Origin of the sequence: Cupriavidus basilensis OR16 (assembly GCF_000243095.1) — a bacterium.
In the GTDB taxonomy this organism is placed as follows: domain Bacteria; phylum Pseudomonadota; class Gammaproteobacteria; order Burkholderiales; family Burkholderiaceae; genus Cupriavidus; species Cupriavidus basilensis_D.
The window spans coordinates 1-47,162 of the sequence record NZ_AHJE01000055.1; the positions used below are offsets into that span (position 1 = coordinate 1).

Annotated in this window: 37 protein-coding genes and 5 pseudogenes; 22 read left to right on the top strand and 20 right to left on the bottom strand. The window is 67.5% G+C overall.

Features of this window, described 5'->3' with window-relative positions; genetic code table 11:
* The 5 genes and pseudogenes from OR16_RS46115 to OR16_RS20805 all read right to left on the bottom strand — a co-directional run.
* Positions 1–229, bottom strand: a pseudogene (locus OR16_RS46115) (ABC transporter ATP-binding protein); the annotation flags it as partial.
* Entirely contained in the window at positions 226–555 is a 330-nt protein-coding gene (locus OR16_RS46120) for an ATP-binding cassette domain-containing protein (protein WP_237717147.1), read from the bottom strand. The pseudogene OR16_RS46115 and the gene OR16_RS46120, both read right to left, overlap by 4 nt.
* Positions 552–1,415: an ABC transporter permease gene (locus OR16_RS20795; protein WP_237717148.1), complete on the bottom strand. Its 864-nt coding sequence runs from the start codon at positions 1,413–1,415 to the stop codon at positions 552–554. The genes OR16_RS46120 and OR16_RS20795 overlap by 4 nt, the downstream gene beginning before the upstream one ends.
* Positions 1,408–2,325: an ABC transporter permease gene (locus tag OR16_RS20800; protein WP_006159929.1), complete on the bottom strand. Its 918-nt coding sequence runs from the start codon at positions 2,323–2,325 to the stop codon at positions 1,408–1,410. Before OR16_RS20800 ends, OR16_RS20795 begins: the two co-directional genes overlap by 8 nt.
* Before the next feature lie 77 nt (positions 2,326–2,402).
* Entirely contained in the window at positions 2,403–4,010 is a 1,608-nt protein-coding gene (locus OR16_RS20805; protein WP_006159930.1) for an ABC transporter substrate-binding protein, read from the bottom strand.
* A gap of 277 nt (positions 4,011–4,287) precedes the next feature.
* On the opposite strand from OR16_RS20805, the gene OR16_RS39915 reads away from it, so the two are divergent.
* A complete protein-coding gene (locus OR16_RS39915; protein WP_081488843.1) occupies positions 4,288–5,079 on the top strand; it encodes a GntR family transcriptional regulator in 792 nt (263 codons plus the stop codon).
* A 26-nt stretch (positions 5,080–5,105) separates the two neighbouring features.
* Here the strand turns inward: OR16_RS39915 and OR16_RS48320 are convergent, their stop codons facing one another.
* Positions 5,106–5,366: a helix-turn-helix transcriptional regulator gene (locus OR16_RS48320; RefSeq protein WP_423739671.1), complete on the bottom strand. Its 261-nt coding sequence runs from the start codon at positions 5,364–5,366 to the stop codon at positions 5,106–5,108.
* A 207-nt stretch (positions 5,367–5,573) separates the two neighbouring features.
* Positions 5,574–6,180, bottom strand: a pseudogene (locus OR16_RS48325) (AraC family transcriptional regulator ligand-binding domain-containing protein); the annotation flags it as partial.
* A 310-nt stretch (positions 6,181–6,490) separates the two neighbouring features.
* Between OR16_RS48325 and OR16_RS20820 the strand changes: the two are divergent.
* From OR16_RS20820 to OR16_RS20865, 10 genes are all read left to right on the top strand, one after another.
* On the top strand, positions 6,491–7,495 hold the full coding sequence (locus tag OR16_RS20820; RefSeq protein ID WP_006159934.1) for a tripartite tricarboxylate transporter substrate binding protein: 1,005 nt from the start codon (positions 6,491–6,493) through the stop codon (positions 7,493–7,495).
* A 56-nt stretch (positions 7,496–7,551) separates the two neighbouring features.
* The gene (locus OR16_RS20825; protein WP_006159935.1) at positions 7,552–8,544 is read left to right on the top strand and encodes a Bug family tripartite tricarboxylate transporter substrate binding protein; all 993 of its coding nucleotides are present in this window, start codon (positions 7,552–7,554) and stop codon (positions 8,542–8,544) included.
* Between the two features lie 60 nt (positions 8,545–8,604).
* A complete protein-coding gene (locus OR16_RS20830) occupies positions 8,605–10,347 on the top strand; it encodes a long-chain fatty acid--CoA ligase (RefSeq protein ID WP_043420490.1) in 1,743 nt (580 codons plus the stop codon).
* 39 nt (positions 10,348–10,386) lie between these two features.
* On the top strand, positions 10,387–11,373 hold the full coding sequence (locus OR16_RS20835) for a tripartite tricarboxylate transporter substrate binding protein (protein ID WP_043420492.1): 987 nt from the start codon (positions 10,387–10,389) through the stop codon (positions 11,371–11,373).
* A 60-nt stretch (positions 11,374–11,433) separates the two neighbouring features.
* A complete protein-coding gene (locus OR16_RS20840) occupies positions 11,434–12,213 on the top strand; it encodes an enoyl-CoA hydratase/isomerase family protein (protein ID WP_006159938.1) in 780 nt (259 codons plus the stop codon).
* A 102-nt stretch (positions 12,214–12,315) separates the two neighbouring features.
* Positions 12,316–13,503 (top strand): acyl-CoA dehydrogenase family protein, encoded by a 1,188-nt coding sequence (locus OR16_RS20845; RefSeq protein ID WP_043420494.1) that lies wholly within the window; start codon positions 12,316–12,318, stop codon positions 13,501–13,503.
* Between the two features lie 419 nt (positions 13,504–13,922).
* Positions 13,923–15,845, top strand: coding sequence for a PrkA family serine protein kinase (locus tag OR16_RS20850; protein ID WP_006159940.1), 1,923 nt, complete (start codon positions 13,923–13,925; stop codon positions 15,843–15,845).
* Between the two features lie 37 nt (positions 15,846–15,882).
* A complete protein-coding gene (locus tag OR16_RS20855) occupies positions 15,883–17,160 on the top strand; it encodes a YeaH/YhbH family protein (protein WP_006159941.1) in 1,278 nt (425 codons plus the stop codon).
* A 91-nt stretch (positions 17,161–17,251) separates the two neighbouring features.
* Positions 17,252–18,778, top strand: a complete 1,527-nt coding sequence (locus OR16_RS20860; RefSeq protein WP_006159942.1) for a SpoVR family protein — start codon at positions 17,252–17,254, stop codon at positions 18,776–18,778.
* Positions 18,779–19,105: 327 nt separating this feature from the next.
* Entirely contained in the window at positions 19,106–19,774 is a 669-nt protein-coding gene (locus OR16_RS20865) for a TetR/AcrR family transcriptional regulator (RefSeq protein ID WP_006159943.1), read from the top strand.
* A gap of 23 nt (positions 19,775–19,797) precedes the next feature.
* On the opposite strand, the gene OR16_RS48330 is transcribed toward OR16_RS20865, so the two are convergent.
* Positions 19,798–20,301 (bottom strand): acyl-CoA dehydrogenase family protein, encoded by a 504-nt coding sequence (locus tag OR16_RS48330; RefSeq protein WP_423739669.1) that lies wholly within the window; start codon positions 20,299–20,301, stop codon positions 19,798–19,800.
* Between OR16_RS48330 and OR16_RS48335 the strand changes: the two genes are divergently transcribed.
* A complete protein-coding gene (locus OR16_RS48335; RefSeq protein WP_423739670.1) occupies positions 20,294–20,689 on the top strand; it encodes a hypothetical protein in 396 nt (131 codons plus the stop codon). The genes OR16_RS48330 and OR16_RS48335 overlap by 8 nt on opposite strands.
* Before the next feature lie 121 nt (positions 20,690–20,810).
* Here OR16_RS48335 and OR16_RS20875 read toward each other — a convergent pair whose 3' ends face one another.
* The 3 genes from OR16_RS20875 to OR16_RS20885 form a co-directional block, all read right to left on the bottom strand.
* Positions 20,811–21,971: an acyl-CoA dehydrogenase family protein gene (locus tag OR16_RS20875; protein WP_006159944.1), complete on the bottom strand. Its 1,161-nt coding sequence runs from the start codon at positions 21,969–21,971 to the stop codon at positions 20,811–20,813.
* Positions 21,972–22,044: 73 nt separating this feature from the next.
* On the bottom strand, positions 22,045–22,506 hold the full coding sequence (locus OR16_RS20880) for a MaoC family dehydratase (protein ID WP_006159945.1): 462 nt from the start codon (positions 22,504–22,506) through the stop codon (positions 22,045–22,047).
* A gap of 69 nt (positions 22,507–22,575) precedes the next feature.
* Positions 22,576–23,784 carry a CaiB/BaiF CoA transferase family protein gene (locus tag OR16_RS20885; protein ID WP_006159946.1) on the bottom strand — a complete coding sequence of 403 codons (1,209 nt, stop codon included), beginning with the start codon at positions 23,782–23,784 and terminating at the stop codon, positions 22,576–22,578.
* Positions 23,785–23,939: 155 nt separating this feature from the next.
* On the opposite strand from OR16_RS20885, the pseudogene OR16_RS20890 reads away from it, so the two are divergent.
* Positions 23,940–24,829 (top strand): annotated as a pseudogene (locus OR16_RS20890) (LysR substrate-binding domain-containing protein).
* Between the two features lie 22 nt (positions 24,830–24,851).
* On the opposite strand, the gene OR16_RS20895 reads toward OR16_RS20890, so the two are convergent.
* The gene (locus OR16_RS20895) at positions 24,852–26,012 is read right to left on the bottom strand and encodes a helix-turn-helix transcriptional regulator (RefSeq protein WP_006159947.1); all 1,161 of its coding nucleotides are present in this window, start codon (positions 26,010–26,012) and stop codon (positions 24,852–24,854) included.
* Between OR16_RS20895 and OR16_RS44130 the strand changes: the two genes are divergently transcribed.
* Positions 25,977–26,234 carry a hypothetical protein gene (locus OR16_RS44130; protein ID WP_158001379.1) on the top strand — a complete coding sequence of 86 codons (258 nt, stop codon included), beginning with the start codon at positions 25,977–25,979 and terminating at the stop codon, positions 26,232–26,234. The two genes, OR16_RS20895 and OR16_RS44130, sit on opposite strands and share 36 nt — an antisense overlap.
* Before the next feature lie 101 nt (positions 26,235–26,335).
* Here the strand turns inward: OR16_RS44130 and OR16_RS20900 are convergent, their stop codons facing one another.
* Positions 26,336–28,612 carry a mechanosensitive ion channel family protein gene (locus OR16_RS20900; protein ID WP_050983049.1) on the bottom strand — a complete coding sequence of 759 codons (2,277 nt, stop codon included), beginning with the start codon at positions 28,610–28,612 and terminating at the stop codon, positions 26,336–26,338.
* Between the two features lie 397 nt (positions 28,613–29,009).
* Here OR16_RS20900 and OR16_RS20905 point away from each other — a divergent pair, with 397 nt between their 5' ends.
* The 6 genes and pseudogenes from OR16_RS20905 (at position 29,010) to OR16_RS39920 (ending at position 33,964) form a co-directional block, all read left to right on the top strand.
* Positions 29,010–29,417, top strand: a complete 408-nt coding sequence (locus tag OR16_RS20905; RefSeq protein ID WP_006159949.1) for a hypothetical protein — start codon at positions 29,010–29,012, stop codon at positions 29,415–29,417.
* A 31-nt stretch (positions 29,418–29,448) separates the two neighbouring features.
* Positions 29,449–29,694, top strand: a complete 246-nt coding sequence (locus OR16_RS20910; RefSeq protein WP_006159950.1) for a GlsB/YeaQ/YmgE family stress response membrane protein — start codon at positions 29,449–29,451, stop codon at positions 29,692–29,694.
* A gap of 288 nt (positions 29,695–29,982) precedes the next feature.
* Complete coding sequence (locus tag OR16_RS20915; protein WP_006159951.1) at positions 29,983–30,765, top strand: SDR family NAD(P)-dependent oxidoreductase; 783 nt, start codon at positions 29,983–29,985, stop codon at positions 30,763–30,765.
* Between the two features lie 63 nt (positions 30,766–30,828).
* Positions 30,829–32,360, top strand: a pseudogene (locus tag OR16_RS47765) (fatty acid--CoA ligase).
* A 464-nt stretch (positions 32,361–32,824) separates the two neighbouring features.
* Positions 32,825–33,538, top strand: coding sequence for a helix-turn-helix transcriptional regulator (locus OR16_RS20925; RefSeq protein ID WP_006159952.1), 714 nt, complete (start codon positions 32,825–32,827; stop codon positions 33,536–33,538).
* Positions 33,539–33,565: 27 nt separating this feature from the next.
* Positions 33,566–33,964 (top strand): DUF7696 family protein, encoded by a 399-nt coding sequence (locus OR16_RS39920; RefSeq protein WP_006159953.1) that lies wholly within the window; start codon positions 33,566–33,568, stop codon positions 33,962–33,964.
* 6 nt (positions 33,965–33,970) lie between these two features.
* Here the strand turns inward: OR16_RS39920 and OR16_RS20935 are convergent, their stop codons facing one another.
* Positions 33,971–35,206, bottom strand: coding sequence for an acyl-CoA dehydrogenase family protein (locus tag OR16_RS20935; RefSeq protein ID WP_006159954.1), 1,236 nt, complete (start codon positions 35,204–35,206; stop codon positions 33,971–33,973).
* A 28-nt stretch (positions 35,207–35,234) separates the two neighbouring features.
* Entirely contained in the window at positions 35,235–36,380 is a 1,146-nt protein-coding gene (locus OR16_RS20940) for an acyl-CoA dehydrogenase family protein (protein ID WP_006159955.1), read from the bottom strand.
* A gap of 295 nt (positions 36,381–36,675) precedes the next feature.
* Between OR16_RS20940 and OR16_RS20945 the strand changes: the two genes are divergently transcribed.
* Positions 36,676–38,220 (top strand): AMP-binding protein, encoded by a 1,545-nt coding sequence (locus OR16_RS20945; protein WP_006159956.1) that lies wholly within the window; start codon positions 36,676–36,678, stop codon positions 38,218–38,220.
* A gap of 172 nt (positions 38,221–38,392) precedes the next feature.
* Positions 38,393–41,155, top strand: a complete 2,763-nt coding sequence (locus tag OR16_RS20950; protein ID WP_006159957.1) for a LuxR C-terminal-related transcriptional regulator — start codon at positions 38,393–38,395, stop codon at positions 41,153–41,155.
* Positions 41,156–41,161: 6 nt separating this feature from the next.
* Here OR16_RS20950 and OR16_RS20955 read toward each other — a convergent pair whose 3' ends face one another.
* The 5 genes and pseudogenes from OR16_RS20955 to OR16_RS20975 all read right to left on the bottom strand — a co-directional run.
* A complete protein-coding gene (locus OR16_RS20955) occupies positions 41,162–42,232 on the bottom strand; it encodes an Ldh family oxidoreductase (RefSeq protein ID WP_006159958.1) in 1,071 nt (356 codons plus the stop codon).
* A 52-nt stretch (positions 42,233–42,284) separates the two neighbouring features.
* Positions 42,285–43,811 (bottom strand): annotated as a pseudogene (locus OR16_RS20960) (APC family permease).
* A 109-nt stretch (positions 43,812–43,920) separates the two neighbouring features.
* Positions 43,921–44,847, bottom strand: a complete 927-nt coding sequence (locus OR16_RS20965) for a dihydrodipicolinate synthase family protein (RefSeq protein ID WP_006159959.1) — start codon at positions 44,845–44,847, stop codon at positions 43,921–43,923.
* Positions 44,848–45,042: 195 nt separating this feature from the next.
* A complete protein-coding gene (locus tag OR16_RS20970; protein WP_006159960.1) occupies positions 45,043–45,915 on the bottom strand; it encodes an AraC family transcriptional regulator in 873 nt (290 codons plus the stop codon).
* A 169-nt stretch (positions 45,916–46,084) separates the two neighbouring features.
* The coding region (locus OR16_RS20975; RefSeq protein WP_006159962.1) for an NAD(P)/FAD-dependent oxidoreductase at positions 46,085–47,162 on the bottom strand (1,078 nt) is incomplete at its 5' end.

The window sequence follows — 47,162 nt, forward strand, 5'->3', positions numbered from 1 at the left end:
CGCCGCTGAACTGGTGCGGGTAGTCATCCAGGCGCGTCTCGGGCGAGGGAATGCGCACGCGCGCCAGGACTTCGGCGGCATTCCGGCGGCGCTCATCCCGCCCGTGCGTGACGCCGTGATAGCGTCCCGGCGCGCTGACCTGGTCGCCCACGGTGAAGACCGGGTTGAGCGAGGTCAGCGGGTCCTGCGAGATCATCGAGATCTTGCGCCCGCGATAGACCTCGCTCATGGTCTTCTCCGGTACCGTGAGCAGATCCACGCCATCGAGCAGCACCTTGCCGCCCAGGCGCACGGCAGGCGCACGGCATCCGGGCCGCCCTGGCGCGGCAGCAGCCGCATGATGGACAGGATGGTCATCGATTTTCCGGAGCCGGATTCGCCCACCACGCCCAGCGTCTCGCCTGCGTGCACGTGCAGGTCGACGCCATCGACCGCGCGCACCACGCCGCGGCGCAGCTTGAGGTGGGTGGTCAGGCCCTGCACCTGCAGCATCGGCGCGGCATCCGTTGCCGCTGCTGGCTGCGTGGTTCCCATGGTGTGCGGCATGCTGTTCATAGTTGCCTCCGGCGCGGGTCGAAGTGGTCGCGCAGCCAGTCGCCCAGCAGGTTGGACGCCAGGCAGGTGGCCATGATGGCCAGGCCCGGCATGGTGATGACCCACCAAGCATTGGTGATGTAGTTGCGCGCATCGGCCAGCATCAGCCCCCAGGACACGTCGGGCTGCTGGATACCGATGACCTGGCCCACCTGCAGCGTGGCCAGTACCAGCAGCGTGTTGAACAGGTTGGGCAGCAGGTGGCGGCGGAAGATCACCAGCGTGCCGCAACCTGCCACACGCGCTAGCGCCACGTAGTCGCGCTGCTTGAGCGACATCACCTCGCCGCGCACGATACGCGCGTACCAGGTCCAGTAGGTGACCACGATCACCAGCACCACGGTCTCGAAGCCCGGGCCGAGCACGGCGGCGAGCACCAGGGCCAGCGCCAGCGACGGGATCGACATCTGGATATCGACCAGCCGCATGATCAGCGCATCGACACGCCCTCCAAAGTAGCCTGCCACCATGCCCACCGCGGTGCCGATGCCGCCCGACAGCACGATGGCGTAGAGCGCCGCCACCAGCGAGATGCGCGTGCCGGCCATGATGCGGGCGAGCACGTCGCGGCCCATATTGTCGGTACCGAGGGGATACACCCAGCCGCCCTCCGCCAGCCAGGCCGGCGGCTGGAAGGCCAGGCCGAGGTCTAGTTCGTTGGGATCGTGCGCAAGCAGGTGTTCGCCGCCGAGCGCGCACACCAGCAGCAGTGCGAATACCAGAGTGGGAAACCATGGCAAGCCGCGCGGCATCAGACGGCGCAGCAACTGCCTCGGAAACAGGGGCCGAGGCGTATTGCGGGAACTGGCGGTATCAGCCATGGCGGATCCTCGGGTCGATCAGGCTGTAGCTCAGGTCGACCAGCAGGTTGGACAGCACGAACAGCACGGAGGTCAGCATCACGCCGGCCTGCACCACGGGGAAGTCGCGGGCGAACACCGCTTCCACCACCGTGCGGCCCACGCCCGGCCAGGCGAAGATCACCTCCACCACGAAGGCGCCGCCCAGCATCGCGGCGAAGTACACGCCGAGGATGGTCACGAGAGGAATGGCGGCATTGCGCAGCGCGTACTTCCATACCAGGGCGCGCTCGGGCACGCCCATGGCGCGGCCCATGCGGATGTAGTCGCTGTCGAGCACATCGAGCATGGCGGAGCGCACGACGCGCGTCTGCGCCGCCACCGGGTACCAGCCCAACGCAATGGCGGGCAGCACCAGGCTGCTCCAGCCTTCGCGCCCGAAGGCTGGCAGCCAGTTCAGCCGCACCGCGAAGAACAGGATCAGCAGCAGCCCTACCCAGAAGTTCGGCATGGCCTGGCCGAGCATGGCGAAGATCTTGGCGAAGCGGTCGAACCATGAGCCACGATGCAGCGCGGACAACACGCCAAAAGGCACGGCCATCGCCACGGAGAACAGCAGCGCTGCCACTGCGAGCTCCACCGTGGCGGGCAGGCGTTCGAGGATCAGGCCGAGGGCAGGCACCTGCCAGCGATAGGAATTGCCGAAGTCGCCGCCGATGGCGTGGCTGACGAAGTAGAAGTACTGCATCAAGACCGATTGGTCGAGCCCGAGGTGCGCTCGGGTCTGCGCGATGACGTCGGGCGGTGCGTCCGCTGGCAGCAGCAGCGCGAGCGGATCGCCCGAGAGCCGCGAGATAATGAAGATGATGACGCTGGCGCCGATGATGCTGACAAGGCCATGCATCAGGCGTCTGGCGATGGCGGTTGGCATGGGGACTCCTTCGGTGGGAGACCGGCGCGGCCGCTGATGCTTGCGCGGCCGCGCGGGCAGGCGGATGGCTTACGCGCTTATTTCTGCTTCCAGCCAACCTGCTGGAAGGCACGCCAGTAGTCGCGGATAGGCCAGGGCACGTAGTCGATCTTGTCCGCGCGCCAGGCAAAGGTCACCAGTGGGCGGTAGGTCGGCAGGCCGCCCAGCACGCGCTCCTGCTTGATCCGCGCGATCTGGCGCAGCAGCTCGGCGCGCGCGGCCGGGTCCATGGTGCCTCGTTGCTTTTCCAGCAGGGCGTCGACTTCCTTGTCGACGGTATAGGAGTAGGTGCCCCAACCACCCTGCTGATAGCTGTGCAGGTGCCCGGACCACGCCAGGCCCGGATCACCGGGCAGGCCTTGCGACCACATCCAGCTCAGCACGCCGTCCATTTCCGGCGGGCCACTGCGGCCGCGCTTGCCCAGGCTGATCCACGCACCGTACTCCAGGTTGCGCACCTGGCAGCGGATGCCCACCGATGACAGGTAGGCGTACATTGCCTCGCCCACTTCCTTCACGCCGGGCTCGCGCGGCGTGGTGAGGTTGTAGCAGGGTGTATCGAAGCCGTTCGGGTAGCCGGCCTGCTTGAGCAGTTCGCGGGCTTGCTTGGGATCGTAGGTGTAGGGCTTGAGCGCGGGGTCGTAGCCGGTGGACTCCTTGCCGATCTGCGCATAGCGCTCGCCCTGGCCGAACAGCACGCGCTTGATGATGGCGTCGACGTCGATTGCGTGGGCCGCGGCCTGGCGCACCCGTACGTCGTTGAATGGCGACTTCGGCATCTGCGTGTTGAAGTTCAGGAAGAGGTTGTTGCCGCTGACCACCGTGACGGTCTTCACGCCCGGCATCTTCTTGAACTCTTCCACCATCGACGGCGGCACATTGTCGATCCAGTCCACGCGCCCGGTCTTGAAGGCGGCCACCCGGGTCAGGTCCTCCGGGATGATCTTGATCGTCAGTTCCTTGACGGTCGGGCGCGCGGCCTGGTTCCAGTAACCGTCGAAGGCCTCCAGCTTGAGCTCATCCTTGACCGTGCGCGAGACAAACTTCCACGGGCCGGTGCCAACCGGCTTGCGCGCGAACTCCTCTTCGCCCACCTTCTGGATGTACTTTTTGGGCATGGCCCACAGCTGCATGTTGCCGACGATGAACTGCGCGTCTGGCTCCTTGAAGTGCAGCTTGAAGTGGAGCGGATCGATGACCTCGAACCGCTCGACGGACGACACATAGTGCGAGAAGAAGCTGCTCTTGGGGTCGCGCTGGCGCTGCCAGGAGAACTCGAAATCCTCCGCGGTGAGCGGATCGCCGTTGTGGAACTTCACGCCACGCCGCAGGCGCACGTCCAGCACCGGCTTGCCGTCGCTGCCGGTGTCCAGTTTCCACGATTCGGCCAGCCAGTTCTCGTCCTTGAGCGCGGCATTGCGCCGCGTCAGCATCTCGAAGATCTGGCCGACGAAGTAGTGATCGACGCCCGCCGAGATCTTGACCGGGTCGAGGGTAGTGGACTCGGCGCCGAAGGCCACGCTCAAGGCCCCGGTGGCGGGTGCGGCAGATATCGCGGGGGGGTTGGTAGCTTGCGCGAGCGCCGTTGACGCGAACGCCCCCAGCAAAAGCCCGCCGATCGTGGTTTGCAGCGAATGCTGACGCATCGTGCTTCTCCGGTGGCGCCGGCGTGCGCCGGCTGGGTTGTCTCCGCCCCCGATGAAATAGGTTGTCCGGTCGCCACGGGGTTGGGCCGCAATGCGCAGCATCGCCGTGGATGCGTGACTGTGGCTACCCCGTCGGTCGCCGCGGGTGGCAAAAAAAAGTATGCGAGCACTTAAGAGTTACGTCAACGGTTAATTGTTAACAATCGACGATTTACGCGGGAAAGACCGCTGTATAGAATGGGCCAAATCCTATACACCCCTCTTAAGCGGCCTACTCATGAGCGGACTCTTTGGAATACAGCCAGCCGCGCCCGAGCCGGACGCGCCCGATCAAGACATGCCGGCACCGTCGCGCCGGCGCATGACCGCGGCCACCATCCCCGAGCAGGTCGCCAAGCATCTCGGCCAGGCCATCCTCAGCGGCCAGTACGCACCGGGCGACCAGATCAAGGAACAGGCCATCGCCGAGCTCTTCGACATCAGCCGCGGCCCGGTGCGCGATGCGTTGCGCGTGCTGGAGAAGCAGGGACTGGTGGAGATCTCGCCCCGGCGCGGGGCCTTCGTGGTGGAGTTGCGCCAGGACGACCTGATCGATATCTTCAATATCCGCAGCGCGCTGCTGTCGCTGGCCGTGCGCTACCTGGCGATCAATCCCGACAAGGCGGCGCTGGCGCCATTGCAGGCCCGCCTGGATGAACTGCGCGCGCTTGGCAGCGAGCCCGAGCCGGCGCTGATCGATTTCGTGCGGGCCATTGGCCGTATGGGCGTGGGCCTGATGAATGCCTGCGGCAACCGCCAGCTGATCCAGGCTTACCGCACCCTGCCGCACGATGGCGTGTGGCAGATGCTGTGGGTCACCAGCCAGCCGCTGGACTACATCACGGCCCAGCGCCGCGTGCAAAGCGTGAGCGACTACGAGCGGGTGCTGGCGGCCATCGCTGGCGGCAATGCCCAGGCCGCCGAGCGCGCCATGCGCAAGATCATGCAGGACTCCCGCAACGAGGTGCTCTCGCATATGCAGCAGGCGCACCCGGAGCCGATCGAACGTTTCCGGCTGCAGACGATCTAGCGCATCCTCGGCCCAGGGCCATCGACTCAGGCCGCGGCCCCCATCATCTGCCGTTGCCGGTATTCCCCTGGCGCCACGCCCGTCCATTTCTTGAACGCCCGATGGAACGTGCTGGGCTCTGAAAACCCCACGCGCAGCGCCACCTGCTGCAGCGCAAGGTCCGTGTTCTCCAGGAACGCAATCGCCGCGTCGCGGCGCAGGCTGTCCTTGATGCTCTGGTAGCCGCGGCCTTCGTCGCGCAGGCGCCGGCGCAGGGTTTGCGGGGTCAGGCGCAGGGTTTCGGCCATTTGCTCAAGCGACGGCAGTTCGTCGTCGAGGTGGCAGCGCAGGTGGCGCCGGATGCGCTCGGCGAGGCAGGAGTCGTCACGGTAGCGCGTGAGCAGGTTGCGCGGCGTGTCGTTCAGGAAGGCTTGCAGGCTGCTGGCGTCCTGGACCACGGGCAGGCGCAGCCAGCTGGCGTCGAAGTGCAGGGCGGTGCGTGGCTGGCCGTAGCGCACCTGGGTGTTGAAGACCCGCTCCGTGTCGGTGAGCCGGGACGGCCCGCGTGGCGGCTCCGGCGCGCGCGCGGCCAGGTCGACGCCGGTCAGGGGGATGCGCTGCGCGACCAGCCAGTTGGCCACGCCGTAGGCCTGGAAGGCGAAGGTGGATTCCGCGTAGAGGCGGCATGCCCAGCCCGGCGCGCATGGCGTCTTCCAGCGTGGCGCTGTGGATCAGCGCCTGGCAGGCCTGGGCGAACACGCCCGGTGCCACGGGCCGGCTGAGCAAGCCCCAGAACTCATCGCGCATGACGCGCCGCATCGAACGCATCAGCGCGGCAAACTGGCCTTGGGACACGCGCGCGTTGGGCGACTGAAGCAAGGCCGGCGAAATGGCGGCGCGGCGCAGCAGCGCGTCGATGTCGCAGCCAAGGCGGCGCGCGCCTTGCACGATCTGGTGCAGCTGCAGCACGGAAATGGTGTGGCGCGTGGGCGGCTGGGCGGCGCCGGCGCGCGGCCCCTCCTGGGCGCGCGCGCGTATCGTGCCCGGTGCGCCTGGCGGGAGGGAGGCGAGCGGCACCGTCAGCGACGGCGGTGCGGATGCCCTGAGTGCGGCGATTTGCATTGTCTCCTCGTTCTCAACGGACTCCCCGGTCCTGGCCCGGAATTACCCTGAGCGGCATCCCGCTGCACCGCAGCGCAACGGGCGGGTTTGCCGGATCGATGCCGGTTCTTTGCCGGCTATGTCCGCCAGTTAGCCCGATGCTGCGCCCCCGCACAATCCGGATTTACCAAAGGCAGGCTTTTCCCTGAACGATTCGGCCAATCATTTTGGGCCGAAAGGTCATTGTCCACGCAGTGCAGCATCGCGCAATCTCATCCCTTGCCGGCCTGCGCATCTGCGCCGGCGTGGCGGTTCAAGAGGAGAGGGCAGGATGCAGGCAGAACGGCGCAGGACCTTGTTACGGCTTGGCGCGGCTTCGCTGGCCGCGGGCGGCAGCTTCCACGGGATCGCCGGCGCGCTCGCGCAAGGCGCGGTACCCACCGGATACCCCGCCAGGCCGGTGCGCCTGGTGGTGCCTTATCCGGCGGGCGGGGCTACCGACGTGCTCGCCCGTGCCATTGCCGCGCCGCTTGGCCAGCAGTGGCAGCGCACGGTGGTGGTGGAAAACCGCCCGGGTGCCAGCGGCATGATCGGCGCCGATGCGGTGGCCAAGGCGCCTGCGGACGGCTATACCTTGCTGCTCACGTTGACCAGCGTGGTGCAGTTGCCCAGCCAGTATGCAAAGCCGCCCTTCGATCCCATGCGCGACCTGAGCGCGGTGTCGGAGCTGGCGACCTCGCACCTGGTGGTGGCCGCCAATGCGTCCATGCCGGGCAGCCTTGCCGAGGTCGTGCAAATGGCCAAGGGCAAGCCGAAGGGGTATTCCTACGGCACCTACGGCACCGGCAGCGGTGCGCACCTCTACATGGAGGTGTTTACCGGCGCCGCCGGGCTGGACATGATTCATGTGCCATACAAAGGCGAGGCGCCGCTGCTCAACGACCTGCTGGGTGGCCAAGTGTCGGTGGGCACCATCTCCGTGATGGGGCTCAAGCCCCACGTGCGCACCGGCAAGCTGCGCGCGCTGGCGGTGGTGGGCAATACCCGGGCGCCCATGCTGCCCGAGGTGCCGACCTTCCAGGAACTGGGCTACAGCGGCCTGGACGGCCCCGGATGGTTCGGCATGTTTGCCCCGGCCGGCACGCCCCGGCCGATCGTGGACAAGGTCTCGGCGGACGTGAACGCCATCCTGGCCACGCCCGATATCCGGCAGCGCATGACCGACCTTGGCGTGATCGTCAAGGGGACCCGGCCGATGGAGTTCGCCGAAGTGGCGCGTGCCGACCAGGCTTACTGGGCTGGCGTGGTCCGCAAACTCAATATCCGGCTCGACTGAGCCCGCAGCATTTCCCAACTCTCTCATGCCCGTTCCGGGCGGATTCAGGAGCAGCGATGCAGCACACGCGCCGCAAGGCACTGCAGCAGATTGGAGCGGGCGCTCTCGCCGCCGGTGGCCTGGGCCTGGGGCTGAGCCCGGCGCGTGCCAGCGCCTTCCCGGCCAAGCCGGTACGCCTGGTTGTGCCTTACCCCGCGGGCGGGGCCACCGATGTGCTGGCACGCGCGATTGCCGAGCCGCTTGGCAAGCTGTGGCAGCGCCCCATCGTGGTGGAGAACCGCCCGGGCGCCAGCGGCATGATCGGCGCAGACGCCGTGGCCAAGGCCGATGCCGACGGCCATACCGCGCTGCTGACCATCACCACGCTGGTCCAGGCCCCAAGCCTCTACGCCAAAGCGCCGTTCGACCCGGTGCGCGATTTTGCCCCGGTGTCCAATCTCGGCACCACCAGCCTGGTGTTTGCGGTGCACAACTCGGTGCCCGCCGCCACGCTGGCCGAATTCATTGCGCTGGTGAAGTCCAGGCCAAAGCAGTTCAACTATGGCTCCTACGGCACCGGCTCCAGCGGCCACCTCTACTGTGAAGTGTTCAACGAGGCGGCGGGACTGGACATGACCCACGTGTCGTACAAGGGCGAGGCGCCGGAACTCAACGACTTGCTCGGCGGGCAGATACCCGCGGCGATCATCTCGGTGATGGGCGCGCGCCCGCACATGGCAACCGGCCGCCTGCGCGCGCTGGCGGTGACGGGCCCCGCGCGCGCACCGCAACTGCCCGATGTGCCGACCTTTCGCGAGTGCGGTATCGCGGGCATGGGCTCGATGGGCTGGTTCGGGCTGTTGCTGCCGGCCGCCGCGCCTCGCCCGGTGGTGGAGAAGTTCTCCGCCGACGTCAATCGCGTGCTGGCCATGCCGGCGGTGCGCACCCGCATGAACGACATGGGCGTGGTGCTCGCGGGCAGCACGCCCGATGCCTTCGCCGACACCATCCGCAGCGACTACGCACGCTGGGGCAAGGTCATCCGCACGCGGAACATCCGCCTGGACTGACTCCGCCTTGATCAACGCCGAGCCGGCGGCAGCCGGCGATCTTCCTTCTTTGTGTTTCCCATGAACCAAGCAGCCTGCGCTTCCCCCTCCCCGGCCTACCGTTCGCCCCACTGGCCTCCGGGCATGCCCGCCGAGGTGCGCGTGCCGCGCACCAGCCTGGCCTACAACGTCGAGGTGGCCGCCCGGCGCTATCCGGACAAGACCGCGATCCAGTATTTCCATACCGCCATCTCTTACGCCAGCCTGCAGGCGCAGATCGAGCGCATGGCCGGCTACCTGCAAACGGCTTGCGGCGTGACACCGGGTGACCGCGTGGTGCTGTTCAGCCAGAACTGCCCGCAGTTCATCGTGGCCTACTACGCCATCCTGCGCGCCGAGGCAGTGGTGGTGCCGGCCAACCCGATGTGGCTGACCGGGGAGCTGGAGCACGTGGTGGAGGACAGCGGTGCGGTGGCGGCCTTCGTGGCGGCGGAACTCTATGCGCAGATGGCGCCACTGCATGGCGCAAAGCTTGCGCACGTGATCGTGCATCAGTACGGGGACATGCTCGATGGCGCCGCTGGCGCCGAGGGTGTGCCCGCCTGGCTCTACGCGCGCACGCCGTTGCCCGCCACCGTGCCGCCCGGCGCCGCGCTGGCGACCTGGACGCAGGCCGACGCCGCCGGCCATGCCCCGCGTGCGCACCAGGCCGGCTATGACACGCTGTGCATGCTGGCCTACACCTCGGGCACCACTGGCCATCCCAAGGGCTGCATGCATACGCATGGCTCGCTGATGAGCGCCGCAGTGGGCTCGCAGCTGTGGCGCAGCGCGAGCCCGGAGAGCGTGTGCCTGTCGGTCGCGCCGATGTTCCATCTGCTGGGCATGCAGAACGGCATCCACGCGCCGCTTTACCTGGGTGCCACCATCGTACTGCTGCCGCGCTGGGACCGCGCGCTGGCAGCAGACCTGATTGAGTGCTACCAGGTGTCCACCTGGGGCGCGCCGCCGGCCATGCTGGTGGATTTCTTCGCCCAGCCGGGCATCGCCGAGCGCAACCTCTCCAGCCTTGCTTACCTGGGCGGTGGCGGCGCCGCCATGCCCGACGCGGTGGCCACCATGCTGCAGGAGCGCTTCGGCCTGCCTTATGTGGAGGCCTACGGCCTGACCGAGACCGCTGCCTTCCTGCTGTCCAACCCGCGCCACCGGCCCAAGCGGGAATGCCTGGGCATCGCCACCTTCGGCGTGGATGCGCGCGTGATCGACCCGCACACGCTGGCCGAGCTGCCGCAGGGCGAGCTGGGCGAGATCGTGACCCATGGCGCGCAGGTGATGCGCGGTTACTGGCGCAACCCGCAGGCCGACGCGGAATCGTTTGTCGAGATCGATGGCAAGCGCTTCCTGCGCACCGGCGACCTTGGCTTCATGGACGCCGAGGGCTACTTCTTCATGCGCGACCGGCTCAAACGCATGATCAACGCGTCCGGTTTCAAGGTCTGGCCGGCCGAGGTGGAGAACCTGCTCTACGGGCATCCCGCCATCCACGAAGCCTGCGTGATCGCCGCGCGCGACGCGCGCCGCGGCGAAACCGTCAAGGCCGTGGTAGCGCTCAAGCCGGCCGCGCGCGGCACGCCCGAGGCCAGCGCCGAGCAGATCATGGCTTGGTGCCGCGAGCGGCTGGCGGCATACAAGGTGCCGCGTATTGTCAGCTTTGTCGATGCCTTGCCCAAATCGGCCACCGGCAAGATCCAGTGGCGGGCGCTGCAGGAGCGGGAGCAGGACCAAGGCCGGGAGCAACCGGCCGCCGCCGGCGGCGCGGCCTGAACCAGGACCAGGACCAGGACCAGAACAAGGGGAGACATCATGAAAGCATCGAGACGAAACTGGATGGGCCAGGCGGCAGCGCTGGGCGGCGGCGCATTGCTGGGCGGATGGCAACTGCCTGCGCTGGCGCAGGGCACTTATCCGGGGCGGCCCATCCGCATGGTAGTGCCCTATCCCGCCGGCGGTGGCACCGATACCATCGCGCGCCTGATCGGCCAGCGCCTGACCGAGGCCTGGGGCCAGCCGGTGGTGGTCGACAACAAGCCCGGCGCCAGCGGCATGCTCGGCAACGACATCGTGGCCAAGGCGCCGCCCGACGGCTACGCGGTGCTGCTCGCCATCACCGCCATGATCCAGTCGCCCAGCTTGTACAAGCGCATTCCGTACGACGTGGCCCGCGATTTCGCGCCGGTATCGCTGCTGGCCAGGTCATCGGACCTGTTCGTGGTGCCCAACCGGGTGCCGGCCAGCACGCTGGCCGAGTTCGTGGCCCTGGCCAAGGCCGGCAAGCTCAGCTACGGCTCCTACGGCAACGGCACCTCCTCGCATTTGCATGGCGAGCTGCTCAGGATGCAAGCGCACGTGGACCTTGCGCACATTCCGTACAAAGGCGCCGCGCCGCTAATGAGCGACGTGCTGGGCGGGCAGGTGGATTCGGCGTTTGTCGACGTGACCTCCGCCAACAGCTATCTAAATAGCGGCAAATTCAAGATCCTCGCCATCACCGGCACCCAGCGCTACAAATCGATTCCGGCCGTGCCGACCTTCGCGGAAGCCGGCTACTCCGGGTTCGAGCCGAGCGGCTGGTTCTCGGTGTTCCTGCCCGCCAATACGCCGCGTGACCTGGTTGTCCGGCTCTCCACCGAGATCGGCCGCATCGTGCGGCTCCCGGACGTTTCGCAAAAGCTCTTGGCGATGGGGCTGCAGCCGGTGGGCTCGTCCCCGGAGGAACTGGCGGCGGTGATCGCGACGGACACGCCCAAGTGGGCCCGCATTGTCCGCGATGCCCGTATCCAGCTCGACTGAGCCGCCGATCCTGTGACTGCAACGACATACATCCACCGAGGCCACCCAGAGGAGTTCGCCATGGAAACCATCCGCTACGCCGTTGCCGACGGTGTTGCCACCCTCACGCTCGATTTCCCGAAGCGCAAGAACGCCCTGAACGGCACCATGCGCCGCGAGATCGGCGAGGTCGTGCATCAGTTGCGCCAGGACGCGAGCGTGCGCGCGCTGATCCTCACCGGCGCGGGCACGGACTTCTGCTCCGGCGGCGACATCAGCTCGATGCAGGGCGAGATCAGCGCGGACCAGGGCCGGCAGCGCCTGGCGGCCATCCATCCCTGGCTGGAAGACCTGATTCACCTTGACCGTCCGGTGATTGCGGCGGTGGACGGCGCGGCCTACGGCGCCGGCTTCAGCCTGGCCCTGGTGGCCGACATCATCCTGGCGACGCCGCGCGCGCGCTTTGGCCTGCCCTTCCTGCGGCTGGGCCTGATCCCGGATTGCGGCGTGTTCTACACGCTGCCGCGCATGATCGGGCTGCAGCGCGCCAAGGCGTTGATGTTCTCGATGCGCGAACTGAGCGCCGCCGCGGCGCTGGAGCAAGGCATCGTGATGGAAATCGTGCCGCCAGAGGATCTGCAGGCCCGCGCGCTGGCGCTTGCCACGGCCTTTACCGAAGCCTCGCCGGTGGCGGTGGCACTGACCAAGAAGGCCCTCAATGCCTCATTGAACCAGGACCTGCACAGCATGCTGGAGATGGAGGCGGACGGCCAGGGTATCGCTTTCGCCACCGAGTACCGCAAGGAATCCGCCGCGCGCTTCCTGGAAAAGCAGCCGCCCCGCTATCGCTGGCCCGACTGAACAACTACACAACAACGTGATGCTGCGACGCAACACGGCATTACCGGCATCACCGGCATCACCGGCATCACCGGCAACCATCAGAAAAGGAAGGAGAACAGCATGGGAAATTCCGACAAGAACATGGCGATGGCAGCCCGCAAGGTGCCCTGGATGAGCGAAGACCTGGTCATGTTCCAGGACACCGTACGCCGCTTCGTGGAGCGCGAGCTGGTGCCGAACGAGGCGCGCTGGGCGGAGCGCGGCTACATCGACCGCGAAGTCTGGAACCGTGCCGGCGAGGTCGGCCTGTTGTGCGCCAGCATTCCCGAGGCGTACGGCGGCGGCGGCGGGAACTTTGCGCACGAGGCGGTGATCTGTAACGAAATGGCACGCGCCATCGCCACCAGCCTGGGCAACGGCGTGCATAGCGGCATCGTGGCCCATTACTTGCTCAACTACGGTACCGAGGCGCAGAAGCGCAAATGGCTGCCTCAGATGGCGTCAGGCGCCATGGTGGCCGCCATCGCCATGTCGGAGCCCGGCGCGGGCTCGGACCTGAAGTCGGTACGCACCCGAGCGGTGCGTGAGACGACCCAGAACGGAGACATCTATCGCATCAACGGTGCAAAAACCTTCATCACCAATGGCTACCACGCCGACCTCGTTTGCGTGGTAGCCAAGACCGATCCCGATGCCGGCACGAAAGGGGTCTCGCTCATCATGGTCGAGACCCGGGACCAGCCCGGCTTCAGGCGCGGCCGCATTCTGGAGAAAATCGGGCAGAAAGGCCAGGACACCGCCGAGCTGTTCTTCGACGATGTGTGCGTGCCGGTGGAAAACCTGCTTGGCGACGAAGAGGGCAAGGGCTTCTACCAACTGATGCAGCAACTCCCGCAGGAGCGCATGATCATCGCGCTCGGTGCCGTGGCAAGCATGCAGCGCGCGATCGAGCTCACCACCGACTACGTACGCGAGCGGCAGGTGTTTGGAAAACCGCTGATCGATATGCAGAATACGCGTTTCAAGCTGGCGGAGTGCAAGACCGAGGCAACCATCGCCGCTACGTTCGTCGATGATTGCATGGTGCGCTTGCTGGCAGGCGAGCTCGATGCGCCCACCGCGGCCATGGCCAAGTGGTGGTGCTCGCAGAAGAACTGCGAGATCATCGACGAATGCCTGCAACTGCATGGCGGGTACGGCTACATGCTCGAATACCCGATCGCGCGCATGTATGCGAACGCGCGGGTCAGCAAGATTTATGGCGGTTCCAACGAAATCATGAAGGAACTGGTGGCACGCACGCTGTGATGCGTGCCCGGGACGATGCGGTCAGCCTCTCATGCCTACGTCGTAGTACGTTGGAGGTAGGCTGGCCGCAAAGCCCCGTGCGGCGCGGGTTGCGGGGGATCAGGCGCGTTTTCCGTTACAAAAGCAGGTGTGCAGGGAATAACGGAAAGGTGTAATGTGTGTCACAAGACATGGTTCAAATGCCCGTCGCGAGTGGGGCCTGGAGTGGTAGCACGGTGAGCCGGACTTATCCGTTGCGCAGTAGCAAAGTTCGTCAACCGACTCTCAGCCTTCGCCGTTATTTGACTATGATGAAGTAAAGATTTCGCAACATGGCAGCACCGCCAAGCCGGGGTGGCGGAGCCGCACAAGCTGCCGCGAGATCTTGAGTTGTAGTAGATCTACCTTCGCCTCGGACGGGTCTCTGACGGGAGTGAGGTATGGACATTTTCGGCCACTACGCCACACGCTTCGAAGGTCGCAAGGAAGAGGAATACAGCATCCAGGAGTACCTGGATATCTGCAAGAAGGATCCTTCGGCCTATGCGACCGCGGCCGAGCGCATGCTCGCCGCCATTGGTCAGCCTGAACTGGTGGACACTCACCACGACCCTCGGCTGTCCCGCCTGTTCTTCAACAAGGTCATCAGGATTTATCCGGCCTTCCGCGAGTTCTACGGCATGGAAGACACGATCGAGCAGATCGTCGCCTTCTTCAAGCACGCCGCGCAAGGACTCGAGGAGCGCAAGCAGATCCTCTACCTGCTCGGGCCTCCCGGAGGCGGCAAGTCCTCCCTGGCGGAGAAGCTCAAGGCGCTGATGGAGCAGGTTCCCATCTACGCCTTGAAGGGCTCGCCGATCCACGAGTCGCCGCTCGGGCTGTTCGCACCCGAAGAAGACGGCAAGATCCTGGAAGAGGACTACGGCATCCCGGTGCGCTATCTCAACACCATTGCCTCGCCTTGGGCGGTCAAGCGCCTGCACGAGTTCAACGGCGACATCACGCGCTTCCGCGTGGTCAAGCTGCGCCCCTCGGTGCTGTCGCAGATCGCGATCTCCAAGACGGAGCCGGGCGACGAGAACAACCAGGACATTTCATCGCTGGTCGGCAAGGTGGATATCCGCAAGCTGGAGGATTTCCCGCAGGACGATCCGGATGCTTATTCGTACTCGGGCGGGCTGTGCCTGGCCAACCGCGGGTTGCTTGAATTCGTGGAAATGTTCAAGGCACCGATCAAGGTCTTGCACCCCTTGCTGACGGCCACCCAGGAAGGCAACTACAAGGGTACCGAGGGCTTCGGCGCGATCCCCTTCGACGGCATCATCCTGGCGCACTCGAATGAAGCCGAGTGGACCACCTTCAAGGCCGACAAGAACAACGAGGCTTTCCTCGACCGGATCTACATCGTCAAGGTGCCGTACTGCCTGCGCGTGTCGGACGAGGTGAAGATCTACGACAAGCTGATGCGCAGCAGTTCGCTGTCGGCCGCGCCTTGCGCGCCCAACACCTTGAAGATGATGGGACAGTTCGCCGTGCTCACCCGCATCAAGGAGCCGGAGAATTCCAACATCTTCTCCAAGATGCGGGTCTATGACGGCGAGAGCCTGAAGGATGTCGACCCGAAAGCCAAGTCCTACCAGGAGTATCGCGACTACGCCGGCATCGACGAAGGCATGAATGGCTTGTCCACGCGTTTCGCCTTCAAGGTCTTGTCCAAGGTCTTCAACTTCGACAACACCGAGGTGGCGGCCAATCCCGTGCACCTGCTCTATGTGCTCGAGCAACAGATCGAGCGCGAACAGTTCCCGCCGGAACAGGAAGCCAAGCTGCGGTCTTACATCAAGGAGTATCTGACCGCGCCGTTCGTGGAGTTCATCGGCAAGGAGATCCAGACCGCTTACCTGGAGTCGTACTCCGAATATGGCCAGAACATCTTCGATCGCTACGTGGTGTTTGCCGACCTGTGGATCCAGGACCAGGAATATCGCGACCCGAATACCGGCGAGATTCTCGATCGCAACGCGTTGAACGACGAGCTTGAAAAAGTCGAGAAGCCCGCGGGGATATCCAACCCCAAGGACTTCCGCAACGAGATCGTCAACTTCGTGCTGCGCGCGCGGGCCAACAACGCGGGCAAGAACCCCGCGTGGACCAGCTACGAGAAGTTGCGCATGGTGATCGAGAAGCGCATGTTCTCCACCACCGAAGACTTGCTGCCCGTGATCTCGTTCAACGCAAAATCCTCTCGCGAGGATCAGGACAAGCACGCGAACTTCGTCAACCGCATGGTTGAGAAGGGATACACCGCGAAGCAGGTTCGCTTACTAGTGGAGTGGTATTTGCGCGTAAGAAAATCATCGTAACGGCGCCTGAACGAGGCCTCTAGACGAGGGCAAGCATATGGCCACGGTCATCGATCGGCGCGAGAACGGCGGCAACAAAAGTGCCGTCAACCAGCAACGCTTCATCAAACGCTACCGCGAACAGATCCGCCAGGCGGTAGCGAAGGCGGTGTCCGGCCGGAAGATCATGGACATCGAGCAGAGCGGGCAGGTGTCCATTCCGGTCAAGGACATCTCCGAGCCAGCCTTTCACCACGGCCAGGGCGGCCGGCGGGAGTGGATCCACCCGGGCAACAAGAAGTTCGTCCGGGGGGACAGCTTCGACCGCCAGCAGCAAGGCGGTGGTGGAGGCGGGTCCAAGGCGAGCGATTCGGGTGAAGGCGAGGATGATTTCGTCTTCAGCCTGTCGCGCGAGGATTTCCTCAACTTCTTTTTCGAGGACATGGCGCTGCCGGACATGGCCAAGCGCCACCTTGCCAAGATCGCCGAGGTCCGCAAGGTCCGGGCCGGCTTTTCCATCGACGGCACCCCGTCCAACCTGTCCATCCTGCGCACCATGCGAAGCTCGCTGGGGCGGCGCATTGCCTTGTCCAGTCCTTACCAGAAAAAGCTCGCGCTGCTGGAGCAGGAGTACGGCGAGGTGCTGGAGCAGGACGGGCCTTACTCGGCACGGGCGCTGGAGCTGATGAAGGAAATGCGTCACCTGCGCGCCTGCGTGGAACGCGTGCCCTTTATCGAGAAGCTCGACCTGCGCTACAACAACCGCGTGCTGAAAAAGCGCCCGCAGGCGCAGGCGGTGATGTTCTGCCTGATGGATGTCTCGGGGTCCATGGATGAGAGCCGCAAGGATCTCGCCAAGCGCTTTTTCATGCTCTTGTACCTCTTCCTCAAGCGCAACTACGATCGCATCGACGTGGTGTTCATTCGCCATCACACGGTGGCGAAGGAAGTGAACGAGGAAGATTTCTTCCATTCACGCGAATCCGGTGGTACGGTCGTATCGAGCGCGCTCAAGCTGATGGTAGATGTGATTCACGACCGCTATCCCGCCAGCCAGTGGAATATCTACTGCGCCCAGGCCTCGGACGGCGACAACTGGGCGGGCGACTCGGAGTTGTGCGGGCGTTTGCTGCGTGAGGCCATCCTGCCGCTGGTGCAGTACTACGCCTATGTGGAGGTGGCTTCGGAGGAGCCGCAGAACCTGTGGGAAGAGTATCTGGCGGTCAAGGACCGGCATGAGAACTTCGCGATGCAGCGCATCATCGGGGCGGACGAGATCTACCCTGTGCTGCATGACCTGTTCCAGAAGAAAGCGGCATGGCCATCCAGCCGCTGAAGTCGCCCTGGTTTTTTTGCAGGTGTTTTCCCCTCTCCCGCTGTGCGGGAGAGGGGAGCAACCCTAGCTTCACCCGCAACGGGGGTCGTAAATGGCATATCTCTCTACCGGCTCGGAGTGGACCTTCGAGCTGATCCAGCGTTATGACCGCGAAATCGCACGCATTGCCGGCGATTTCGGTCTGGACACCTATCCCAACCAGGTTGAGATCATTACCGCGGAGCAGATGCTCGATGCCTATGCGTCGTCCGGCCTGCCGGTGGGCTATAGCCATTGGTCGTACGGCAAGCATTTCCTCGCGTCCGAGCGCAGCTACCAGCGCGGGCACATGGGCCTGGCCTACGAGATCGTCATCAACTCCAATCCCTGCATCGCCTACCTGATGGAGGAGAACACCATGCCCATGCAGGCGCTGACCATCGCGCACGCCTGCTACGGCCACAACTCCTTCTTCAAGGGCAACTACCTGTTCCGCACCTGGACCAACGCCGACGCCATCATCGACTACCTGCTGTTCGCCAAGAACTACGTAGCCGAATGCGAGCAACGCTATGGCGAGCAGGAGGTGGAGACGCTGCTCGATTCCTGCCATGCGCTGCAGAACTACGGCGTGGACCGCTACAAGCGGCCCAAGAAGCTCTCCATCGCCGAGGAGCAGGCGCGCCAGACCGAGCGGGAGAATTACCTGCAGACGCAGGTCAATGACCTGTGGCGCACCCTGCCCAAGCACCGTGCGCACGCGCTGGAGGACGACGAAGGCTTCGAGCGCGACGCCGCCTTTCCGCCGGAGCCGCAGGAAAACCTGCTCTACTTCATCGAGAAGAACGCGCCCAAGCTGGCGCCGTGGCAACGCGAGATCGTGCGCATCGTGCGCAAGATCGCGCAGTACTTCTATCCGCAGCGCCAGACCAAGGTGATGAACGAAGGCTGGGCCACGTTCTGGCACTACACCATCCTGCACCAGCTGTATGAGGAAGGCCTGGTCAACGATGCCTTCATGATGGAGCTGCTGCAGGCGCACACCAACGTGATCTACCAGCCGCCTTACAATAGCCCGTACTACAGCGGCCTCAACCCGTACACCGTGGGCTTCCTGATGTTCCAGGACCTGCGCCGCATGTGCGAGCACCCGACCGAGGAAGATTACCGCTGGGCGCCGGAATTTGCCGGCAGCGACTGGCGCAAGACGCTCGACTTCGCCATGCGCAACTTCAAGGACGAGAGCTTCCTGCTGCAGTTCCTGTCGCCACGCGTGATCCGCGAGCTCAAGCTGTTCTCGGTGCTCGACGACGACCGCGAAGGCAAGCTGCGCGTGACCGCCATCCATGACGATGAGGGCTACCGGAACATCCGCCAGTTGCTGGCCAACCAGTACGACCTGTCGAACATGGAGCCCAACATCCAGATCACCAATGTGGATGTGGGCGGAGACCGCTCCCTGACCTTGCGCCACCTGCAGAACGACCGGCGCCCGCTGGCGCAGAACTTCGACGAGGTGATCCGCCACGTCACGCGGCTGTGGGGCTTTACGGTGCGCCTGGAAGTGGCCTATGAAGATGGCCGGCGCGAATCCAAGTACGAATGCAAGCCGGAACGCCGGCATCGCAAGGCGGCGTGAGCGGGCACGGCAGCGTCAGCCCGCGCGGGCGGTGGATGACACCGCCCGCATGACGGCCTGCGCGGCCCACAATCCGGTGGCCGCGGCAGCGTCCGTGAAGGGGGGCATTCACGTAGTCCCCCGCCAGGAAGACCCGTTGCCGCGATGCCGGTGCCCGGCCGCGGTACGCCAGCATGTCGGCAGCGCCGACGGGGGCGAAACGGGTGAAGGCAAGGAGGTGGCGTGCATGATCGGGGCTTTGTCCGGTTAGCCCGTGCTCGGGGCATCGTGCGACAATCTATCGGCTTGCCGCGTCGCAGCCAATTCGCTTTCTCCTCAGATTCCGTCATGCCCGCCGCCACCGAACCGCCGAAGCGCCGCCAGCCCTCGCAGCAGCGCGCCCAGCATACCGTCCAAGCCATCTTGCAAGCCGCGGCGAGGCTGTTCGCCGAACACGAGATGCGCGGCCAGCCCGAGCCCGGCACCGAGCAGATCGCTGCGCTGGCGGGGGTCTCGGTTGGCTCGCTCTACCAGTACTTTGCCGACCGTGCGGCGATTGGCCGCGCCCTGATCGAGCAACAGCGCGAGGCGGCCATGGTAGCCCTGGAAACGATGCTGGCCGAACGCCTGGCTGCCATGCCGGCGGGCCTGCCGGAGCAGCAAGCCGCGCGCGCCGCGCTGCGGGCCTACGTGCAGGCCTATGTGATCAGCTTCGGCGGCTACGACGCGCAAAGCCGCGCGCTGGCCCGCCTGGCCTGGCGCCATGACCGGGATGAGGACGCCGTGGCGGCGCTGCGCCTGGCCAGCGAACGGATCGGCGCGCAGTTGCAGGCCCTGGGCATGAGCGCGCTGCGCTTGCCCGCCCCGGCCCAGATGTTCGTGCTCACACGGGCCTTGTTCGGGGTGGTGCGCTCGGCCGCGCTGGAGCGCTCACCCTTGCTAGGCAGCCCAGCCCTGGAGGACGAACTGGTTCGCCTGTGCTGGAGCCTGCTGCGCAGCGAGCCCGACGCCGGCTGATCCTGGCCGGCCGCGGCCGGGGCTCAGGCCGCGTCGGTGCTCCAGCTTCGCGCCATATCGACCACGCCCGTCCCGGGCTGGCCGCACACAGCCTCGCCCACCACCCTTGCCCAGTAAGTCTGCGACCCGTCCGCCAGCCGCCAGGCATGCAGGCGACGGGTGTAGATCTGCAGGTCGTACTCCTCGGTGATGCCGATGGCGCCGTGCACGGCATGCGCGATGGCGGCCACCGGCGTGACCGCTTCGCTGGCGTTGAGCTTGCCGATGGCCGCGCGCAGCGGGTCCGGCCGCCAGCCGCCGCCGGCGCAGGCGATCTGCGCGGCCATGCGCGCGGCGGTGACATGCTCGGCCATCACGCTGACCTGGTGCTGGATTGCCTGGAACTTGCCGATGGCGCGGCCGAACTGCTGGCGATCGTTGGCGTACCGCAGGGTCATGTCGAACACATGCGACATGGCGCCGGCCAGTTGCACAGCGTGCAGGCAGGCGCCAATCTGGCGCAGCGTGCCTGCGGGCAGCGTGAACAAAGGCAGCCCATCCGGGGGGGCGGGGCAGGACCACGGCCAGATCCGCATGGACGCCAGTCGGGCGGACGTGCGCGCGGGCCCGTGGCAGCAGTACGCACTGCGTGCCTTGCTGCACCAGGAACCAAGCCGCTTGCGCGCCGCCCGCGACCAGGGCCGCATCCGTGGCACCTATTTCCGTGTCGAAGCTCGCCAGCGCGATGGGCTCGGCCGGCACCGCCAGCCCGGCGGCGTGCAGCAGCGCACGCGCGAACACGGTCTGGCCCAGCGGCAAGGGCAGTGCGTGGCGGCCCAGCGCAAACAATACCGGCGCCAGTTCGTCCAGCGGCAAGCCCGCGCCACCGGCGGCCTCGGGCAGCAGGCAATCGGCAAAGCCGCTGTCTTGCAATGATTGCCACAGGGGCAGGTGGTCTTCCGCGCGCTCGATGGCGCGGATGACGGCGGGGGTGCAACAGTCGCGCAGCACGGTGTCGAGCGCGTCCGAGTAAGCGTTATGCATGGGGGATTCCGGTTCAGCGCAGGCCAAGGCCCCGGGCGATCATGCCGCGCAGGATCTCGCGCGTGCCACCGCGCAGCGAATAGGACGGGGCGACCTGGCTGACGTAGGCCAGGGTGCGGTACAGGCCGGGATCGGCGGCGAGGTGCGGGTCATCGCCCAGCGCGGCCTCCGCCAGCGCCGGAATCGACTGCTCGAACTCCGTGCCCAGGTCCTTGACCAGCGCGGCCTCCACCACCGGGCTTTCGCCTGCGGCAAGGCGTGCGGTCACCGCCAGCGACATGGCGCGCAGCACTGCCAGCCTGCCAGCCAGCCGGCCGATGGTGACGGTGTCGCGCCGCGCGGCCGGCGCGCGGCGCAGCGCCGCGATCCAGGCGTCGAGCAGTACCACGCTGGAATACAGCCGCTCCGGGCCGCTGCGCTCGAAGGCCAGCTCCGCGTTGACCTGCTCCCAGCCGCTGCCCTCTCGGCCAACCAGCGCCGCTGCGGGCAACATCACGTCCTCGAAGCTGACTTCGGAGAAATGCGCGTCGCCCGTCAGGTCGCGGATCGGGCGCACGGTCACGCCCGGCGCGGACAGGTCGATGATGACCTGCGACAAGCCGCGCTGACGGTCCTCGCCCGTGCCGGAGGTGCGCACCAGCGCCAGCATGTAGTGGCAGCGATCGGCGTTGGTCGTCCAGATCTTGCGGCCGTTCAAGCGCCATGCGCCATCCGGCTGGGGCACGGCGCGGGTCGCGACGCTGGCCAGGTCGGAGCCGGAATTGGGCTCGCTCATGCCGATGCAGAAGAAGGCCTCGCCCCGGCAGATGCGCGGGAGGTAGAGCGCCTTCTGCGCATCGCTGCCGTAGCGCAGGATCAGTGGCCCGCTCTGGCGGTCGGCGATCCAGTGGGCCGAGACTGGCGCGCCGCAGGCCAGGAGCTCCTCCACCAGCACGAAGCGCGAGAACGGATCGAGCCCGGCGCCGCCATATTGCGCGGGCAAGGTGATGCCCACCCACCCGCGGCGCGCCAGCGCGCGGCTGAAATCGGCGTTGAAGCCCATCCACGAGCGGGCACGGATCTCGGGCGGCAGGGCCGGCAGGTGTTCGGCCAGGAAGGCCTTTACCTCGCGCCGGAAGGCGGCCGCCGCCGGCGGCAAGGCGGTCAGCTGGAACGTGCTGGGCAGGGAAGTCAAAAAGGAGTCTCCGTGAAAGCCAGGATGGCACGGCAGGCCGTGCCCGGTCCCGGCGCATGGGGGTGCGCCGCCGTCAGCGGCCGGCCAGCAGGCGCCGGGCGGAATAGGTCATGACGCGCTCATGGCGCTGATTGAAGACTTCGATGTCCGAGTCCACCACCGCGCGCCCGTTGCGCGAAGTGGGGCGGATGCCGGTCACCGTGACCGTGGCCCAGATGGTGTCGCCCACGAGCACCGGGGCAAGGATCTTCTGCGTCAGCTCCAGCATGGCCAGCCCCGTGCCCTGGATCATGGTCTGCAGGATGAAGCCTTCGATCATGGCGTAGGTCAGCGCGGCGGGCACGGGCCTGCCGTGGATGGCGCCGCCCTCATGGCCCGCCTCGATAAAGATCGCCTCCAGCATGCCGGTGACCGAGATGAAGTTGACGAGGTCGGTCTCGGTCACCGTGCGGCGGAAGGTCTGGAAGGCCTGGCCCTCCTTGATGTCTTGCCAATAAAAACCCTGGCCGAGGCGGGGGAGTTGGGTATGGGGCACGGCGTCTCCTGGTGAGGGCCGCCATCGGCGGCCGGCTTCCTTTATGTTAGGAGCGGGAATGCGTCAGGGTTAGGCATTAGTGGCCGGCGGCGCACAATAGGCCGCGCCGTCCTGGCCCAGCGCGTCGATCTGCTCGCTGCTCAGGCCAGCCTCGCCAAGCAGGCTGCGGGTGTGCTGGCCCAGGCGTGGCGGCAGCGCGGGGGTCGCGCGCTCGCCGTCGAAACGCACCGGCGCGCCGGTAAAGCGCAGCGTGCCCATGGCCGGGTCGTCCAGCGTGTCGAAGAAGCCAGTTGCGCGCAGGTGCGGGTCATCCACCAGCGCGGCGAGCTGGTTGACGCGCGCCACCGGGATCTGCAGCGTTTCGCATAGCGCCAGCCAGGCGCTGGTGGTGCGCGTGCGCACGATCTCGCCGGTCAGCTCGTAGAGGCTTTCGATATGCTGCGTGCGCGCGGCGATGCCGGCAAAGCGCGGGTCGGCGGCCAGGTCGGGCCGGCCCGCGGCGGTGAAGAAGTCGTGCCAGTGCGCATCGGTGTACGGCATCATGCAGACATGGCCGTCGGCGCTCTGGTAAGGCTGGCGCAGCGGCGCCAGCACGCGCGGATAGCCGGTGGGCCCGCGCGGCGGCTCGAAGTGCTGGCCATAGAGATGCTCGACCAGGTTGAAGGCCACCATCGATTCGAACATCGGCACTTCCACCAGCGCGCCCTTGCCGCCCTGGCGCTCGCGCCCGGCAATGGCGGCCGAGATCGACAGCGCCGCCACCAGAGCGCTGGTCTTGTCGGCCGCGATGGTGGGGAAGTAGCGCATGGTGCCGGTCTGCGCGGCCATCAACGCGGCATTGCCGGACAGGCCTTGGATGATGTCGTCGTAGGCCGGGCGGCCGCCATAGGGGCCGTCCTCGGCAAAACCCAGCAAGCTCACGTAGACCAGGCGGGGGTGGCGCGCCATCACGCCGGCGGGGTCCAGCCCGAGGCCCGCCAGCTTCTGCGGCCGCATGCTGTGCATGAACACATCGGCGCTGGCTAGCAGGCGCTCCAGCGCGGCCTGCGCCGCGGGCAGCTTGAGGTTGAGCACCACGCTCTTCTTGCTGCGGTTCACGCCCAGGAAGATGGCCGACATGCCGTCTTCGGTGGCCGGGCCGGTGCGCCGCGTGGAGTCGCCTTCGGGCGGCTCCACCTTGATCACTTCGGCACCGAGGTCGGCCAGCCACTGGCTGGCGTAAGGGCCCATCACGACCGTGGATAGGTCGATCACGCGGATGCCTGAGAGGGGCAACATGCCTGGGTGTCTCCTGTCTGTTCTTGTGCCGGCCGCCGCCGGGCCGGGTGGCCGGGCGCAGGTCCGATGCAACAGGGTAGATCAGGCGGGACGTTTGCGTCTAATATTAGATTTTTGGGGTTCGATATCTTCTGCATATCGATGCGAATATCAGCGTGGACCTTCGTCAACTTCAACAGTTCGTGGCCCTGGCCGAAACCGGCAACTTCCACCGTGCGGCCGAGCGCCTGCACATGGCGCAGCCGCCGCTCTCCATCTCGATCCGCAAGCTCGAAGACGCGCTCGGCACGCCGCTGTTCGTGCGCACCTCGCGCGGGGTGCGGCTGACCCAGGCCGGCGAGGCCGCGCTGCACGACGCGCGGCGGCGCTGTTCCATGCCGGCCAGGCTCGCGCGGCGGCGCTGGCGGCGGCGCATGGCGAGCGCGGCGCGCTGCGCGTGGGCTTTGTCGGCTCGGCTACCTACGCCTTGCTGCCCAAGCTGATCCCGGCGTTCCGGGCAGCGCACCCGGGGATTGAGCTGATCCTGCATGAGTCCACCTCGGCGTCGATCCTGGACCGGCTGGAACGCCATCAGCTCGATGCCGGGCTGGTGCGCTTTCCCATCTTGCATAGCGGCGGCTATACGCTCATGCCGCTGGAGAACGACGAGTTCGTGGCCGCGGTGCCCGCCGATAGCGGCTTTGCACAGCGCGATGCGATTGCGCTCAAGGCGCTCGCCGCGGAACCGTTCATCATGCATCCCAGCGCCGAAGTGCCCAACCTGCAGGCCATCGCCATGCTGCTGTGCCAGCAAGCGGGGTTCGTTCCGCGTGTGACGCAAGAGGCGGTGCAGGTGCAGACCATTGTCAGCCTGGTGGAAAGCGGGCTGGGGGTGGCGCTGGTGCCTAGCGTGGCGGCGCGCTACATCAACCGGCGCGTGCGTTTCCTGCGGCTGACCAGCCCGCGGCCGGCAGCGCGCATCGGCATCGCGCTGGCCACGTCCACCGATAGCGATGACCGGCAGGTGCAGCGTTTGCTGGAGGTCGCGCGCGCCGTGGTTGGCTAGGCGGGCGGATCAGGCGGGCGGATCAGGCGGGCGTGCGGCCGCCACGCGCCGCGCCGGCGCGCTCCAGCGCCACGCCCGGCAGCAGGTGCAGCAGGCGCACCAGCTCGCTCTGGCGATGGGTGCCGGTCTTGCGCAGGATGTCGCGGATATGCACGCGCACGGTGTGCGGCGAGACGAATTCGTGATCGGCGATCTCGGCGAGGGTTTCGCCCGCGGCGAGACGGATGGCGACCAGGCTTTCCTTGCGCGACAGACCGAACAGCGATGTCAGCACCGAGCTGTCGAGTACCGATCGCGATTCCGAATTGCCCATCAGCACCATCGCGAACGGCAGTTGCCACGGGCCTTCCACGGGCTGGCGCGCCACCAGCGGCAGCACGATGATGGGCACCGGCTGGCCGCCGGACGTAATGTGCATCCATGAGCCGGCCGCCGCGTCGCCACCGCGGCATTGCATGGCGCGGTCGAGCAGCTTGTGCAGGGTGGTGCGCAGGGTCTGGTCGTGGGCCTTGAGCACGCCGTTTTCCAGCGCGAGCTGGCTGTCGGCCTGTACCAGCGCCTCGGCCCAGATATTGGCGTAGCGCACGCGCATATCGGCTTGCAGCACCATCACGCCGAAGTCGAGCGTATCCAGCCCGGCCAGGCCAAGGGCCGCCAGGCCGCTCAGCTCGAAGTTGCGCTGTTGCATGCGCGCGGCGCGGGCCCAGTGCGGCAGCACACGCGAGAGCCGCTTGCTGCGGTGGCTCAAGCCCTCAGCCCCGTCGAAACTGGTATCCAGCCGGCCACCGCGGCCGGTGCCGCCCATCAGCACGCAGACTTCGGCGGTATCCAGCAGGCGGATGCCATGCTCCAGGTCGGTGCCATGGGCCGGGGCTTGCCAGGGCGCGCCGTCCTGCGGGTCGCCCGCGTGATCGCCAGCGAGCGCGCGCTTGGGCAGGCTGGCTAGCGCATGCAGGCCCTCCGGCACGTAGGTGCCCTGCGCCGAGAAGCAGCCATGCGGGGTAACCCCGAGGCGGGCTTGCCCGGACAGCTTGTCCCAGACCAGGTAATGCGGGCTTTCAGTGTCGGTATAGCTGGAAAAGAGGTCCAGCGCGGCTGGCATGGCTGTGACGTCAAGCGCCGATTCGTAGATCGAATCGATCAGACGATGGAAGTCTTCATCCGCCGACGGATGTTCGCCCATAGTGTTTTCCCCGGTGGCTTTCGCCCGATCCTGCTTCTGCTCTTTTTATTGGTCCGCTGGTACGGCTGGCTTGCTCTGACCGGCTCCGATGTGGCGGTTGCCACCGGCCTGGGTCAGGCGCCTGGTTGCACGGTACGCCAGCGCAGCGCGTTCCGTGTGGCGGCATTATGCGGACGCGGGCATAACTTCGCAAACAGGGAATGTCGCCTGGGCAAATATTAAAAATTATTACAGTACCGAAATGCCCGGGAAGCCGGGCACGGCCGCGCGGGGCGTACCCGTTTCTGCGTGCGCTTTGTGCGCCGCATAGTGATTCAAGCGGCTCAGCTGGGTCCGGGCGCCCCCTTCGAGAGCGCGGCAGCGCCCCCGGCGCCGGCTGCCAGTTCAGTGGCTTGCTCGGCCTCCGTGGCCTGGGCCGGTGTGACCCCCAGGCCGCCTTCGACCTGCACCGTCACCCGCTGCGTGACCATGCTGACGCCGTGCTGGTCAAACTTCCGCTTTAGCCGCGCGTTGAACGCGCGCGTGATTTCCGCCTGGGTCAGGGGACGGGTCTTGAACTGCGCCAGCACCACCGAGCCGTTCGGGTCGAAGCGATCGAGGCCGAGGATGTCGAGCCCCGACAGCAGGTTGCGCGCGTAGCGGAAGTCGCGCGCCACTTCGGCACCGGTCTCCCGGATCAGCTCGATGGCCTGGTCGAGATCGTTGCCATACGCCACGCCGATGTTGAACACGGCAAAGGCATAGCCGCGCGACATGTTCTTGATGGCCTTGATCTGACTGTAGGGCAGTATATGCAGCGCGCCCTTGCCGTCGCGCAGCTTGACCGTGCGGATGGTCATGGCCTCCACCGTGCCGATATGGTCGGGCAGTTCCACCGAGTCGCCGATGGCGATCGAATCCTCCACCACGATGAACAGGCCGGTGATCAGGTCCTGAACCAGGCTTTGCGCGCCAAAGCCGATGGCCAGGCCGACCACGCCGGCGCCGGCGAGCAGCGGCGTCACGTTGACGCCGAGGTTGGCCAGCACCACGATCAGCGTGATCACCAGCAGCGCGACGAACAAGGCATTGCGCACCAGCGGCAGGATGGTCCTGGCGCGCAGGCTGGGCGCCTGCCCGCGCCCGTACGCTGGCGTCAGCGTCTGGGTGATGGCCGTATCGATCAGCAGCCACAGCAGCCACGACAGCAGCACGGTGCTGGTCACGCTGAACACGGCCTCGCCGATGCGCTTGCCGGCTGCCGTGGATTCAATGACCGAGACCAGCGAGGCACCCCAGATACGGCTGGCCAGCTCGAAGTAGGCGAACCAGATCACCACCCGCACCAGCGCCACCGCAAAGCGCCCGAAGCGTGCCAGGTAGGCCGAGCGCTGGCGGTCGCGAAAGCGCGGCGCGCGGTGCGTGGCCTTGGGCGAACGCCCGGTGATCAGCGTCAGCATCAGCGCGGCGACGAACAGCGCCACCGAGGCCACGGTGCGGCGCAGGAAGACGTCAGCGTAGCCGGTGGCCAGCACGGTGCCGGCCACCGAGGCCACCACCACCGCCAGCACCGGCAGGTGCCAGCTTGCGCCCACCAGGCGCAACAGGTCCATGACGGCGGGGTGCCCCTGGCGGAAAGCCAGCGGCCGGTTGCTGATGATCTGGCCGATCTGGCGGCGAAAACGCAGCGTGAAGGCGCCGATCAGCAGCGCCGCGGCGATGTTGGCCACGGTGGAGATCAGCGCCGACAGGTTGGTGCCGAGCGAGGCGATCGCGCGCGGGTCGGTGGTGACGTCGCCCAGCGCCGCCAGCGCGCCGGTGGCGAACAGCAGCCCACGCGAGTGCAGCAGCAGGTCGCGCACCGCGTGCGCGCGGTGGGCCGAGATGAACAGCGCGAAGATGACCTGGCACACCGCGCCCATCACGGCGCCGGCCACCACCGAATAGGCAATCACCATGCCGGCTACGCTGGCGGGCGAGCCCCCGAACACCCCGCTCGATAGCAGCATCGCCAGGGCGAAGGCCACCACCCACGGCGCCACCCTGCGCAGCATGTAAAGCCCGACGTCCATCCACGACGGCACCGCGGGCAACTCATGGCGCACCGCGCGGCGCAGGCGCCGGTTGCGTACCCTTCTCACTGCCTCCCGTAGCAGCCAGCCAGAGAAGAACCAGGCTGCGAGCACGGTGGCGAACTCTCGCGCCGATCGCCATGGCGAGCGGGTCCCGTTGATGGTCAGCGCGGCCAGCCATTCCTCGCCGGCGAATTCGATCCGCCAGCGCCAGTAATGCCATGGCCCCTTGTCCTTGGCGAGCGACGCGTCGAGATGGTCGACCGCCTCGGCCAGCGCCCCGAGCAGGCCCGGCGCCGGCGCCGACGCGGCGCTGGCAGCGCCGACGCCCTTGCGCAGCGTCCGCAGCTGCTCGACCAAGGCTTTGCGGTCCTTGTCGTTCTGCAGCGTGGTGATGACCTGGTCGAGCGACTGCGCGAGCGGCTCGCTGGCCGCGGGCTGCGAGGCCGGCACGGACTCGGCTTTGACGACCGCCGCCAGCGAAGCCAGCCCGGGCGGTGCCGCCAGTGCCGGGCCCGCCGCCAGCGTGGCCAGCGCGAGCCAGAGCATCAGCAGCAGCAACGTGCCAGGCCGGCATGCGGCTGGGAATGTTGGTTGGAACCTGATCACGAGCGTCTTCCCATGCGGGTAGAGAGTGCCCGGGCAACGCCGGGGGGATGCTCGATACTGTAGCGCATTGCGGATACCGCACACGGGGGTGGATTCGTGCAGCGCCGCAATAGGCCTTGTCGGCCACACAGCGCGCTGGTGTGGCGCGTTTCCTGGCCGCAGCGCACGGGTGACGTGCGGTGGGCGTACCATGGCCGCATGCCCGTTCCTGCCGTTCGCGGTCAACGGAGTGGCGGTGCGGGCCGTTGAGTGAGGTATTGCGTGTCGGTCGGGTTGCGGCTGGTTGCAGCCCTGTCGTTTCGTTGTCCCAATGGCATTGTTACCGCAGGAGCCTGTCATGAATGCTATGAAAGCCGTTACCGCCTTGTCCGCCGTTAGCGCCTCGACTGCCTCGTTCGGCCGGCGCGTCGGCTTGCCCATGCTGCTGAGCGCAGCGCTCTTTGCCTCGATTCCGCACCTGGCGCGCGCTCAAGCCACGCCGGCCACTCCCGCCGCTCCCGCTGCCGCCACGCCGATGGCCAAGCCGATGGCGCCCGCCGCCTCCATGCCGATGGCCAAGCCCGCCGCGCCCGCCGCCGCCGCCCCGGGTGGCGGCCCTGGCCAGGTATGGGCCAACAAGACTTCCAAGGTCTATCACTGCCCCGGCACGAAGTACTACGGCAAGACCAAGAACGGCGCCTACATGAGTGAAGCCGATGCCACCGCGCAAGGCTTCCATGCGGACCACGGCAAGGCTTGCAAGTGAGCCGCGCTAAGCGCTGTCAGGAGGGCATGACATGCACCTGATCTGGGTCATTCTCATCGGCTTTCTCGCCGGGCTGGTGGCGCGCATGCTCACGCCCGGGCGCAGCCCGAGCGGCTTCTTCCTGACCGCCGGCCTGGGCATCGTCGGCTCGCTGGCCGCGACCTTCCTTGGGCAGGCGCTGGGCTGGTACCGGCCCGGGCAGTCCGCCGGCTTTGTCGGCGCCGTGCTGGGCGCCGTGATCCTGCTGGCGCTGTATCACCTGGCAACGCGGCGCTAGGCCGGCCGCCGTTTCCCGTTTCTTCTTCCGTTTCTTCTTCAGTTGGCTAGTGCTGCTGCCCGCGGGCATGTCCCGTGGGCAGCAGCATTCGCGCCGCCGCGCGTTGGCGTACTCACGCTTGCATGCATTCGTCGCTTCCGACGATGCGTTGCGCGCCGTCATCCCCGAATCTCCATACCACGCCGGCAAGCCTGTTTTTTCGGCTAGCCGGACTCAGGCATTCCGCCGTTGCGCGCCGACGGGCGACGGGGAATGGTTCGGTACCTATCAAGAAGACGTGGAGACAAGATGGAACTCAATGCATCGGTAACGGCGGTGATCACGGGCGGCGCTTCGGGCCTGGGCGAAGCCACCGCGCGCGCGCTGGCGGCGCACGGCGTGCGCGTTGCGCTGTTCGACATGAACGCGGAAAAGGGCGAGGCTGTGGCGCGTGAGCTCGGGGGCGTGTTCTGCCAGGTCAACGTGACCTCGGAAGCCGAGGTCGAAGCCGGCTTCGCCAAGGCGCGCGCAGCGCTCGGCCAGGAACGCATCCTGGTGAATTGCGCCGGCACCGGCAACGCCATCAAGACCGCATCGCGTGCGAAGGAAGCGCCGGACCAGATCCGCTTCTTCGCCTCGGATGCGTTCGAGCGCATCATCCAGATCAACCTGATCGGCTCGTTCCGCTGCCTGGCGCGCTCGGCCGCCGGCATGCTCACGCTGGACGCGTGCGACGGCGACCGCGGTGTCATCATCAATACCGCCTCGGTGGCGGCGCAGGACGGGCAGATGGGCCAGGCGGCGTACTCCGCCTCCAAGGCCGGCGTGGTTGGCATGACCCTGCCGATTGCGCGCGACCTGTCCGGCGAAGGCATTCGCGTCAACACCATCATGCCCGGCATCTTCAATACGCCGCTCTTGCAAGGCGCGCAGGAACACGTCAAGGCCGCGCTGGCCGCCTCGGTGCCGTTCCCCAAGCGGCTCGGCGCGCCGGAAGAGTTTGCCTCGCTCGCGCTGGAGATGTGCCGCAACAGCTATTTCAATGGCGAAGCGGTGCGGCTCGATGGCGCCATCCGCATGGGCCCGCGCTGATGCGGCAGCTCAAATAACGAAAAGGACGTGCGCATGCAGCAGGACCGAGAGAAGGAGGCGCCGATGGATTTCAGTTACCTGACCACACTGCCGCATGCGCTGCGCCACTTTGCGCAGCGGCGGCCCGATGCGGTGGCTTATGCCTTCGAGGGCAGGCTCACCACGTATGCGCAGCTGGACCGCCAGACCGATAGCGTGGCGCAGGCGCTGGCTGCGGCGGGCATCGGGCCGGGCGAGCGCATTGGCTATATCGGCAAGAACTGCGATCACTACTTTGAGCTGTGGTTAGGCGCGGCCAAGATGGGCGCCGTGATGGCGCCCGCGAGCTGGCGCCTGGCGCCGCCGGAGGTGGGCTATATCGTTGGCCATTCCGATGCCGCGCTGCTGTTCGTCGGGCCGGAGTCGGCGGAGCTGGTGCGCAAGCTGCTGCCCACGCTGCCACTGGTGCGCGAGGTGATCGCCATGGAAGGCGGCCAGCCAGGCTGGCCCGCCTACGTGACGTGGCGCGACGCGCATGCGCCCACGCCACCGGCGCACCAGCCCGCCGCGCATGACGTGGTGCTGCAGCTCTATACGTCGGGCACCACCGGCCGCCCCAAGGGCGTGCTGCAGATATCTCGTGGTCGCGCTGGACGGACGACGATGTCTCGCTGGTGGCCATGCCGGTGGCGCATATCGGTGGCTCGGGCTGGGGCTTGCGCAGCTTGCTCGCGGGGGCCAAAGGCGTGGTGGCGCGTGATTTCGATCCCGGCGCGGTGCTGGACTTCTTTGAGCGCGAGCGCATCAGCAAGCTGTTCCTGGTGCCGGCCGCGATGCAGTTCGTGCTGCGCGATCCGCGTGCGCGCCGCATCGATTACTCGCGCCTGAAAACCTTGCTCTATGGCGCGGCGCCAATCCCGGCGGCGTTGCTGCGCGAGGGCATCGAAGTCTTCGGCTGCGGGTTTGCGCAGCAGTACGGCATGACGGAGACCACCGGCACGGTGGTGGCACTGCCGCCGGAAGACCATACCACCGACGACGTGCCGCGCATGCGGGCCGCTGGCAAGCCGCTGCCCGACGTGGAAGTGGTGGTGGTGGACTGGGAAGGCCGGCGCCTGCCGCCGGGCGAAGTTGGCGAGCTGATGATCCGCTCGCCGCAGAATATGGCCGGCTACTGGAAGCAGCCCGACGAGACCGCGCGCACCATCGACGCCGAAGGCTGGCTACGCACCGGCGACGCGGGTTTTCTCGATGCCGAGGGCTATGTCTACATTCACGACCGGGTCAAGGACATGATCATCAGCGGCGGCGAGAACGTGTATCCCGCCGAGGTCGAGAGCGCGATCTATGGCCACCCGCAGGTGGCGGATGTGGCCGTGATCGGCGTGCCCGACGAAAAATGGGGCGAGGCGGTCAAGGCCATTGTCGTGCCGCGCCCAGGGCAGGCGCCTGATCGCGACAGCATTGCGGCTTGGGCGCGCGAGCGGCTGGCCGGCTACAAGATCCCCAAGAGCATCGAGTTTGTCGATGCGCTGCCGCGCAACCCGTCCGGCAAGCTGCTGCGCAGGAAGCTGCGCGAGCCGTATTGGGAAGGGTACAACCGGCGGGTCAACTGAGGCGGGCGCATAAGAAAGCCAGGCGCTCGTTACTTTCCGCTCCCGTCTCACCCGTTTCATGGCTGAGATGGGAGTGATGGGAGTGATGGGAGAGAAGCCGGTGATCATCGCGGCACATGCATCCGTGGATGCTACCCGCTGTCCCACGGAACGCGTTACGTAACGCGTAACACGCAGCTGGGCGCCGGCCCACCGCGCTCGCGGCCGGCGGTGCGTCCCGCCAAATCCTTCCTGCTCGCATCCATCCCCCGCAAAGCCTGATGGCGCCTGCCATCGTCGGCCCGCGCTGCAGCGCCCGCATTCCCTCCCGCACCCTCTCGCGAACAGCCTCGTCGCTGGCACACGGCTTGCAGTATTGCCTGTGACAACGTTACCGCGAGTACCGGCCTGGCCGGATGGGCATGCCGTTGCCGAGGGGAGCAGATGAAACCGAAAAGCAACAGATCGCGTGGAGGCGCAGTGTCATGAACGCACTCCTGATTGAGGATAACCCGCTCTTGCGGCTTGGCCTGCTGCGCATGCTTGATGGCCTCGAGGGTTTTGGCCACGTGATCTGCGTGGACCCGTCGGATCTCGCCATGCTGCAAGGGCAGTTGAACGACATTGCGCTGGTGGTCCTCGGCGTGCCGCAGTTGCAGGATCGCGCGCGGGAATTGCTGGAAACCGCGCGCGCCGTGCTGTCGGCGCAGTACCTGCTGCTGCTGGTCGAGGGCACGTTGCCGCCCGTCTTGCCTGCGGGCCTGGCATGGGGCATCTGCACGTGGCTGCCCAAATCGTCGTCGCTGGTGGCAATCGAGGCAGCGATCCGGCTGGTGCTGGCCGACGACACGCGTTGGCGCGGCGCCCTGGCTCCGCATCCTTCGGCGCCGTTGCAGGCGCTGGCGACGGAAGGCGGGCGCATCGACCTGCTGCGCGACGAGGCGCGCATGTTGAAGCTCACGCCGCGCCAGTACGAGGTGCTGGTCTTGCTTTCGCACGGCTATCCGCTCAAGACCGTGGGCCGCCTGCTCAATATCTCGGTGGCAACCGTGAAGAGCCACGTCGCGCTGCTGTACCAGCGCTTGCAGGTCAGCAAAAAGAGCGAAGCCATCCACGCCGCCCGCCAGCGCGGCGCCAGGTTCCAGGCGGGCAGCGGCCAGGGCGGCAACGATCGTGGCGCGGCCGGCGCCTGGCGCTAACCCCAGTTTCCCGCTCAGGAGAGCACCATGTCCAGTCACACCGCAAGGGACGCGGAAATCGCCGCGGCCATCGATGCCACCCTGCTGCGCCGCCGGCAACAGTTCGACGGCCAGCCGGCCGCATGGCATGTGCTGTGCGAAGCCGCGCACGTCGCCACGCTGGGCGAACCGGCGCGCCGGGCCTTCATCGCGCGCGTGGCGGCCAGCCGTGGCGCCGACATCGCCCTGCGCCTGCTGTTCAAGGCGGAATCGATCCGGGCCACGGTGACCGAGGCGCTGGCAGCCGGCGAGGACGTGGACGCCGGCCAGCCGGCCGTGCCCTTTGTCGAGTGCACGGGCTGCGAGGATTGCGGTGACCGTGAGATGCCGGCTGCTGGCCAGTGCGCCGGGCAGGCACGCAGCCCGGCTGGCGGGCTGCTGCACTGAGCTGGCTTACAGCCCTAGCACCAGCTTGGCGATGATGTTGCGCTGGATCTCGTTGGAGCCGGCGTAGATCGATGCCTTGCGGTAGTTGAAGTAGCGCGGCGCCAGCGGCGCGGCGTAGTCGGGGCCCGCCTGCGGGCCCGTGGCGCGACCCTGCAATTCGCCCCAGCCATCCTGCACGAAGGGCAGCGCGTACGGGCCGGCCGCTTCCACCGCCAGCTCGCTGATGGCCTGGATGGTCTCGGTGCCCACCAGCTTGAGCATGCTGGATGCGGCGCCGATCGAGGTGCCCGAGCTCACGTTGGAAAACAGCCGCAGCTCGCTCGCCTCCAGCGCGGCCGCGCGCACGTGCAGCTCGGCCAGCTTGCGGCGAAAACCCGGATCGTCGAGCAAGCGCCCGCCATCCTCGCCGGGCTCCTTTTCCGCGATGCGCGCCACCTTGGCCAGTTGCTGGCGCAGCATCGGGCCGTAGCTGCCGCCGCGCTCGAACTCAAGCAGGTACTTGGCGTAGGTCCAGCCCAGGCCTTCCTCGCCGATGCGGTTTTCCGCCGGCACGCGCACATCTTCAAAGAAGACCTGGTTGACTTCCTGCTGGCCCTCGACCGGGCCATCGAGCGTGGGCAGCGATGCCACCGTGATGCCGGGCGTGCGCATGTCCACCAGCACGAAGGAGATGCCGTCCTGGCGGCGCGCGTCGCGGCTGGTGCGCACCAGGCAGAACATCCAGTCGGCCCACTGCGCGTGCGTGGTCCAGATCTTGGAGCCGTTGAGGATGTAGTGTTCGCCGTCCTGGTCCCGGCCGCGCTCGGCGCGCATCTGCAGGGAGGCCAGGTCGGAGCCGGAGTTGGGTTCGGAGTAGCCCTGGCACCACCAGATGTCAGAGCGCAGGATGGGCGGCAGGAAACGCGCCTTCTGCTCGGGGCTGCCGTATTTCATGATCACCGGTGCCACCATCTTCAGGCCCATCGGCGACACGGTCGGGCAGCCGGCGGCGGCGGTCTCGGCCTGGAACAGGTAGCGCTGCGCCGGGGACCAGCCCGGGCCGCCATACTCCTCGGGCCAGTTCGGCGCGGCCCAGCCACGCTCGAACAGCTTCTTCTGCCAGCGTACCTGGCCCTCCTTGTCGAGATAGCCATTCTTGGTGCGCGCCATCAGGGCCTTGAGGCCGGGGTCGAAGGCTTCCTTGATCCAGGCACGGACCTCGTCACGGAATTGCAGCTCTTGCGGGGAGAAATCGAGATTCATCGATGGGCCTCGGGATATTCGTCAGGGCTCAGGCGGCAACCGGATACAGCAGGTCGGCGTAGCGGCGCAGGTGGTGTTCGGCGGAGCCAAACTGCAGGTCGATCGCGGTGACGCGCTTGAAGTAATGGCCAACCGCCAGCTCCTGCGTCACGCCCATGCCGCCGTGGATCTGCACCGCGGCCTGGCCGACGAACTTGCCGGCCTGCCCGGCCTGCGCCTTGGCGGCACTTGCGGCCAGCGCGCGCTGCACAGGCTCGGCGCTGGCCTGCATGGCGGCGACTTGCGTCAGCGCCACGGTTTGCTCCAGTTGCACATACATGTCGGCCATGCGGTGCTGCAGCACCTGGAAGGTGGCAATCGGTACGCCAAACTGCTTGCGCTGGCGTGCGTAGTCGACCGTGTCGCCGAGCATCCGGCTCATGGCGCCGCCGGCTTCGGCGCACAGCGCTACCGCGGCCTCGTCGCTCAGGCGCTCGACCAGCGCCAGCGCCTCGCCTTCGGGGCCCAGCAAGCCGCCATGCGGCACGAAGACGTTGTCCAGGTGTATGTCGGCGGCCCGGGAGCCATCCACGGTGGGGTATTCCTGCAGCGTCACGCCGGGCGCGTTGCGCTCGATCCAGAACAGGCTGATGCCGTCCCGGTCACGCCGGCTGCCGCTGGTGCGCGCGCTCACCACCAGGTGCGTGGCCCACGGCGCGGCCACCGCCACGGCCTTGTGGCCGCTAAGGCGCCAGCCGCCTTGCGCGTGGGTGGCGCTGGTTTGTACATCATGCAGGCAGTAACGGCTGCGCGGCTCGGCGTGCGCCCAGGCCACGGTGACCTCGCCGCCGATGATGGCGGGCAACCAGCTGGCGGCCAGCGTCTCGCTGCCATGCAGCAAGGCGCCGCCGCCGAGCACCACGGTGGACAGGTAGGGCTCGACCACCAGGTGGCGGCCGAACTGCTCCATCACGATCGTGTGGTCGACGGCATTGCCGCCGAGCCCGCCGAACCGTTCCGGGAACGCGGCGCCCAGCAGGCCCAGCTCCTGCGCCAGGGCTTTCCAGCAGGAAGCCCGCCAGCCAGCGGGCGAGCGGATCGCCGCCTGGCGGGCCTCGAAGCTGTAATGGTCGGCCAGGTAGCGCGCGAGCGTGTCGCGCAACATCGATTGTTCTTCGCTGAATTGGAAATCCACGGTGGTTCCTTGGCGCGGTTGCTGGGGCACTTGCCATTATGCGAAGAGGCCGCCGGGTCGCATCGTCGGATGCGACGAATCGCCTTGGCGCGAGGCGCGCCGCACGCGCGCCGGCACGGGCGTTTGCGGCGCCGCACCAAGGCGCGTTCGTCGCTTCGGACGATGCTCATCCGGCGTGCCTGTCCCGACAATGTGCGCACGCAATGCCATCCCAGTTCCAAGCCACCTAGTCATCCAGTCACCCGGCCACCCAGTTCGGCCAGTTCGGCCACACCCACTTCCAGGAGGGTCAGTCATGCACCCGCATGTTCATGCGCAGCGCACCCCGGACAAGCCGGCCATCATCATGGCCGGTGGCGCCGTCATCACTTACCGCGAGCTTGACGAGCGCTCCAAGCAGGTGGCGCGGCTGTTCCGCGACCACGGGCTGCAGCCGGGCGACCGGGTGGCCTTCCTGCTGGAGAACCACCCGCGCCTGTTCGAGCTGTGCTGGGGCGCGCAGCGCTCGGGGCTGATCTACGTCTGCATCAGCACGCGCCTGAACGTGGAGGACGCGGCGCATATCGTGGCCGACAGCGGCGCCAGGATGCTGGTCACCTCGCACGCGCAGGCGACGGTGGCGCAGGGGCTGGCGGCCAAGGCGCCAGGCCTGGGCGCACGCCTGATGATGGACGGCATCGTGCCGGGCTTTGCCGCCTATGAGACGGCGCTGGCCCAGTACCCCGGGTGGCGCATCGAGGACGAATGCGCGGGCACCGACATGCTGTACTCCTCTGGCACCACGGGCCGCCCCAAGGGCGTCTTCACGCCGCCGGCCAACCAGCGGATCGATGTGCCTGGTTCGCTGGTGCTGATGTGCCAGTCGCTTTACCAGTTCGGCCCGGACACGCGCTACCTCTCACCCGCGCCGCTCTATCACGCGGCGCCGCTGCGCTACAACATGGCCGTGCAGCAACTCGGCGGCACCTCGGTGGTGATGGAGCATTTCGACGCGGAAGCATTCCTGCGCTTGCTGGCAAAGTACCGCATCACGCATACCCAGGTCGTGCCCACCATGTTCTCGCGCATGCTCAAGCTGCCCGAGGCGGTGCGCCAGCGCCACGACGTGTCCTCGCTGCGCTTTGCCGTGCATGCCGCCGCGCCCTGCCCGGTGTCGGTCAAGGAGCAGATGATCGATTGGTGGGGGCCGATCATCTGGGAGTACTACGCCGGCACCGAGGGCAACGGTTCCACCGCGGTCGGCTCCGCCGACTGGCTCAGCCACAAGGGCACGGTGGGCCGCGCGTCGGTCGGCGAGTTGCGCATCTGCGACGACAGCGGCGCCGTGCTGCCGCCGGGCGAACCCGGCACCATCTACTTTGCCGAAGGGCGCAGCTTCGTCTACCACAACGACCCCGACAAGACCGCGCAGTCGCGCCACCCCGTGCACGCCGGCTGGACCACGCTGGGCGATGTCGGCTACGTGGACGAGGAAGGCTATCTCTACCTGACCGACCGCAAGGCCAACATGATCATCTCGGGTGGGGTCAACATCTATCCGCAGGAGGCCGAGAACCTGCTGATGACCCATCCCAAGGTCATGGACGTGGCGGTGATCGGCGTGCCCAACGAGGACTTTGGCGAGGAGGTCAAAGCGGTGGTGCAGCCACTCGACATGGCGCATGCCAGCCCGGCCCTGGCCGACGAGCTGCTCGCCTTTTGCCGCACGCACCTCTCGGCCATCAAGTGCCCGCGCTCGGTGGATTTTGCCGACGAACTGCCGAGGCTGCCCACCGGCAAGCTGCTCAAGCGGCTGCTGCGCGAGCGCTACTGGGCGGGACGGGAGAACAAGCTCGTCTAGGCAGCGCCACCCGGCACGCATGGGCGCGCCGGGTGGCGGGCGGGTGTTTACGCCATAATCAGCCGTTCGATCCCTGGCGCATGTGGCGCCAGCAGCCGGCAACCATAAGCCGGTGCCGATCGCGTGGCATCCACCGCTCGTGGGTGCCGCCGCCAACAGGAAGACACGGCGAATGGCAACAATCGAGGAGACCAGCGCGGGCCATCGGGGCGCCGCCCGCGCCGCCACGCTGGTGGCGAAGCTGCGCCCGCCCATGCTGACCCCGTTCCAGGTGGAGCGCCGCGCCATTTGCGACGCGGTGTGCGCGGCCGGCTTCGTCAAGCTGGTGCTGGTGCGCGCGCCGGCCGGGTTCGGCAAGACCACCGCCATGCTGCAATGCCGGGCACGGCTGGACGCCGAGGGCGTGGCCACCGCCTGGCTCACGCTGGACCGCGCGGACAACGACGCCACGCGCTTCCTGGGCTCGCTCGAAGCCGCCTTCGCGCTGGTGCTGCGCAAGGGCGGCGCGCCGCTCGCCGTGGCCCAGCCGGCGCCGCAGTCGGTGGGCGAGCACGCGCTCGCGCTGATCGACCGCATGGCGGCCCACGACCGCCCCTTCACGTTGTTCCTGGATGACTTCGAAGCCTTGCAGAACTCCGCCGTGGCCGGCCTGGTCTGGCAGGTGGTGGAGCAACTGCCACCCGGCGCCCGCCTGGTGCTGGGCACCCGCTGGGTGCCGGAGTCCGGGCTGGCGCGGCTGCGCGCGCGTGGCGAGCTGCTGGAGATCGAACCGGCCCAGCTGCGCTTTACCGCCGACGAGACCGATTCCTTCCTGCGCCGCGCACGCGGCCTGGCGCTGCAGCCCGCTGCCATCTCCGCGCTGCACCGGCGTACCGAAGGCTGGGCCACCGCGTTGTGGCTGGCGTCGGTGGCGCTGGAGCGGCGCGGCCAGCCGGACGCGTTCATCGCCGGCTTTTCCGGCTCGAACGCCGCGATTGCCGATTACCTGGTGGAGGATGTCTACCTGCACCTGCCCGATGCGGTGCGTGCTTTCCTGTTGCGTACTTCCATCCTCGACCAGCTCAGCGGGCCACTGTGCGATGCCGTCTGCGGCACTGCCGACAGCGAGGAGATCCTGGCCTGGCTGGAGCGGGCCAACCTGTTCCTGATGCCGCTGGACGGCGAACGCCACGGCGGCGCCGAGCCGCCCGCTCAGCCCAATGCGCGCTGGTACCGCTATCACAGCCTGTTCTCCAGCTTCCTGCGCGTGCAGTTGCAGCAGGCCATGCCGGACGAAGTGCCGGCCCTGCAGATGGCCGCCTCGCGCTGGTACGAACAGCAGGGCCGGCCGGTGCCGGCCATCGAGCATGCGCTGGCGGCCGGGGCGGTGGCTCACGCGCTCCCGCTGCTGGCGGGCTCGGTGGACGAGTTGCTGGCGCAGGGCCGCATGCGCCTGCTGACACGCTGGCTGGACGCCGTGCCGGCCGACGCGCTGGCGGCGTGGCCCAAGCTGCAGATCGCCCATGTCTGGGCCTTGTCGTTTACGCGCGGACCGGCCGACGCCATCGCGCTGCTGCAGACCATCCCGCTGGCCGGCGCCGAGGGCGACCTGCTGGCCCACGTGCGCGCGCTGCGCCATATGCTGCTGAACATGATGGACCGCTTCGACGAGGCACGCGCCTACAGCCGCGACGATCCCCTGCCGCTGCCCATGGGCTACCCGTTCCCGGATTCCATCCTGGCCACCTCGATGGCGCGCATGGCCGCGGTGACCGGCGACTACCGCGAGGCGCGGCGGCTGCTGGGCGTGGCCCGCCAGGTGGTGCGCGGTTCCGACAGCAATTTCAACAAGATTTTCTCGGAATCGGTGGAGGGGCTGATCGACCTGCGCCAGGGGCGCCTGCAGCAAGCGCTGGCGCGTTTCCGCATTGCCGCCAGCACCATGCTGCCGAACCGCTACGGTCCCACCAACGGCAACGCCATGGCCGGCATCCTGCTGGCCGATGCGCTCTACGAGATCAACGAGCGCGAGCGCGCGGAGCGCCTGCTCAATGTGTACGTACCGCTGGCGCGCGACCTCGGCCTGCCCGACCAGATCATCACCGGCCATGCCGTGCTGGCCCGTATCGCCTGCGATCGCGGCGACGTGGACGGCGCGCACGAATGGCTGGCCGCGCTCGAGCACCTCGGCCATCATCGCGGCCTGCCGCGGCTGGTGCTGGGCGCCATGCTGGAGCGCGCCCGCCTGGCCCTGCTGCAGGGCAACCAGCACGCGGCCGAAGAGGCGCTGCTGCATGCCGCGGACCCGGCATTGTGGCGGGCGCGGCCCGGCGTCAGCGCCGTCAGTTCCTTTGCCAACGACCTGGAAGACGTGCCCATGGGGCGGCTGCGCCTGGCACTGTTCACCGAGCCCTCGGCCGCCACGCGCGAGGCGATCGAGAAAGAACTCGCCGCTGCCGAGCGGGCGCAACTGATGCGGCGCGCGCTCAAGCTGCGCATCCTGCTGGCGCTGGCCTGCCAGCGCAGCGGCGATGCCGCGCGGGCGCTGCTGACCATGGGCGAGGCACTGCGCTTCGGCGCCGCGGAAGGCTTTATCCGCATCTTCGCCGACGAAAGCGCGGACGTCCGGCGGCTGGTGGGCGAGGCCTGCGTGCGCCAGGGCGGCGCGCTGCCCGCGGGCTACGTCGAGCGGTTGCTGCAGGCGTGCGGCGGCGCCCCGGAGCCGGCCGACCCCGCCGCCATGCAGGCTCGCCACGGCTTGCTGGAGCCGCTCACGCCCAAGGAGCAGAAGGTGCTGCAACTGCTGGCCGAGGGCTTCTCCAATGTGGCAATGGCCGACCGGCTCTTTGTCTCCGAGACCACGGTGCGCACCCACCTGCGCAATATCAGCGCCAAGCTGCGCGCCAGCAACCGTACCCAGGCGGTCGCCATCGCACGGCAGCTGGGTTTGCTGTAGCGTTCCTCAGGCTGCGCTGCCGGCAAGCAGGGCCATGACGTCGTCATACAGCGCGCGCGGGATGAGCACGCCATGGCGCAGGCTGGCTTCGCGTGCCTGATAGCGCCGCTGCGAAGGCAGCCGCGCCCCTTGTCCGAGCATCGCCTCGAACAGGCTTTCCGCCCGCGCCCGCTCCGCCTCGCACTGCGCGCCGAGAAAGCGCGCGGGATCGATGGCGATGATCAGCTCGCCCCCCATCGGCGACGACTTCGTGCCGGCATCGTAGGCCAGCGAATCCATGCTGGTCATGTCGGCGATCAGCGGGCCGGCGAGCAGTTCGACCATGGCGGCAAGGGCCGCGCCCTTGTGGCCGCCGAAGCTCAGCATGGCGCCGTGGTCCAGCACGGTGGCCGCATCGGTACAGGATTTCCCGGCGGCATCGATGCCCCAGCCCTCCGGGATCGGCTTGCCCGCGCGGCGATGCAGTTCGATCTCGCCACGCGCCACCGCACTGGTGGCGAAGTCGAAGATGAACGCGGGCTGGCCGGCGCGCGGCCAGCCGAAGGCCAGCGGATTGGTGCCAAACAGCGGCTTGCTGCCGCCCGCGGGCGTGACCCAGGCATGGCTGGGCGTGCAGGCCAGGGCGACCAGGCCGGCATCGGTCAGCGGTTCGATGTCCGCCCACAAGGCGGAGAAATGCACGCAGCGGTTGATGCCCAGCGCCGCGATGCCCTGCGAGCGCGCCTTGCCGATCAGGTATGGCAACGCCGTCTTGTAGGCCACTTGCGAGAAGCCGCGCATGGCATCGACCCGCAGCAGCCCCGGCGCCGTGTCGTGCAGCTTGGGCAGGGCATCCGGCGACACCTTGCCGGCCTTGAGCGTGGCGATGCAGCCGAGCAGCCGGTAGAGGCCATGGGAGGCGCAGCCGTCGCGCTCACCGGCCACCAGGGTATCGGCCACGGCCTCGACATGCGGATCGCTGAAGCCGTGATGCCGCAGCACGGCGGTGGCCAGCGCGCGGACTTCGCGCAGGGAGAGGCGCTCGGTGGCGGCGCTGCGCGCCTGCCGGTGCTGCCGTGGGGCGATGGGATCGTTCATCGGGGCTCCGGGTTGGGGTGGAGGCTGGAGGCTGAGGTTGACGAGGCAATCGCTATTCGTCATCGTCGCCGCCGAGATCCATCAGCGCGGAAGGTATGCCGGTGCGCGCCCCCCAGGCATAGATCCCCAGCGCGGCCAGCGCCACCAGTGCGGTGTCCCACGGATGGCTGAGCGCGCCGATGCCACCGAAGGAGCCCAGGTAGGAGGCCACGATGATCAGCACATAGAAGGCGATCAGCCACAGCGAGGACTTCACCTGTTGCGCCAGGCTCAGGCGATGGGTGGGTACCGCGCGCCGGCAAAGCAGGTAGACCACGAACATGGCGATCTGCAGTCCCAGCAGCCAGGACACCGTGCCCCAGCCGGACCAGTACACGATCAGCGCGGCGATGATGAACGAGAGCGGGCCGAGCACGGCCAGCCACCTGACCCGGAACGGCCGGTGCAGGGCGGGCGCGTTGCGGCGCAATGCGGCCACCGTGACGGGTGCGACCGCGTAGCTCAGCACCAGCGCGGCCGACACCACGTTGATCATGGCCTCCCACGAGGGAAAGGGCAGGGTCCAGAACACGGACAGCGCGAAGGTCAGCCACAAGGCCGGCCGGGGAATCCCGGAGGCCGCATCGACACGGGAGAACAGCTTGAAGGGCGTTCATGTAGATATTGCCGGTGCCGCGATCACCGCGTCGGAGACCACCAGGAAGGCCAGCCAGCCCACGCCGAGCGCCAGCGCGATATCGCGGTAAGGCAGCGCGAAGGCCTTGCCGACGCCGCGCCAGCCATCCGACAGCGTCTCGGTCGGCACGCCGCCGAGGAAGGCGATCTGCAGCAGCACGTAGATCAGGGTGGACAACAATACCGACAGGATCAGCGCGATGGGAATGGTGCGCTGTGGCGAGCGGACTTCGCTGGCCACCGAGATGATCGGCGTCAGCCCGAGGTAGGCAAAGATGATGCCCCCGGCGGAAACGGCGGCCTGGATGCCGGACAGCCCGAACGGCGCGAAGCCATGCAACTGCAGGTTGGCCGGCTTGAAATGCGTGAACAGCACCACGATGACCAGCAGCGGCACCACGAACTTGAACACGCTGACGATGTTGTTGGCGCGCGCGAAGGTCTTGACGCTGTAGTAGTTGAGCACGAAGAACAGGCACAGCATCGCGAACTGCGCCGCCCAGCCGAGCAGGGTGGGATGGCTCGATCCCGGCTGGCTCAGGAAGGGGAACCAGGCCGCCGCATACTGGCGCGCGGCCACGACTTCGATGGCGATCAGGCTGGAGAAGGCGATCAGCGTGATCAGGCCCATCAGGTAGCCCATCAGCTCGCCGTGGGAAAAAACCGGGTAGCGGATGATGCCGCCCGCGCGCGGCAGGGCCGCGCCCAGCTCGCAGTAGACGATGCCGAGCAGCAGCACGGCAAAGCCGCCCAGCAGCCAGGAGACGATGCCGGCCGGCCCGGCGATGGCAGATACGTGGCTGGCGGCGAACAGCCATCCCGACCCGAAGATCGCGCCCAGGCCGATAAAGGTGAGATCGGTCAGGGTGAGCTGCCGCTTGAACTTGCCTTGCACTGGAGACATGGGGACTCCTCGGTCATCGGGGGATGGCCGTCCGGACGATGCGGCCATCCGCCCGCGATCGCGGGCGGCGGGCGGGCGGATGGCGGCCGTGCGGGCCGGCGGCGCAGTCTCAGGCCCGCAGGCCGACGTCCGGCAGCACCGGGCGCGTGGCCATGGCCTGTGCGACCACCGTCATCACCTGTTCCAGTGCCTCGCCCTGCAGCGGCAAGCGCGGCGGCCGCGTGACGGCGCTTCCGCGCCCGGCGAGTTCCTCGCACAGCTTGATGCACTGGACCAGGTCCGGGCGCGAGTCCAGGTGCAGCAGAGGCATGAACCAGCGGTATAGCGCCAGCGCCTCGTCGAAGCGCCGTTGACGGGCCAGGCGGAACAGCGTCTCGCCTTCCTTCGGGAAGGCGTTGGACATGCCCGAGATCCAGCCCTCGGCGCCCACGGCAACGCTCTCCAGCACCACGTCGTCCAGCCCGGCGAACAGCACGAAGCGGTCGCCCACGGCGTTGCGCAGGTCGATGAAGCGGCGCGTATCGCCGGAGGAATCCTTGAAGCAGACGATGTTCTCGCAATCGGCGAGCGAGACCAGGATGTCCGGTGTGATGTCGCTGCGGTAGACCAGCGGGTTGTTGTAGAGCATGACCGGCAGGTCCGTGGCGGTGGCGATATCGCGGAAGTGCGCGGCGGCTTCATGCGGCTTGGCGGAGTAGACCAGCGCCGGCATCACCATCACGCCGTCGACGCCGACCCGCGCCGCTTCGTTCACCATGTCCCGGGCGAAGGCGGTGGTGAATTCGGCAATGCCCGCGATGACCGGGATACGGCCCCTGGCGGCGTCTTTCGCCGCTTCGATGACGTCGAGCTTTTCCCGGGTGGACATCGACGTGTTCTCGCCCACGGTGCCGCATACCACCAGGCCGGAGACCCCGTCGGCGACCAGGTTGCGCATCACCTTGTGGGTGGCTTCGATATCCAGCGAGTAGTCGGCCTTGAATTGCGTGCTGACGGCGGGGAATACACCGGTCCAATGGATGGCGTTGCGGCTCATATCGTCTCCTATTGTGTACGTGGGGTGTGCCGGCAGGGCATCACCTGGCCACCAGCCTTCAGGTTCGCAGTTGCGCGCCGTTCGGGCTTGAGGCTTTCCGCAAAGCAGGTAGACGAAATCGGCACAATACGAGCCCGCTCCGGACGAGACCGCGCAAGCGGGTTCGACGGGTGCGGCCTGTTGCGCGCTCGCCGCTCAATCGCGCGCGCCGGGCTGGCCGGCCGGCGGCCTGAACTGCCGCGGCGTCAGCCCGGTCAGGGCCTTGAACTGCCGGGTGAAGGCGCTGTGATCGGTATAGCCGCACTCGAGCGCGATGTCGGTGATCGGCATATCGGTGGACAGCAGTTCGGACGCACGCTCCAGCCTCGCCTTGTGGATCATCTGGCGCGGCGTCAGGTGGAAGATGCGCTTGCAGTAGCGTTCCAGCTGCGCCGCCGACAAGCCGGTCAGCCTGGTCAGTTCGCAAAGCAGGATGGGGCGCATGTAGTGCTCGCGGATATAGGTGTCCACCGCCGCCAGCCGCTGGTAGGCCGGATGCGTGTCCCTGGCGCACTGCAGGTCGTGGGAGATGCCGGCCATGCCGATGATGCGGCCGTCGCGATCCAGCAGGGGGCGCTTGCAGGTCATGCACCAGCCCGCATCGCGTGCGGGATAGAGGTGGAGCTCGAGCTGCTGCGCAATGGCGCTGCCGGTGTCCAGGACACGCCGGTCCTGTTCCGTGTAGCGCTGGCCGAGATGGGCGGGAAAGACTTCGGCCGACGTCTTGCCAAGCAGGGGTTCGATCCGCTTGAAGCCGCAGCGGGCAGCCAGCGTGAGGTTGGCGACCAGGTAGCGCGCCTGGCGGTCCTTGATGAAGAACACCACGTTGGGAATGGCGTTGAGCAACGGCGTGATCAGCGAGACGGCATCGAGCAGGGTGGCCATGTCGCGCGGGCGCTGCTTCGATATGCCCGCGCAGATGTCGGCGAGGTGGGGGATGTTGTCGGCCTCGTGCTGGCTTGCCGGTGCCGGCGAGGGTTGCCGGGCCGCGAAGGAGGCGGAGAGGGCGAGGGAGGGCGATGGCGGCATATTGTCTCCTGATGGCTTTTTAGTTCATCGGACTTCCGTGTGCGTCGATCCACAGGCCTACCGGCGGTCTTCTCCCCTGTCCCACTTGTGGGGGTAGCAACCGGCGGGCACTTCAAGCCGCACTCGCACATCCTGTCAGCCTGTCAGCTTCGCCCGTTCTCGTCCAGCATCAATGTGCCGATCCGGGCGGGAGACAGCGGCGGGCGCGGGGTGGGCTGCGTCCAGCCGAACAGGGCCCGCCCGGCCGTGGCGCAGACGCGTCCCTGGCAGGCGCCCATGCCGCAGCGGCTCTGCATCCTGGCCATCCAGGCATCCGGATACGCCTGGATGGCCGATAGCGGCACATCCTCGCAGCGGCACAGCGGCGTGTCGGCGCGGGCCAGGGTCTTGAGCGCGGGGTCGAGCGCGAACGTGGTCCGCACCTGCTCCGCGAACGCATGCCAGCGCGCACGCGTCGCCGCCAGCGCGCCAGGCCAGCCCGGTCGTCGGCGCCCGCCGCCGCGTAGCCGGCGATCCTGCCTTCGAGCAGGGCCAGCTCGCTGCCGCCGATACCGGTGCACTCGCCCGCCGCATAGACGTGGGGCAGGCCGGTGCGCTGGAGCGCATTGACGGCAATCGCATCCGATACGGGGTCGAGCTGGCAGCCCAGCAGCGCGGCCAGCCCGGTATTCGGCACCAGCCCGAAGCCGCACGCCAGCCGGTCGCAGGCTAGCGCCACGATATGGTCGCCCTGGTGGATGCGCACGGCGCGCAGGCGTTCGTCGCCCAGCGCTTCCACCACATGGGAGCCAGTGCGATAGTGGCGATCCAGCAGCGCGACGGCCTGTGCCGCCTTGGACGGCCAGCGCCACAGCGCGCCGGCAAAGCGCGTCAGGCGTGACAGCGGTGCCTGCTCGGCGATGCGCGCGACATGCGCGCCGTGCCGTCGCGCCGTGGCGGCGGCGGCCAGCAGCAGCGGCCCGCTGCCGGCAATGACGATGCGCTCGCCCCTGACCGGCGTGCCCGCCTTGACCAGGGCCTGCAACCCGCCAGCCCCGGTCACGCCGGGCAGGGTCCAGCCGGGAAAGGGCAGCAGCAGTTCGCGCGCGCCGGTGCACAGGATCAGGTTGCGGAATGGCAGGTGCATGGCGCTCTCGTCGTGCTCGACCAGCAGCGTGTCGGACGCCGGCGCCGCGATCACGCGCGTCGAGGCGAACAGCGCGATGCGGCCGTGCGCGGCGATGGCGTGGCGCAGGCTGCGCGCCTGC

What these genes read in the sequence shown, in the direction of transcription:
- OR16_RS20910 (WP_006159950.1), top strand. Translation starts at nt 29,449, where the DNA reads ATGCACCTGATCTGGGTCATTCTCATCGGCTTTCTCGCCGGGCTGGTG.
- OR16_RS20830 (WP_043420490.1), top strand. Translation starts at nt 8,605, where the DNA reads ATGAACCAAGCAGCCTGCGCTTCCCCCTCCCCGGCCTACCGTTCGCCC.
- OR16_RS20855 (WP_006159941.1), top strand. Translation starts at nt 15,883, where the DNA reads ATGGCCACGGTCATCGATCGGCGCGAGAACGGCGGCAACAAAAGTGCC.
- OR16_RS20945 (WP_006159956.1), top strand. Translation starts at nt 36,676, where the DNA reads ATGCACCCGCATGTTCATGCGCAGCGCACCCCGGACAAGCCGGCCATC.
- OR16_RS20905 (WP_006159949.1), top strand. Translation starts at nt 29,010, where the DNA reads ATGAATGCTATGAAAGCCGTTACCGCCTTGTCCGCCGTTAGCGCCTCG.
- OR16_RS48320 (WP_423739671.1), bottom strand. Translation starts at nt 5,366, where the DNA reads ATGGCCGAAACCCTGCGCCTGACCCCGCAAACCCTGCGCCGGCGCCTG.
- OR16_RS20835 (WP_043420492.1), top strand. Translation starts at nt 10,387, where the DNA reads ATGAAAGCATCGAGACGAAACTGGATGGGCCAGGCGGCAGCGCTGGGC.
- OR16_RS20935 (WP_006159954.1), bottom strand. Translation starts at nt 35,206, where the DNA reads ATGAATCTCGATTTCTCCCCGCAAGAGCTGCAATTCCGTGACGAGGTC.
- OR16_RS20800 (WP_006159929.1), bottom strand. Translation starts at nt 2,325, where the DNA reads ATGCCAACCGCCATCGCCAGACGCCTGATGCATGGCCTTGTCAGCATC.
- OR16_RS20850 (WP_006159940.1), top strand. Translation starts at nt 13,923, where the DNA reads ATGGACATTTTCGGCCACTACGCCACACGCTTCGAAGGTCGCAAGGAA.
- OR16_RS20840 (WP_006159938.1), top strand. Translation starts at nt 11,434, where the DNA reads ATGGAAACCATCCGCTACGCCGTTGCCGACGGTGTTGCCACCCTCACG.
- OR16_RS20915 (WP_006159951.1), top strand. Translation starts at nt 29,983, where the DNA reads ATGGAACTCAATGCATCGGTAACGGCGGTGATCACGGGCGGCGCTTCG.
- OR16_RS20965 (WP_006159959.1), bottom strand. Translation starts at nt 44,847, where the DNA reads ATGAGCCGCAACGCCATCCATTGGACCGGTGTATTCCCCGCCGTCAGC.
- OR16_RS20955 (WP_006159958.1), bottom strand. Translation starts at nt 42,232, where the DNA reads ATGAACGATCCCATCGCCCCACGGCAGCACCGGCAGGCGCGCAGCGCC.
- OR16_RS20895 (WP_006159947.1), bottom strand. Translation starts at nt 26,012, where the DNA reads ATGGGCGAACATCCGTCGGCGGATGAAGACTTCCATCGTCTGATCGAT.
- OR16_RS20925 (WP_006159952.1), top strand. Translation starts at nt 32,825, where the DNA reads ATGAACGCACTCCTGATTGAGGATAACCCGCTCTTGCGGCTTGGCCTG.
- OR16_RS20805 (WP_006159930.1), bottom strand. Translation starts at nt 4,010, where the DNA reads ATGCGTCAGCATTCGCTGCAAACCACGATCGGCGGGCTTTTGCTGGGG.
- OR16_RS20970 (WP_006159960.1), bottom strand. Translation starts at nt 45,915, where the DNA reads ATGCCGCCATCGCCCTCCCTCGCCCTCTCCGCCTCCTTCGCGGCCCGG.
- OR16_RS20885 (WP_006159946.1), bottom strand. Translation starts at nt 23,784, where the DNA reads ATGTTGCCCCTCTCAGGCATCCGCGTGATCGACCTATCCACGGTCGTG.
- OR16_RS46120 (WP_237717147.1), bottom strand. Translation starts at nt 555, where the DNA reads ATGAACAGCATGCCGCACACCATGGGAACCACGCAGCCAGCAGCGGCA.
- OR16_RS20865 (WP_006159943.1), top strand. Translation starts at nt 19,106, where the DNA reads ATGCCCGCCGCCACCGAACCGCCGAAGCGCCGCCAGCCCTCGCAGCAG.
- OR16_RS44130 (WP_158001379.1), top strand. Translation starts at nt 25,977, where the DNA reads ATGGAAGTCTTCATCCGCCGACGGATGTTCGCCCATAGTGTTTTCCCC.
- OR16_RS20825 (WP_006159935.1), top strand. Translation starts at nt 7,552, where the DNA reads ATGCAGCACACGCGCCGCAAGGCACTGCAGCAGATTGGAGCGGGCGCT.
- OR16_RS20845 (WP_043420494.1), top strand. Translation starts at nt 12,316, where the DNA reads ATGGGAAATTCCGACAAGAACATGGCGATGGCAGCCCGCAAGGTGCCC.
- OR16_RS39915 (WP_081488843.1), top strand. Translation starts at nt 4,288, where the DNA reads ATGAGCGGACTCTTTGGAATACAGCCAGCCGCGCCCGAGCCGGACGCG.
- OR16_RS20900 (WP_050983049.1), bottom strand. Translation starts at nt 28,612, where the DNA reads ATGCTCTGGCTCGCGCTGGCCACGCTGGCGGCGGGCCCGGCACTGGCG.
- OR16_RS39920 (WP_006159953.1), top strand. Translation starts at nt 33,566, where the DNA reads ATGTCCAGTCACACCGCAAGGGACGCGGAAATCGCCGCGGCCATCGAT.
- OR16_RS20820 (WP_006159934.1), top strand. Translation starts at nt 6,491, where the DNA reads ATGCAGGCAGAACGGCGCAGGACCTTGTTACGGCTTGGCGCGGCTTCG.
- OR16_RS20795 (WP_237717148.1), bottom strand. Translation starts at nt 1,415, where the DNA reads ATGGCTGATACCGCCAGTTCCCGCAATACGCCTCGGCCCCTGTTTCCG.
- OR16_RS20950 (WP_006159957.1), top strand. Translation starts at nt 38,393, where the DNA reads ATGGCAACAATCGAGGAGACCAGCGCGGGCCATCGGGGCGCCGCCCGC.
- OR16_RS20860 (WP_006159942.1), top strand. Translation starts at nt 17,252, where the DNA reads ATGGCATATCTCTCTACCGGCTCGGAGTGGACCTTCGAGCTGATCCAG.